This is a genomic window from Leptospira semungkisensis (assembly GCF_004770055.1).
In the GTDB taxonomy this organism is placed as follows: Bacteria; Spirochaetota; Leptospiria; order Leptospirales; family Leptospiraceae; genus Leptospira_B; species Leptospira_B semungkisensis.
Genome location: NZ_RQEP01000018.1, coordinates 229905 through 287575, shown reverse-complemented (window position 1 = coordinate 287575; position 57671 = coordinate 229905). Strand labels below are relative to the sequence as shown.

Below are 57671 nucleotides of genomic sequence, written 5' to 3'. Positions count from 1 at the left end.
TCATATCTAAAGATTAGAAATATTCACCTTCTTTTTATGCTCTGAAAATTTCACCCCAATGCGCCGATGAGACATTGTAGAAGTGCATTATGGACAAGAAGGATCTAGCCCAACTTTCGAGTAAAATAATAAAGCTTTATGAGAAATTGGGAAAGGATACCGCACTTGGAAAGAATTCATATATTTTACAAGCTAACCGAGAGCTTGGAAAGCTTCTCAATCAAGTAGAGAAAGGCCTTAATACCGCTGAAAAGACTAAAGGTAGCTGGATAAAAGTTCTCTCAATCCAACTCAAAAAGAAGCTCAAACATGGCTTCTCGGAACGAATGCTGTTCTATGCAAAAAGATTCTATGAAGTATATGGAGAATCTAAGCTAAACTTTAATCAAACCTCATAGATAGAAAGAGACTTGTATCCCTTATTCGTCTGCTTGTCTAACAGCGCGATGATCTCGGTCCTTCTGTCTTTTTCAATATTAAAGATCAATTGATCGGAGATCTCTCTGCAAATATAAAGACCTCGCCCGTGAGAATCTGCAAGCCCCGAAGGAAGCCCTGTAGGACCTTCGACAGTGATATGTCTGTCCAATCGTTTCAAGATCTCTTTCTTATTCAAAGAACCGAAATGATCTCTGACTACTATGATATACGAATTCTCCGCGATCCCGTAACCTATTTCAAAATAATCGGTATCTGCAAGTTGTATATGTTCCAATGGAACGAGCAAGTCCCTAGATGGTAGTTCGTATTGGTATTTAGAATTTCCCTTAGAATCTCTAGGCGCACGTATCATTGCATTCGAAGTGAGTTCTTCTAAAATCTGATGCACTGCATTTGGAGCACCTTTCTCGATTAGAAAGGCTCCGATCCGATTGCAGAAATGATTTCTTTCTTTGTCCGAGCTGATCTTGCGAAAGACAACTCCGTTTTCGGGAGGCACAGAAAAGCCTTCTCCGCTTTCTTCCGTGAGTTGAAAGCCAGAGCTGAAGTATTTTTCTACACCGAAGATATCCTTTAAGAGGAGCTTCTTCACCATCACAGTGATCAAATTGATATCTAAGAATGAATACTTAGGAATAATATTCCAGATATCATGTTGATAAGCGAAGTTGATATAGTCGTTGATATTATACGCGGTCATCAAGGAATACTGGACCTGAGGATGTTCCTTCTGAATGGTCTTGATCAGGTCCAAGCCGGATTTACCAGGCATTCGAATATCAGTGATCACTAGATCAATATGTTCTGTGTCTAGGATTTTGACCGCTTCATCGTAATTTTCAGCATCAAAGACTTGGTATTGCTGCACCAATATATCTTTGACCGCCTCCCGAATGGAGTGAATATCTTCTACGACTAAGATCCTATGCTTGGACAAGTTAGGCCCCTTTGGGTTGGACTAAAGGCAGAGAGATCTTGAATCTGGTCTTGCGATCGAAGGAACGCACAGTCAATTCTCCGCTATGCTCTCTCACGATTGAGTGACAGATGGAAAGGCCGAGACCAGTTCCCACTCCCGATTTGTTTTTTGAGAAGAAGGGGGAGAAGATCTTATCCAACATATCTTCCGGGATCCCGCCCGCAGTATCTTCTACAATGATATGCATCATATTACGAGTGCGTCTCACTTCTACTCTGATCTTTCCTTCTCCGTAATCGTATGCCTGCAGAGAATTCTTGAAAAGATTTATGAATAATCTCTCCATTTTAACTGGATTGAATTGGAAAGTCATTCCGGGTTCGCTCAGGATCTCCCATTCTGTGTTCTTTGAAAGAACCGGATACACCCAAGTTACGGAGTCTTTTGCTTTCATTATAGTTTCATGAATGTCTGCAGTGGTAGTGACTAGTTTATCAGGCTTAGCAAAACTGATCACGTCTAGAACGATCATGGCCGCTCGGGTTAGATCTTCTTTGATCATCTCCAATCGTTTCTTGAAGAATTCAGGATCCATACTGGATAGATTGTTCATTAGGTTTTGCAGGGTAAGGCTCATCCCTGTCAGTGGATTGTTCAATTCGTGAGCGACTCCCGAGATGAAAATCCCGAGGGAAGCAAGGTTACGAATGCGAAGGTTCTCTTCTTCTTTTTCCTTAAGCCTAGTAATATTGCTGATCTTTTCCACTACGGAAACCACGCTTCCGTCTTTTCGGATCGGAAAGAAATCAAGATATAAAGTTTCCTTTTGATCGTTTGCTACGTGAAAGATCTCTCTTCCGATCTCTCCCTTTCCTTCGAACTGCGCGTCGAAGTCCGCCTCATTTTCATGGTGGTCCTTCATTGGACAGTATGGACAGATAGCGGTCCGGTTGTATAAGACCTCGTAGCATTTTCTCCCAAGAACGGAAGGAAATTCAGGTTCCTCAGAGAACTCCAAAGTGGCTCGATTGACACGTCGGACCCGGAAGCCCGGGTCGATCAAAACCAGGGGCTCCGTAATACCGTCGAGAATGGCCTGGAGTTCCTCCGCTCTCTCGTGGAGGTTTTCCATTAGGGATGACATCCGAATCAATATTCTAGGGATTCTTTATAACTTTGCAGTAATTTTTTTTGGTTTTTGGAGGAATGTTGGGCCTGCATTTCTTGGAGCCTGAGAACATGAACGAAAAAATCCTCAATTAGTTTTAAGTAAAATTCCTTCTTAAATTCGGATCTGTCCCGATTCACTCCCTCATCTGGGAGATAGTTGAGAGGATATTCTGCCTCCTTTCCATTCCGATCCGCATAGATCAAAAGGTCGTCCACGTTATTGTCGAGAGGAGTATTGTCGGTCATTCGGATGAGTATGGTATCTTCTGCAGAATAATTGGCGGTCTTAATCTCAGAGATCACCTTAGACAGAGTGGATCCGTTGAATTCCAGAAGAATGGACTTCTCCTCCGCCTTCTCTATTCCCCCCGGAGTGGAAGATTGGGTCACGGAAAACTTAGTGATCTTGACTCCCTTTCGATTCGGAAATGTTCCCACCCAGGTTACAAGAGTTCCGATGGGAAGGGCCTCCATTCTTTCGAATTTCAAAAGCTCTCTGGCTACGCCCAGGCTCTCATAGGCCTTTAAGATCCTTTGGTTCAGTATTTGGGTAGAAGAGCTTTGCGTCTTTGCAGCTTCTTTGTCTTGGGAGAAGATTGGAAAGGAAAAGAAGATGAGAAGAGTTAAGACAGCCCGAAAGACTGTCTTAACGTGCTTGTGAACAGAAAAATTAAGGCTTAGGTTGGCCTGCGGGAGAAGTTGCTGGAGCGGCTGCAGGCGCTGTATTTGCCGGTGGGGCATTTGTCCCTCCTTGGGGTTCCTGTGCTCCTTCTACTGCCGGAGGCGGAAGAATTTCCGGAGCTGGGGCAGTATTGTATCCGCTAGTCTTAGCAAAAAGGAAAGAAAGAATCAAGGAAAGCGCCAAAAAAAGAAGCCCAGCTACTCGGGTTGCCTTGGTCAAAACGTCCGCAGTAGAAGAACCGAAAACGGATTGGCTTGCACCTCCGCCCAAGACTCCTCCCATTCCGCCTTTTCCGGTTTGGATCATGACGAGAAGGATCAGAAAAAGGCTAACGAAAACGAAAAGAACTAGAATGGTTCCGGTGATAAATCCCATGAGGTCGATTCCTAAGTAAAAAAACTTCTGTATAAGCGGAAAGATCCCGCCGTTCGTCCAAATTATGGCTTGGGCCTAGGCTGACAAGCGGTTTCGGAAACTGAAAAGTCCGCTCTAAAAGTAGAGCTTGGATATTGCTGCGAACTTTGTAGGATCTACTACTTAGAATAGAGCGAGAAAGCTGTCCAGCTTCTGGCTTGCTCCACCTACCAATCCTCCGTCTATATCGGGTTGGCCTAGGAGTTCCTTCACGTTATCAGCCTTGACCGAACCTCCATACAGAATCGGAGTCGTATCTGCGATTGATTTTCCGTTTTGAAAGAGACCAGATATCTCTTTTCGGATAAATGCATGCGCCTCTTGCGCTTGGGCAGGGCTTGCTACCTTTCCGGTTCCAATGGCCCAAACTGGCTCATAGGCAACCCAGATTCTCGGGAATATATCGCTTGGGATAGAACCCAATCCTTCTTGGATCTGCTTACTCAATACTTCGAAAGTCTTGCCTGCTTCTCTTTCTTCTAAGGTTTCTCCCACACAATAGATTGCGGTAAAACCGTTCTTAGCAAGATAAGAGATCTTTTGATTACAGAATACGCTAGTCTCTTTCAGGAATTGTCTTCTTTCTGAGTGACCGACTAGAGCAAAACCGATCCCAAGTTCGGACAATTGGTCCGGACCAGTTTCGCCGGTCATTGCAGTCAGTGGGGAAGGGTATATATTCTGAGCTCCGACGGAAACTGGAGAATTCTCCAGGATCCGCGCGACAGAAGCTAAATGAATGGAGGAAGGAAATACTACGGCCTTTTTATCTCCGAGGCGAGAAGGCAATTTCTCTTTTAAGCCAGTGGCAAGAGCCAAGGCTTCCTTCTCGGAAAGATTCATTTTCCAGTTACCTGCTATGATCTTAGGGCGCATATAATTTCCTTCCAACTTATTTTCAGATTATCTTTCTTCGGATTTTAGAAGAGCCACAACTCCAGGAAGTTTTTTGCCTTCCAAGAATTCCAGGGAGGCTCCTCCTCCAGTAGAAACGTGTGTGATCTTATCTTCTACCTTGGCTTTGTTGATCGCCGCGATGGAATCTCCTCCACCAACGACAGTCTTTGCCTTGGACTTAGCGACTGCCTTTGCAATTGCCATGGTGCCTGGTGCGAATTTATCGAACTCGAAAACTCCCATAGGACCGTTCCAAACGATGGTAGCCGCATTCTTAATTACTTTTTCGTAATTTGAAATGGTCTTAGGACCGATATCCATTCCCATCCAGCCGTCCAAGATTCCCATCTTGTCTACCGTCTTGGTCTTGGCATTCGCATCGAATTTGTCTGCGATGACATGATCCACTGGCAGTTGGAAATCCACTCCGGCCACTCCCGCTTTTTCTATGAGCTGAAAAGCTTCTACTTCGAAGTCTTTCTCAACCAAGGAATTTCCTACGGGAATCGCTCTGGATTTTAAGAATGTATAGGCCATTCCTCCGCCGATCAAAATATGATCCACCTTCTCGATAAGGTTTTTGATCACACTGATCTTAGAAGAAACCTTGGAGCCTCCGATGATCGCTACGAAAGGTTTCGCAGGGCGAGAAAGAAGACCCGATAATTCAGTGATCTCCTTATACATCAATAGACCCGCAAAAGAAGGAAGAAGATGGGCAATCCCTTCGGTGGAAGAATGAGCCCTATGAGCCGCTCCAAATGCGTCGTTTACATACACATCTGCGAGGGCTGCGAGGCTCTTGGAAAAACCTGGATCATTCTCTTCTTCTTCTTTATGAAAACGTAAATTTTCCAAGAGAAGGATTTCTCCGTCTTTTAGTGACTTGGAAAGTTTTACGGCGTTTTCACCGATTACGTCTTTGGAGAAGGAGACTTGGGTCTTGACCATCTCTTTGAACACATCGAATACCGGTTGCATGGAATACAGAGGATCAGGTTTTCCTTTCGGACGGCCCAAATGGCTTGCGATCACCAAACGGGCTCCCTTCTTGATCAGTAATTCGATGGTAGGAAGAGTCTTTTCAATTCTGGTCTTGTCCGTGACCTTTCCATTCTCTAGTGGAACGTTAAAGTCGACTCGTAGAAAAACTCGTTTTCCTTGGAGGTCCTCGTTTTCGAGTCTAGGTAATTGCATCGATTATCCTTTTTTTGCCATGTAACGAATGAGATCTAACACTCTGTTAGAGTATCCCATTTCGTTGTCATACCAGGAAACCAATTTGAAGAATCTGGAGTTCAGCTCGATACAAGCATCCGCATCGAAGATAGAAGAAAGAGTAGAGCTCAAGAAGTCGTTGGAAACAACCATCTCATCTGTGTAACCGAGGATGCCTTTCATTGCACCTTCAGAAGCTTCTTTCATTTTTGCAGAAATTTCTTTGAGGCTGGTTTCTTTGGTAGTTTTTACTGTTAGATCCACGACGGAAACGTCAGGAACAGGAACTCGGAAAGACATACCAGTCAGTTTTCCATTTACTTCTGGAATGCAAAGACCGACCGCTTTAGCCGCTCCTGTAGAAGCAGGAATGATGTTTTGCATTGCTCCTCTTCCTCCTCTCCAATCCTTTTTAGAAGGACCGTCAACAGTAGGTTGAGTGGAAGTTGTAGCGTGAATAGTGGTCATAAGACCTTCTTCAATTCCGAAATTGTCCAGAACCACTTTAGTGATTGGAGCAAGACAGTTTGTAGTGCAAGAAGCGTTGGATACAACGTGATCTTTGGCAGCATCGTACTTCTCGTTATTGACTCCCATCACGAAGGTAGGAATGTCTTTGTCTTTTGCAGGAGCAGAGATCACTACTTTTTTCGCTCCGGCTTTCAGGTGTTTTTCTGCTCCGACTCTGTCAGTGAATAGTCCGGTAGATTCTACCACGAAGTCTACTTTGAGATCTTTCCATGGGAGCTTTTCAGGGTCTCTTTCGGAAACGCAGAGTACTTTCTTACCGTCTACGATGAGTTCTTTTTCAGTATGTTCTACGGTTCCGTTAAAACGTCCGTGAGTAGAATCGTATTTTAAAAGATAGCCCAAATTATCTGGGGTTACGAGGTCATTGATTGCTACGATCTCAATATTTGGATCTTTAATTCCGGAGCGAAATACCAGGCGGCCGATTCGTCCGAATCCGTTGATAGCGATTCTTGTCGTCATGTTCTTCCCTTTTTTCCTTAGGTTCTGTATGAGGATGGGGGCTGAAAGCCCGTAAATACATGTTTTTCCGGGAAAACCATCCTGAAAATCCGTTTTTTGCAGAATTTCATGGTTAAGATAACAGAGGATAAAAGAAGAACTTGCTCCTAACTAAAGAGCAAGAGCCGTTTTGAGCGGATTACAGAACCTTGCCTAAGATCTTTTCAAAGGGAAGTTGCCCAAAGTCTCTAGAGTCTAAGCAATCGTCTCGGTTGTCACAGAGAAGAAAATACTTTCGATCTTCTACAAGAACTGTAGATAGGTTGTCCCGATTGGAATGAGTGCTGGGAAGTGGGTCTCTTGCATCCTTGTATTGCAATTGGAAGGGAAGTTTTTCTTCTCTCTCGGAGACACCATTACGAAACAATACCTTGTCTTTCAGAGAGATTTGGTCTCCTGATTTTCCCACGATCCGTACGAGAACCACCTTGTCTTTTTGAGTGGGATGTTCTGCGAGCACTACATCTCCCAAAAACAGAGAAGAATCTCGAACCCATCTGCTGATATAAATTCTTTTTCCTTTGGGGAAGGTTGGGGACATTTCTTCCGTTTCAGGAACAAAAGGAAAGAAAATCCAGACCCTTAAAATGAAAGCAAATGTGAATCCAATTGTTAAAGAAATAGAAAGAATCTGAGCAAACTTCTTTTTATCGAACTTTTTGTCCTTCTCTCCGAATTCTCTTTTTAGCGGGAACATTTTTACTAAGCTAAGTTTCCCGTAGAAAAGGTCAAAATAGATTTTATCAAAAAAGACCTAAGGATTTGAATCCTTTCCTCATTTTAAGAATAGCTCCCACGCTAAAATAGAAGTTCTTTAACTAACTCGCTTGAGGAAACCTTCTGTTCGATTTCCATTTTCTGGAATTTAGACTTGTTCCTCTTCCTTGAAAGAGTAGGATGGAAACATCGGGGGAATCTATGCAGGAAGTCCATATTGCGGGAAACGTTCTCGAATATCTGGGAAAAAGACCTTTGATTGATGAGAGTGTTTTTTTAGCTCCAGGCTCTTTGGTGGTAGGAGATGTTACTATCGGAAAGGATTCTTCCATTTGGTTCCAAACCCTGGTGAGAGGGGATGTAAATTATATTCGGATCGGAGACGGTGTGAATATCCAGGATATGACCGTTATCCATGTTTCCAAAAACACTCATCCTGTAGAGATCGGAAATCATGTTTCTGTTGGTCACAGAGCGATTCTGCATGGATGCAAACTGAAGGACAAGGCATTCGTGGGAATGGGAGCCATCGTCATGGACGGGGTAGAATTAGGAGAATATTCTTTCGTAGCCGCCGGAGCGATGGTAACCCCGGGAAAGATTATCCCTCCCGGTGTAATGGTCATGGGTTCTCCCGGAAAAATTGTTAGAGATATCACAGAGCAAGAAAGACAGATGATAGACAGGACTGCTGCAAATTACGTGATGTACAAGAACAACTACTTAGAAGATCCTTCCTACAGGATCAGTTCTGTTTAAGAAAATATAATTCAGAATAATATAATAAACTCAGGACTAATTCATTCGTGAGAGAGACAATACAGGGAGTATATTTAAGAGGAACTGGAGTGATCGGATGGCCTTTGGCGTCCCTTTTATTGCTGCTCCAGAATAAATTCGGAGGCTTTCAGGTTTTTATAGAACCGTATCGGTTGCAAAAAGCCGAAATTCCTCAGATCCTATCTCTCTTAGAGAAAGGAGGAAAGATCGTAGACGATGGAGCAAACGGAGTTCGTAACTTCTTTCCGGAATGGATCTCTAAAGAGGATGCAATGGCCCAATGTTCGGTGCTTTGTGATTCTTCTCCTCCCGGTATTGCAGATAAAAGAAAATCGGAATATGACGATCCGATCTATGAAAAAATCAGGATCTTTATCGCCCAAGGAAGTGAACATTCTTTCGGACCTCAGTTCTTGTATCCGGATAGCATTTCTATTTTGGAAAAGGAACTTCCTAGATTCATCCATGTGTCCACTTGCAATACACATACTCTTGCAGGGATCTTGCGTCCCTTCTACGAACATTCCCCCAAGGAACTTACTTCTCTTTTAGAAGAGGCTGACTTTTTCGTGATCCGAAGGGATGCCGATATGGCAAAGAATGATCCTCACGTGACTGGACCACTTTTGGTTTTGCCCGAATCAGAGACCGGAACTCACCATGGACGTCTTCTGAACGAGGTGTACAAGGAACTTGGGTTTCAGATCCGACTGGGATCTTCTTCCATAACGATTAATTCTCCGTACATGCATTTGATCCGATTTCATTTGCGTTTGAAGAAGGAGATCAAAAAGGAATGGTTGGTCTCCAAGATCGAAAACGATCCTTTTTTAAGTACCACTGAGCTTGTTTCTACGAACTCCATCTTTTCTTCGGGCAGGGATAGAGGATTGTACGGTAGGATCTTTTCTCATGCTGTCTTTCCTCTCTCGGCTTTGGAAGTTTTGGGCCGAGAAGTTCGAGGTTACGCAGCCACTCCTGGAGATTCCAATGTGCATATTTCTACGATTTATGCAGTTTATCGTGGGCTCGGAATTTCCTGGGGACCAGAAACAGAAGCCTTTCTCTCCGGAATTGTCTTGAAAGAAGTTTAGGCCTCCTTAGAAATATCTCACCCTTAAATATCTTTTTTCATTGATCACATTTGATATATTGAAAAATATGTTTAATATAGTAGCGAATAGGCTAAGGCCCAGCTGGAAAGGTAGGAATTCCCAATGAAAGCAAATAATATCTTAGAGACAATCGGTAATACTCCGCATGTGAAGATCAACCGACTGTTTGGACCTAAGTATACCGTATATGCCAAATTAGAGCGCAGTAATCCCGGCGGATCCATCAAGGATCGTATCGCTCTTTCTATGATCGAAGACGCTGAGAAGAGCGGAAAACTCACGAAAGACACTGTTATCATCGAGCCAACTTCCGGAAACACCGGTATCGGTCTGGCCCTAGTCGCAGCAGTAAAAGGATACAGACTTATCCTGGTTATGCCTGAGTCTATGAGCGTGGAAAGACGTAGGATCATGGCTGCTTACGGCGCGGAATTCGATCTAACTCCTCGTGAGAAAGGAATGCCAGGCGCAATTGAAAGAGCAAAGCAACTAGTTGCTGAAAATCCTAAGGCTTGGATGCCTCAACAGTTCGAGAACGAAGCAAACATCAAAGTTCACGTAGAGACTACTGCTGCGGAGATCTTGAAAGACTTCCCGAACGGAGTGGATGTTTTGATTACCGGAGTAGGTACTGGAGGACATATCACAGGTGTTGCGAAAGTCCTAAAGGAAAAATTCCCTAAGACTAAGGTGTACGCTGTTGAGCCAGAAGCTTCTCCAGTGATCTCTGGAGGAAAGCCAGGACCGCACCCAATCCAAGGAATTGGAGCAGGATTCATTCCTAAAAACTTGCATACTGATCTATTAGATGGAGTTATTCAAGTTTCTAAAGACGAAGCATTCAGCTATGCTCTTCGCGCTGCTAAAGAAGAAGGTATCTTCTTAGGAGTTTCTTCCGGAGCCGCTCTTGCTGCTGTTGCGAAAAAACTTCCTGAGATCCCTGAAGGTTCTACTGTTCTTACCTTCAACTATGATACCGGAGAAAGATATCTATCCATCGAAGGACTTTTCCCAGTTCCTTCTAACGGCTAAGACATTCTTTAGGTTATTCCTAAGCGAGAAATCCCGGCAAATTCGCCGGGATTTTTTGTTTTAGGCCTCTCTCTTTGAGAAAATCCAAGAGTCGAATGCTTATATAAGATGATGGCCTCTCGCTTCCTTAGAGCAGAGATTGCTCTTTTTATACTATTCATACAATGCGTTCCTTCTCATTCGAATGAGGATGCAAAGCTTCTGTCCATATTCTTGGGAGAAGATCCTGGAACCGGGATCTTCTTTGATGATTTTTCTTATTCGGATACTACAAGCGCTAATTCGCAAAATTCTTGGACTTTTCGAAATGATAGCGGAGGACCTGGGCCAAGTGGAGCATCTTGGAGCGAGTCTCAAATGTCCTTCGGTTTAGAAGGAAGTGATACCTACTTAAGATTGAGCGCGACTACACAAGGAAGCGTATCCAATACGATCCAATCCGAAATTGCCACTGGACCTAGAAAATTCTTTAGAGGAACGTACGCGGCACGCATTAGATTCTTTGATTCTGCAACAAGCGGGGTCACTTATGATAAGGTAAACCAAACCTTTTTCTTGATCACTCCTCTTGTATACGGAGGAGATCCTATGTACAGCGAATGTGATTTCGAATATCTGGGACAGGGAGGTTGGGGAGAATCAAGCTCTACTTTATTCTTAACAACATGGGGAACGTACAATCCGAATACAAACTTTTATGATGATATTTCGACTCCGGATACGGAAAGCTTGGACGGCTGGCATATTCTTGTTCTGCAAGTAAGTGATTCTTATACGAAATACTATGTGGATGGAATCTTAAAAATAAAACATACAGGTCATGTGGTTCCCGACAACCCGATGAGGATCAGTTTCAATCTCTGGTTCCTAAGCGACTCTGGAGATTTGGATACGAGCCAGACTTCTCTCAGAGAATACGAGGAGAGAGTGGATTGGGTATATTATGAGAAGAACCGGATCATTGCCCCGGACCAAATCGCTAGCAAGATAGATTCTTTGAGAAGCCAAGGGCTAAATCATTCCGACACTGTCCGAGAATAGTAAGCTCTATTCCATTTTTCTAATTTTATCCCGCTTCCTTTTGGTTTGCTATAAAAGTATTCGAGTAAAATACTTGCAAAGATCCTTCCACCAATCATTCGTGCGTGAGAATGAATACATTCCGATCATTCGGAAAAAGGAAAAAGTATACAAATGTTCAACCGCTTGAAAGTTTTGGAACAAATTAATCAGCTGGATCCTGAGAAGGATTTTCAGAAGATCGTATTCCTTGCGGGGAGTTATGATTTCCCTCAGGATGTAGAGATCTCTCTTGCGATCTCTTTCTTTAGGACATTTGCAGTTCCTTCCATCTCCAAGATCTTAAATACCACAAAGCAATTCGAAAATGCTGGGCAAAAGAGATATGATGATACTGCTCTGATACTCGCAGAGCTTATCGAGAACGGACTCGAAAGCGATCGAGGAAAGCAAGCGATCCGTAGATTGAACCAGATCCATAAGCAATATAATATTCGAAACGAAGACTTTCTATATACTCTTACGACTTTTGTTTTCGAACCTTCTCGTTGGAATGAAAGATTCGGTTGGAGAAAAAGCACGGAGAAGGAGAGGCTCGCGAATTTCTATCTTTGGAAGAAGATCGGAAAGATGATGGGGATCAAAGACATTCCGGAGACCTACGAAGAATTGGAGAAGTTCAATCGAAGCTACGAAAATGAAAATTTCAAATGCACTCTGGATACAGAACAGGTGGCCATGGCAACGATGAGGATTGCATCCGGCAGGATTCCTAAGATTCCAGGTTTGGAATACTTAGTTTATCATGCTGTGTTCTCTTTGATGGATAAACAACTTAGAAATGCAGTTGGATTTCCTGATCCGAATCCATTCGTAGCGGGACTCGCTTATTCTGTATTGAAACTTAGGGCCTTTGTTCTTCGTTATTTTTGGCCTCCTAGAAGGACTCCATATTACGTGACCAAGAGAGAGAATCCAACCTATCCGAATGGATATTTGATCGAAGAATTGGGTCCTCATTAAGAGTAGAAACCTGAGGCAAGTCCATTCGCTTCGATCTGACAAGTTAAGGATCTAAAAATGGCTTGCCTTGGAGTCCTCGACCCTTAGACAGGATGGAGCGTGAATCCTAAGATCCAGGGCCAAAGCCGAAGAGGGCAAAAATTCTTCATTTTTATTATACCGGCGCTGGCCTTATTCTCCTATATCCTCGCAGACAAAATCTTAGTTCTTGATTCCGTTCGGACCACTCTGGCCTCGTACCGTCCGTACGATGCGGCCTTTTCTTCTCTGATCCAGAATGAAGACTTAACCGAATTAGAATATATTAAATCTAAAAAGATATTCTTAGCTGCAGGTACTTCTCGCACTATGAACTTCAGCGGGTATCCTAATTTAGGATACACTCTCAAGGATCCGTTTTTAACTCCTGAAGGAAGAGAAACTCTAAAAGATTGGGAAGGAATCAGCATCGGAATGCAAGGGGCGAGCATGAGCTTGATCTATGTTCGTCTTCTGCAAGCAATTGAGAAAGGATGGAAACCTGATCTTGTTCTTGTAGAAGTCACTAGGGATAGTTTTTCCGATCGCAGAAAATTTAAAGAATTCTTAAAGCAAAATGTGATCCCTCTCGAATACGGCTTTTCTCATTGGAGAGAGTTGGGTTGGGAGAATGTCTGGGACATTACCTATCCTAGGATCTTTCTCGCATACAAATACAGATTCTCTCCTAAGAACTTGGTAACTTATATCAAGGGAGACGACCTTGGCTGGGGCGCTCTTGTAATGGAAGAAATGGAGAGAGGTTCTATGGGAGGAACAAAGCATTCCTTCTCCAAGAAACATAGAGAAGAAATAGAAAATCATAAATTCGAAGATCATAATAATCCGGACGCAAGTTTAGGAGAAATCTATAGCAACCAATTCGTAAAGAGAAGAGAACTTGCTGAAGAGGAACAGGCGGGCCAGCCTTTCCGAGTAGACCAAAGTGAATACGAAGCTTTAGTAAAGATCATTCGACTCTTGCAGGATAAAAAGATCCCGGCTTTATATTGGAGTGCAAAACTTCATACGATCTTGCAGGGCTTTGCAAATGACGAAGCGAGTCAAAGAGAAGTTCAAACAAAGATCATAGATACGATCCTTAGGTCCGGAGAAACGTATCTGGATGCAAATCAGTTCCCTATGAAATGCAATTATTATCAGGATGCAAACCATCTTTCCGAGCGTTGCTATACCGAATTGGCCTCTTTCTTGCTCAGGGGCAAATAGGAAGGAATTCAGACAGATTTTATGTTATTTAATAGTCTCGCCTTTCTCATCTTCTTTTCCGTAGTCTATTGCGTTTACTGGGCATTGAATCATCGCTTCAGAAGGGATTTTCTGATCCTGGCTTCCTTCGTATTCTATGGATACTGGAGTTTACTCTTTCTTTTTCATTTTGTTTTGATCGTAGTGTTGAATTACGCCTTCTATTATTTTTTTGAAAGGCAGGGTGATAAGAAAAGGCTCGCTTGGATCTTGCTTTTAAACCTGATCAACCTTTTCGTATTTAAATATTATCCTTTCTTTAAGCAGATCCTAGGGGATCTCGGAATAAATTCTACAGGCCTACCGGAAACGAATCTATGGGTTCTGCCTTTAGCGATCAGCTTCTATACATTCCAAATGATCTCTTTTCAAATGGATGTGCATAGAGGAGATTTTCAATACAAGGTTTCCCTTAGAGATTTCCTACTTTTCATTCTATTCTTTCCTCAATTGATCGCGGGACCGATTCTAAGGGCTAAGGATTTTCTGACCAGGATACATGTTCCTAAGAATCCCAGAATGCCTTTCGCGATCATAGGCTCTTGGTGGATTGTCATCGGACTTATCAAGAAGGTCTTGATCGCCGATCAGATCTCTCCTTGGATCGATACAGTTTATTCTTCTCCAGGAAGCTTTACTGCGGAAGCTCATTGGTGGTCTTTTTACGGATTTGCGATCCAGATCTATTGTGATTTCTCCGGTTATACGGATATTGCCAGAGGATGTTCCCTTCTATTAGGATATAAGTTACCTCCGAATTTCTTGGGACCTTATTTCTCCTCATCTATGAGAGAGTTCTGGAGACGCTGGCATATTTCTCTTTCTACTTGGTTGAGAGATTATCTTTATATTCCTTTGGGCGGAAACCGAGGGGGAGCAACTCGTACGAATATCAATCTATTCACTACCATGCTTCTCGGAGGATTATGGCATGGAGCGAATTATACTTTCGTAATATGGGGAGCCTGGCACGGGGCATTGCTCGGGATCGAAAGATGGATCAATTCCAAGTTGTCCTTTTTCAAAAAGACACCTAAGTTTATCTCCGCTTTAGTCGTATTTCATTTGGTTTGTATCGGATGGGTTTTCTTTCGAGCAGATTCTCTTGTTCATGCGTTTGCATTCTTGCAAGGACTCGTAAATATTTCAGGTGAAAAACTAAAGCTTCCTTGGGGAACGAATTGGATTCTGATTGCTTTTGTCTTATTGCATTGGGTAGAATTCGGTGGGATCAAACTGAAATCTAAAAGAGTGAAATTAATCGCTCTCTATGCCTTGCCGATCGCAAGTATTTTGGCAGGTTTCTGGATTGCAGGCTCGGTTTCTGGAGAGAGATCCTTTATCTATTTCCAATTCTAATTTGCATGTCTGTCCTTCTGATCGTAGAGTCTCCCACGAAAGTCAAAACGATCTCTTCGTATCTCGGAAAGGAATTCAAAGTTCTCGCGACCTTCGGGCATGTGTTCGATCTTCCTTCCGACAGACTTGGAATAGAGATAGAGAATGATTTTTCTCCCGAATATGTAATTCTCAAAGGAAAGAAGCAAATTCTCTCCGCAATCCTGAAAGAAGCCAAGGCTTCTTCTCAAATACTGATCGCTACTGACCCGGATAGAGAAGGGGAGTTTATAGGTTCTATACTCGCAGAGAAGATCGGTAAGAAGAAAAATATTTCTCGCATTCGCTTTCAAGAGATCAGCAAAGAAACGATCTTAAGCGCAGTATCCAATCCGGGACCGATTGATCCTGATTTAGTAGATTCTCAAAAGGCAAGAAGGATCCTAGATCGGCTTATCGGTTATAAGGTAAGTCCTTTTCTATGGAGAGCGATCGGCGATGGACTTTCTGCGGGTAGAGTGCAGTCAGTTGCTTTAAAATGGATTTCTGAGAGAGAAGAAGAGATTCGCATCTTTGTTCCGGAAACTTCCTGGTTAGTCGCGGCCACTGTCCCCTTCGGTTCGGGCGAAAAAGAAAAGATCCTATTCTATCCGGACCTAGATGCATTTACTTCGGAAGAAGCCGCATCTGATTTTCTGAAATCCATATTAAATAAAACGGATCGTCTCAAGGTCCTGACCAGAAAAGAGAAGGATGGACAAACTCTTCCTCCTTCTCCATTCACCACTGCATCCTTGCAACAGGAAGCGTTTCGTAGCCTGAAGCTTCCTGCCGCAAAGACGATGAGATTAGCACAGGAATTGTACGAAGGAGTGGATCTCGGAAAAGGAAAGACCCAAGGACTCATCACATACATGAGAACAGACTCTGTCCGAATCTCATCTCAGGCATTGGGGTCCATACGAAAGAAGGTAGCTTCTTTATTTGGAGAAGATTCGTTGTCCGAGACCACAAGCTCGTACCGGGTCAAGAAGAGCAAGGGCAAGGCTCAGGATGCTCATGAGGCAATTCGACCAGTAGATCCTTTCTTGGATCCGGATTCGCTTCACAGGTTGGGAGAAAGAGCATTAAGTAAGGATGCAAAAAAACTCTATGAGCTAATATGGAAACGATCCATTGCCTCTCAGATGAAATCGGAAAGATGGAAGAGATTGGAATTCACTGCAGAGGCTGGCGGTCTTGTTTGGAAGGGAGAAGGTACATTCACACTGGATCCAGGATATAAGATCTTGTACGGAGGAAATCCGGAAAAGTTTCCTTTCTGGAAAAAGGAAGATCTACTTTCTCCTTCTTCTTGGGACTTAGTTCAAAAAACCACGGAACCTCCACCCAGATATACGGAGGCGAGCCTAATCGCCAAACTGGAAAAAGAAGGAATCGGAAGACCATCTACATTTGCGGCTATATTAGAAACTCTTTATAAACGAAAATATGCACGCTCCGAAAAAGGAAAATTATTCGCGGAAATCTTAGGAGAGAAAGTAAACTCCTTCCTACAAGCTGCCTTTTCCGAGCTATTCAGAGAAAAATTCACTTCTGAAATGGAAGGAAAACTGGATTCAATCGCGCAAGGAGAAGAATCTAGATCGAAAGTACTTTCCGAATTCTATTCTTTTCTAGATTCCAGTCTGAAGAAAACCGATATCAAAAAGATCAATTCGGAGTTGAGACAGAAACCAAAGGTCGCTAGATATGGGATCTGTCCGGTATGCAAGCAAGGAGAAAGAGTCAGAAAAAAATCCTCTAAGAAAAAAGAATATTATATCTGCTCTAGATTCCCCGAATGTGATTATGCGGAGTATGTTTCTTAAGAAGTTAAGAAAGAGAATTATCTTCTCTCGTTGATCGCCATCCAAGTACCGTTCTTATTTTCCACCACGACTTTTCTGTCATAAAGCTGAGTGAGTTTCTCAGAGGTGAATGCATCCAGGATATTTCCTGAGAACAGGATCTTTCCGGATTTCAAAAGAGCAGCATGCTCGTAGAAAGGAGGGATCTCGTCTATTCTGTGAGTGATATAGATAGAAGTAAAGTTGCGGTTTTTCTTATATTCATCCAAGAAGTCTATGAAGTCCTCTCTCGCAGTCAGATCCAAACCGGAGCAGGGCTCATCCAGGATCACAAATTCTGGAGAAGTGCACATTGCTCTTAGGAAGAGTACCTTCTTCTTTTCTCCAGAAGAAAGAGTGCGAAACAATTGGTTTCTTTTGGCTCCGAATCCGTTTTCTTCTAAGATTCGTTCTGCTTCTTTTTCTTCCCAAGGATCGGATTCTCTATAGAAGCCGATGGTATGAAAAAAGCCGGTAAGTAGTACGTCGTGGACTGTAAGCCCTTTTTGCAGAGCGCTTTCCTGCTGAGAAGAATCCAGAATACCGATCTTATAGCGAAGTACTTGGAGAGGAGTTTCTCCAAAGGTCTCGCCGAATAGATTGATCCTGCCGGCAGTTGGCCATACGGAACCGTAGATCAGATTGACCAGAGTAGTCTTTCCTGCTCCATTTCTGCCAAGAAGAACCCAATGCTCTCCGGAGCTGATCTGCAAGTCGACCCCATCCAAGATCGGAGTTCCAGATCTATAGAATTTGATCCCATGCAGGCTTAATAAAGGAGCGGTCTGTTCAGTTTTCTTCATTTGCTATCTCGTAAGCCTTGGCCAGTTTTTCGCAAGTCTCCTCAAACTTGGCCTTATCGTCCAATTGGAATTTTTTCAAAATGCTGGAATCGACGGCATAATAGCTGATCTTCTTCTCCAGATAGTCGCACATCATATTGGCGAGATATACTGAATCGACTAAATCCACATAAATGGTGTTAGACGCCATGAAGGCTCTATGATGGAATTCGATCATGTGGACCAGATCCGGAGGAAAATCCCATTTCCTAGCAAGCATAGCACCTAAAGTAGGATGAGAGATCCCGGTTGAGATCTCTTCGAGTATAGTCGAATTGGAGAGATCCCTATGTTTTTGGTAAGACGCTAAGCGTTTGAACAAAGTAGGTTCCAAGGAAAGTAAAATGAATTTTCCCAAATCATGCAGAAGAGCACCGACTGCAGCGATATCCGAAAGCTTGCCTAGTCCGGCTCTTTGAGAGACCTGTCTTGCGAAGAAGCTTGCGAGATTCGAGTGATTCCAAACTTCCTGCAATTTGGAATACCTTCCTTCCATGATCTTTCTTACTCCGGAAACGTAGAGAAGGTTTCGAACGTTTTTCAGTCCTACGACCTTAACAGCTTGGACGATGGTATTCACCTTATTCCTACTGGCGAATCCCGCGGAGTTGGATAGTTTTAAAAGATCCGCACTCATAGCGGGATTCTTTTCTATCTCATTCGCAATGACGCCAAGATCAGAGTCCGGATTGTTGCAAAGATTAATGATTCTAGTCAATGTGTTTGGAAGAGGAGGAAGTCCTTCGACCTCCGCGAAGATCTTATCCTTGAGTTTGGTGGCAACATCCAATGGAACGATCTGCTTAGGTATCACTAGAGTAGCTCTTGTGATCTTTCCATCTGTTTCAATCTTGAATTTGTCGGAACCGATCCCTGAGTTTTTCAGAAGGAGTTGAATGAGTACAAGGCCAAGGCCCGCGCTTTCCTGACTATCCGCCATGGAGAGAAATGCATCCGATAGATCGTTGAACTTACTCGCCGATTCGAGCCTTGCTTTGATCCTTTCCAATTCTTGGGGAAGAAGAGCAGCATCATTCTCTATTAGAAAGATCAGATTCTGATTCATGATCTTGGCTCGGAGTCGCACTGCCAAATTGGAACCTTTCAGTACCTTCTCCTGTTCATCCCATTTATGAATGATCTCTTCTAAGAACCGTTTCATTCCCTTGTTATAGTGAGAAGATTCGTTGATATTGAGTCCTTCTGTAAGAAAGAAGATCCTCTTTGCATTCGCCTTATTGGCATTCATCAGGAGTTCTTTTAGGATAGTCGAGACGACTTCTGTCAAAAAGAGTCGATCAAGGTTCCCTAAAATTTGTAGGAGGAGTAGGTAGATCTGCTGATGATCTTCATCAGAAATAAATCTATATTCTAGATCTATTTCTTTACCGGCGACTAGAGTCTCAGTGAGTTCCGTTGCATTTAGCATTGCCTCAAATTTAGGTAAAAAGCCCGCTGTCGCAAGAAAAAAATACGAGCGGATTCTATGTTTCCGAACCCGATTTGTCCGGGGGAAATTTAAAATCAATATGGGGAGCGGGAAATATGGAGTCGGATCCGAAAAATACGCAAAAGGATTTAGAGGGAAGGGAGGATCTTCAGGACGAACTGAAATTCTTCTTAGAAACTAGATTGGATGGTCTACTGGATGAGGCGGAGAAGTTCAGACGCATCAAGAGCTCTGTTCGGAAAAAACAGGCTCGGTTTCTCCGAAAGGAATCCGAACCGGATAAAAACCAGGGATTTCTTCCTTTTCTTTACTCTTTACCCAAGCCTTTGGAGGGGAATTCCCCCGAGCCAGAGTCTAAAGTATCAGGAGACGAGCCGTGAACTTCCTCCTGGATTTGGATCTAGATTATTTTCTCATTAGGTAAATTAAGATGGACATTTCGATGAAACGATTCATGGTAGAGACGAATGGATAATAACTTCTTCTACGAAGAGGGCCCAGAGGAACCGGGAAGCCGGGATATCTTAGATATCATGGATTCCTACCGGTACATGAATTCTTCCTATTTTTTCGACTTCTTGTCGGATGGAAGATGGGATCATGGAAAGGGTTGGGTCGAGAAAAACATCGACCGAGGCCTCTGGACCACGAGATTCGTTCCCGGTAGCATAGACAAGTATCGCAGGCCGCAGTCGGGACAAACTCCTTAGAAATAAAAAAGGACTCTTTTGGAGTCCTTTTTTTGTGCCTTCGCCTTGGGTTTCCTGGCTTAGTTGACTAGCTTCAACCCGTTGATGTCTATGATTTTACGATAGACTAGTTTGTTCTTTTCCTTTTGAGGATTGAAGATCAGAACCACAACCTTATTGAAGGTGAAATATCCTGGGCGATACTCAGTATAATGGTGAGAGAAGATCGTAGTCTTATACTTAGCGTTGTAGATGGTATACGTGTGCTTGCTTAAGCTATCATGCTTTTGTTTTTGCAAATCTTCTGCATTCTGAGGAACGAAGTTACTGATGAGAACCTTGTCCTTGTTCGGACCTTCTTCTCCATAAAGAACGATAGGAAGAGCATCTTTCGGATTATTTGTTAGAAAATGAACGAGTTCGTCCAGATTCGGGTTCGGCATTTTGATCCTTTCCCCTCTGGCGATCTTGTCGTCGTAATCCTTCTTAACGTCTCCGAATCTTTTTTCTCCCCATACTGCCTTATTGTCCAGTTTCACCGGAACTAGGTTATGGAAGTTGATCACCTTAGTGCTTTCTTCCACATCGTACTGTCTCCATTTAGGGAAGGGGACCAGTTCTCTGCGATCATCCACTTTAGAAAGTGGAGTTTCGTTCACTGCAAGTATATAGATCGCAAAATTAGCAGGGTCAAAGTCTCTGTTCTCGAGTTCGACCATTACGTCCATGAACTCTCCCTTACCGTTGTCCGCATGCCTGCGGAAGAAGGAGACGTCTTTTACCAGGAGCCTATCGTCGTAATACGCGAGAGGATAGTATTCTACTCCGCCAGAACCGGACTTTGTATCCTTCTCGGCGTTGTTTTGGCCGGAAGCAGCGCTTCCCAAAAGTAAGAATAATAGGATAAAAGTGTATTTAGCGACGGACTTCATGCGTGTAATAATCCCAGTACGGTTCTTCCTATTGAATATCGACAAATCCACCCCGAAACTTAGATAAGCATTTCGTTTTTTATCGAAAAAAGGCGGATTTACGTCTCTCTCCCGAGGAGAGCATCGATTTTATAGTAGAAGGGATTTTTCGTCCAGCGGGATTATTTGAAGAAGAGCCCGATTCCCAGGAAAGGAAATTAGGCTTTTTTGATATGGTTCTTCTCGTCTACCAGAACCACCTGAGGTTTGTAACCCTTGGGCAGATCCTTTTCTTCGAGAGATCCGTAGGAGATGATGATTACCTTGTCTCCCTTCATTCCTAAACGAGCCGCAGCTCCATTCAGGCAGATCTCTCCGGAACCTCTCTTTCCTTCGATCAGATAGGTTTCGAATCTGGCGCCATTGTTTACGTTCACCACGGATACTTTTTCATACGGGAACATTCCCGCGGCATCTACTAAGTCCATATCTACGGTCAGGCTGCCTTCGTAATTTAAGTCGGCATCCGTAACGGTGGCTCTATGGATCTTGCCTTTGCAAACAGTGATCTGCATTCTAATAATCCTGGTTACTCGCTAAAAAGTACCTTAAATATTTTGCCCGATATATTCAAAAGCGTTTTTCTCTTAAAGAAGTGGATTTTAGTATTAATGGTTTCTTTACTAAACTTAATCTCGGAGAAAAGAGGAGTAATCACGTAATTCTCATAGAGATTTGGATACACACGATTCTCGTCGTAAACGCTTCCCTTGAAATTCTCTAGGACTTTGCGAAGGATACGTTTTTCCTGACGATTCAGATCGATCTCGTCCTCGTGGCTCGTTCCCACCCAGGTCAAAAGATAACCGGATATACCGGTATCCGTCAATTTCGGGGTCACATCAATTAGACGGTTTTCTTTTAGATGAAGCAACGCTTGATTCAATTCCATCGGATAGGGGGAATCTTCTAAGTGGATGTATTTCTGCTCGGTAATCACTTTGGCGTATTTTTGGAAGAATACTCCGTCCGAGAGATAAATGAGTTTTGCTAATTCCTGACGGTTTCGCCCTCTCGGAGATCTTTGCAGTATAAAGGAGATGACTTCGAGCAGCTTTTCCATAGATAATCACACTAGTGAAGGTTTTTTCCCTACAGAGTCCGGTTCCGTACGACAGATATGTCCTCTTCCAAGAGGGAGCAAGAGCTGCGCGGAAGGAATCGATCCTATTTTTGGAACACCCTCTTACGATAACCGGGGGGATCAATTATAATATCGGAAACCTACTCCGAAATCAAGATTTCCTTTCCGAGAGCGGGATCTCTCTCCATTATATAAAGAGAGGAGGAGATTACACCGCTCACGAACCCGGACAGATCGTAACCTATATACATTTGGACTTAAAAAAAAGGGAATTAGCAATTTCAGATTTTCTAAATTTCATTTTGGACGCGGTTATCGATTCGGTAAAAGAAGTCTGGGATCTGGATTTGGTCAAAAATCCGGATGCTCCAGGTTTGTATTTGGCTCAGGATCCCAAACGAAAGATACTCTCCATGGGCGTATTATTCAAATCCTGGTTCACTAGTTACGGGATTGCTCTGAATGTTTCGAATGATTTCTCCGCTTTCCAATGCATTCATCCTTGCGGCCAGGACTGGAGGTCTATGATCTCGATCTCTCAATTGGGACTTCCTTCGGACCCTGGCACTAAGAAAAAATGGATCCAAAACTTTCAGGCCAAATTTCTGAAAAATTTGCAAGCTATCTCCGTTTAATCCCCATTCTTGTCTGATTTTCTCCTTTAGAGAATCGACTAAATCGGCCGATTTTCAAAGGAAGAGAGGTTCTCAGGTGCAGATTTTCAAACATATTCTATTCTTTCTCTTAGCACTCATAATTTGTGAAGGGATCGCGATCGGAGCCTCGGCCTGGTCGTATCTGGAATCTTCTCTCGCTTCGTTTGAACAGATCCGGAATCTGTCGGATGAAAGAGCAAGGGATACGATAGGTGCCATTTCTAAATCCAGTGAAGGAAAACTAAACCAGGAGAAGTTGGAAGATCTCAATTTCGCATTCTCTCGTTTGGTAAAAGTAACTTCTGGGGATAAGGAAGGATTTATCATTTCAGAGATCAGTATGGTCACCGATTCCGGAGTCGTGCTCGCTTCGTCTAACGAGGATTATGTGTCCGAACCTAGAAGCAAAAGAAAGCCAGAGTCCAAATTTCTTTCTCTCAGTTATACTTCTGCGCATCGCTTGAGAAAGTGGCAGATCAGCACTCCTATTCTTCTGGAATCTAAGAAAACTTTCGAGAACAATAAGCTGATGACTTTGGTGGCTCCTTATTTTCCTGAGATACTCACTCCAGAAGTCTTATTGTCGATGGCGGTTTATCATCCTGAGAAATTCGAGAGAGTCGCTTCTCTTCATATGAGATATGAAAGAGGGAATTTTGCTCATTTCGTAAGGATCCAAACCGAGCTCTTCTGGTGGACACTTCAGAACAATGCAATCATCGCATTTATCTGTTCTTTGATCATAGGATTCGCTCATATACTCATCAAGAGTGTTAGAACATCCTTTACGAGAGAAGGGGAATATATTGCGAGTCCTTCCGATCCTCCTCTATGGGAGAAGGTTGATTTTGCACAGACTCAGGGGCATATTCGCTGGAAGGAAACAAGTAGTCATTCTCCTTCTTCTCCTCCTCCAATACGCGAAGAGAGATATGTTCCAAGCCGCTCAGATGTTTTGGAAAAACCTATGCCAATCGCAACTCATGTGGGAGCTCCTACAGCTTCCAAAGAGAAAGCGGAAATTTTAGACGCTATTTATCTAGGATAATCTTCTTTGGAAATTCGCACCACAAAAAAGGGAAAGATCTTAAAAGTTGTTCCGAAAGGGATCTTGGATTCTTATTCGGCATTCGACTTAGTTCGTTTCATCAAATCCAGATGGGAAGAAGGTGATAGACTTGTCCTAGTCGTTTCTTCTTCTATAGAATATTTGGAAGAGGATGGTATTTCCTCCTTATTAGAACTCAAAAGCTTTTTCGAGAAACACGGAGGAAGCATTGCATTCAGTGATTGGAATGAAGAAAGTTCCTTGGTCTTGGGACTCTTTGGTCTAAAGCAAGCTTCTAATTTCTTTGTTCATGAGAAAGAGGCAGAGATTTGGTTATCTTCCTTAAAGATAGAAGATAGAAGAACAAAGCCGGAGCCCGGATATGATTCTATTTCTTCTCTACGCCAAACTCGTCCTGTGCAATTTTATTCTTCCGGAAAGCAAAGCCAATCCGCTCCTTTGGAATTCATTCCAGAATTGAGCACTGTTCCGATCCAAGGAGGAGAGCTTGTAAAAGAGAATCCATCTCCTTCTTCCATTGCAAAGAACTTGGATCATTCAGTAGAACAGGCGAGAGCAGCTGCCCAGGAAAGGATCTTGTACTGCGAGTCTTGCAGGTCTCGCTTGCGTATCAAAAGTCTAGGCCGTCATCAATGTCCGAATTGCGGAATTCAGTTTGACGTGAGTAGGACCGGCGGAGTTCGATACTTAGAGAAACTACTCGATTAGTTTTCTTCCGGTCGAACCGGATACGAAGGATTTACTTGTCCCAGGCCGCTAAAAGAAGTTTCGCTCTTTCCTTTTATACTCTCATCTCAAGGATCCTGGGTCTATTCCGAGATCATTTCATGGCTGTCTCCTTCGGGACTGGAATGGTTGCCTCTGCCTTCTCAGTAGCGTATAGATTGCCGAATATGTTCCGTAACCTTCTTGCAGAAGGTACTCTCTCTCAGTCGTTCATGCCTCTCTATTCCGATGCAGGAAAAGAAGGAGAAGAAGCCGCTAGGAGAATGAGCGGTGCCGTCTTAAGTTTTCTCTTTGTTATTCTTCTTTGTTTCGTAGTTCTTGTGTTCACTGTTTCTCCCTTCGCTTTGCCCTTGCTTGTGGGAGGGAGTCCTGAATATTCTGGCCTTGTAGTTGAGCTCACCTATATTCTATTTTTCTTAATCGTTACTGCGAGTCTTTCTTCCATTTACATGGCTATCTCGAATGTGAAGAACCGTTTCTTTGTTCCTTCGCTTTCTCCTATTATATTAAATTTAAGTTATCTTGTGATCTTTCTGGGAGTTTTCCCTTTTGTAGAATGGGAACTTTTGACAAAGGTGCAAGTGCTTTGCTTTGCGATTGTGACTGGTGGTGTGATACAACTACTGGTCCAGGCTTGGTACGTTTCTAAGAATGGAGAGGGTCCGATCTTTTCCTGGAATTATAAGCATCCGGCAATCCAAAAGATATTCAAGCTTATGCTTCCTGCTGCGATCGGAGGTGGCTTTTATCAACTTGGGCTTTTGGTCGATATTTTTCTAGCGAACTGGGTGCAGAACCATAACCCTGGTTTGGGCGCTGTTGTCAGTTTGGATTATTCTCAAAGACTGGTTCAATTGCCTACTGGTATCATAGGTGTTGCTCTTGCGACTACCACCTTGCCTGCGTTACTCTCCGCTTTGAAACAGGATAGGCATGCCGAGGTTCCTCATGAGATGCTGGGAGTCCTGGGTTTTGCTTCCTTCTTAACTGCGCCTGCTGCCTTGGGAATGGGAATACTTGCCGGTCCTATTTTGGACTCTATTTATTTTGGAGGAAGATGGGATCATGTCGCTACGAATACAGCGATACTTCCTTTGGTCTTTTATTCCGTTGCGGTCCCTTTCTATAGCATGAACAAGGTTTTGATCTCTACCTTTTATGCCTTCCAAGACACGAAAACTCCTTTGAAGGTCCAAGCATTTACCTTTGCCTTAAATCTGATCTTAAATTTTTCCTTGGTCTTTTCTTTGAAGCATTCTGCGATCGCTCTTGCGTCTGCCGTTTCTACCATCATCACCTGGACTGTGCTTTCGCGCAGTCTCGCCAAGCATGGTGTTCATTTTCCTTGGAAAGGTTTTCTGAAGAAGGCTAGTCTTCTATTGCTTCCTCTATTGTTTATGGGGATCTTTTTGTTTTTCTATAAAACTTGGGTGCATTCCCCTCTTGTTTCCAATCTGCTTTCGAAGGGACTCAGTTACGCGAATTCTTCTCGCATTTCCCTTTTTATTGCGGTTGTTCCCGCCATGGGAATTTTCTTCGGCTCTAGTCTTTCTTTAGGACTCGAAGAGATAAGATTAATCACTGGAAAAATCTTTCGTAAAAGATAGCATTGTCCGAATTTCCGGATATGAAGATTCGTGTGCGGGTCAAACCGAATTCCAAGAAGCCATATATAGAGAAGGGCGAGGATGGGATTTGGGTCGTCGCTGTTAGGGAACCCGCCACGGAGGGAAAAGCAAACAATGCAATCATCAAAGCGGTTGCAGAAGAGTTAGGCTTGGCCCAATCCAAGGTGCAATTGGTGAAAGGAATGAAAAGCAAAGAGAAGGTTTTGGAGATCCATGAGTAGGAGATCCTACAAATCCTATTTTTCTAGGAGAGCATTGCTTTGCTCTTGTATTGGGCTTTCTCTTTTCTTTGCGGAGCCGGCATTCTCCCAATCGACTGACTACTTCTCGGAACTTACTTCCGAAAGAAAGCCTATCTTAGGAAGCGATAAAGAAGACAAATATATATTTAGATTTCCTCCATTTGCAAAAGTGGAGAGCTGGGGACCCCATTTCTCGGTGGATGCCTTGGTCTTATTTTCTTATACCAATTATCCTAGATTCAAGGAAGTGGATTTCTTTCCCCTCTTCAATTATCTTTGGGCAAAGGAGAATTCTTCCTACAGATCTTATTTCTTTCCTTTGTATTATTCGGATCGGATTGAAACCTCTAAAGGCATCTCTGGCTCGAACTTTTCTCTATTGCATTACAATAAGTTTGAGACCGCTCCGAATTATTCCTCCGAGCTTTGGAGATTCCCTTCTTTTCTGCCTTTAGCAGGAAGCGAAGTAAAGAAGGACGGAGATAAGGTCAGCGTTTTTAGATACGCGCTTCCTCTCTTGTTCTTTCGAAATAAAACTCCGGAAGAAGAAAGGACTCATCTCGTTATTTTTCATTGGGGAAAAGATAAAGACTCATCTTTCGGAGCTGTGCTTCCTCTTTTTTATTGGGGCTCCGGTGCGGATCGTTCTCATTTTACTCTTTTTCCTTTAGTATATTATGATTCTGTAAATTCGGGAAAAGAAGGCTCCTTTTTGACTCCTTTGTTTGGTCGTACTTGGAAGGATAGTACGGTCGGAGAGAATTCGGACTCGGATAGATTTTCTTATATTTTACCTTTCTTTCGTTCCAGTTTTGTGAGAAACGGAGAGACATTGAATTCTCAAACGTATGTTCCGATTCTTTTTAATCGAAAATACGGAAAGGATTTCGGAACGAAGACTAGTTTTCTTTTATTCAGCGGTTGGAGTTCGGGCGAGAAAGGGGATTATACAGGTTCGTATGTATTTCCCTTCCTATTTCATGAAAAAGGAAAGTATTTTCATTTGGTTCCGATGTATTTCAATTTCGGGACTGAAAAATTCGGACTCTTACCCATTCCGTTCTATTCAGAGAACAATGCGACTCAGGCTAGGTTTTATATTCTAAATTCTTATTATTCCAAGAACTGGAAGTCCGAGACTCGATTTGTATTCTTTCCTTTCTTGTACTATAAGTCGGACGACTATTTCAGTTTTCTTCCTTTTCTAGTGAAAGGCAATAGGAAAGGAGACGAGTATACTTTTATTCCACCTTTGCTTACTTATTTAGATCAGGAAACTACTTGGATCTTCAATACGTATGTAAAGAAGGACAAGGCATCGGGTCAGTATAGCAATGTGACTGTTTTTCCATTTTGGTTCTATTCCAATGACGGAAAGAATAAGAGTCATACCCTTTTTCCGATTTATCAGGTCAATCAGTCTGAAAATTCCAGCGAGATCATTACCCCTCTTTATTATAAGAAGGAGACTCCTAAGGAATATTATTCTCTCGTCGGTCCTGTGGAGACCTACGAGTCGGATGCAGAGTCCAGGCTGCGGATCTATCCTCTCTTCTTTTCTGCAAAAACCAAAGATGATTCATTTTGGAATGTAATGGGATTGGCAGGGAGAGGCTTTGATCAAAACGGGGATCCTAAATATACGTACGCATTCCCATTTTACTTCTATAAAAAGAATAGTTATCGGTTAGCTATTCCTTTCTTTTTCAGACTCGGATATGACGAGGATCATTATACTCATTTCGGGATCTTTCATTACTGGAATCGCTCGCCTGAAAAGGATAATACTTGGATCTGGCCTCTATTATGGTTTTCGAATGTAGATAAGGTTCGAAAAGAAGACTTCAGCGTTTGGTTTCCTTTGTATTGGAATTGGAATACTCCTAGAAGCAAGGGAGATATCATGATTCCGTTCTATCTGAACTATGAAGAGGCAGATAAATCATTGCAGTTAGTTCTTGCTTACTCTTCTTCTAAGACTTTGGGAGCCTTTAACGGGTCCGGTGCCTTGGGAGTAGGGGCGACCGAAAAAGATTATTATCTAGATACGGATCTATCACTTTTTTATAATTTGTTCAGCCTTTCTACCAGGACTTCTGTGGACAAACAAAGTCTTCAGTTTTGGAAGGAGAAACATCCACAAGAAGCAATCGCTCAGCCCGAGTCTAAACCGGCTTCCCCTCCGGAAGAAACTGAAAAAGAAGGGATCAATAAATACAATCGTCTCACGAGAGACAAAGTGAGATCCTTCTGGGGAATTTCTGCCTTGTTCGGAATATTCAGCTATGAAGAAGGGGATGATAGACGACATTTCCGTCTTTTGCCTTTAAGCTGGTTTTCCTGGTCCAAGAAAACAGAAGATAAGGTCTATGCGGCTCCCTTCTTCTTTTCGAGTAAGATCGGAGATGAATCTTATTTCGTGATCTTTCCTTTTTATGGACGCCAGGATCAGGCTCAGAATTTCCAAGAATCCTATCTTCTGTTCGGCTTCTTGAGAGGAAAAAAGGGAGAAACAAGAGATTACTCCGTCTTGTGGCCTTTAACTCGTTTTTATTATTCTCCGGAGTCGTGGGGAATTCGAATCTTTCCTTTGTTTGCTCATGATCAATCCAAGGATGTTTCTAGGACGATTTCTCCTTTATATTATAGAAAGAGAATATCCGAAGGCGACACGATGAGTCGTTCTTTTCATACGATATTGCTTCCTCTGTATCATTCCGGTTCGGATCTAGTCTATTCTAAAGATGCAGTCTACGAGGAAAGTTATGATACTCTTTTGCCCTTCTATTGGAGATCCGGGTCTAGGACTCAGTTAGGTTCTTCTGAAAAAAGAGAAACTACTACCTATACCTTGCTTTCTAAATATTCCAATAGCAAAGAGGCAAACGGGACTACGTTTACTAGCTTCTTCTCTCCTTTGTATTTTTTTCAAACTCATAAATTCGGGAACCAAAGCGATGCAGAGGCTACTAAAATTGATTTCTTGCTGATCCCGGGAATGTACTGGGAAAGAAATCAAACGGAAAGCATCTTCTTTCTGCTTGGATTTTATAGAGAAAGCACTCCGACGTCTACGGAGACTAGTTTTCTGGGTTTGATTACTTCTTCCGAATCCAAGGAAAAAGAAAAGACGGAGAGTTCTTTTAGGATCGCCCCTTTTTATTCCAATACTGAATCCTTAAATTCGAACGGAACTAAGAGCAAGACAGTTTGGGGAATTCCTTTTTATTACGATAGGACCGAGAGTTCTGCCGGAAATTGGGGATCGAATAGCATAAATCCTTTCGGTGTATTTAATTCATACGGATCAAAGGATACAAGATCCGAATCTTCTTTTTGGTTCTTGCCGATTCCGTTCTTGTACACCGAAAGTAATGTCTACAGTAGTGGAATTACAGACCAAGAGGTTAGTTTCTTAAAGTTGATCAACTATAAGAAAACAGAGGATCTGAAATCCGCAAAATCGAGTAAAACGGAAGTATCCGCTCTATTCCTGTTCTCTACCAGATCGGAATCTTATGAAGACCAAAAGGGTAAGAACGACGAGTTCGAGTCTTATCTATTTCCTTTGTACTGGTTCAACCGTGAAATAAGAGCGGACTCTAAGAGAACACATTTGAATTTTCTAATATTCTTCGACTATGCGAAGGATGCTTCTAAGAAAGAATCCAGATTGATCCTAGGGCCGTATTATAATGTCTCGAGCGCGAATTCGGAGAACTATGGACTACTTCCTTTGGGAATATTTTCCCAGGATCAGGAAAGCAAGTTTTGGTTCCTTCTAGGTGCCTACGGCTATAAGGAGAAGGGAACGGATCGCTGGGGCTTTGCCGGGATATTCGATACTAATTATGAAGAGGCTTGGAAGAGAAGAAATCTGAATTTCTTTCTTGGACTCATCCACACTGAGTTAGAAGAGCAAAGAACGAGAGTCGCCATCTTGGGAGGAATTCTAGGCGGATACGAGAGTAGGCCGAATTATTCTGACACGAATCTGCTTTGGCTTAGATGGAGATCTTCTCCGGATGATACTCTTGCGAATTTCTTGCCTGTATACTATTATCATTCTGATTCTGCAGGAACTTCCACATTGGTGCCTCCTGTATTAGGTTACTTCTCTTCGGAGAAAGATGGACGTTTCGATATGCTGGGACTAGGTCTTCTGTATTATCGCAATCAGAAGATCTCTCAGGAAGAAGATCTGATGCTTGTCGGGCCGGGACTGTTCTATTATAGACAGTATCCGAATACGAACGGCTTGAATGCGATGGGTATATTGGCATTGCCTGGTCTAGGCGGGCTTCTATGGGATTGGGAATACGAGACTAGAACGAAATATAGTAGATACTCTATTCTAAATTTCTTATATACTAGGACAGTAACTAAGGAAGGAAGCGAATTTAGTCGGATTTTCGGATTCAAATTATAGGAAGATAAAAGAAAAGCCGGAGTCTTTCAACCCCGGCTTCTCAAGCTTTCCGAAAGGAAGAGCGAGCATTACATCATGCCGCCCATTCCTCCCATACCGCCCATTCCACCCATAGGAGGCATTCCGCCACCGTCTTTTTCAGGTTTGTCGGTGATTGTAACTTCTGTAGTTAACAACATTGATCCGATAGAAGCAGCATTTTGGAGTGCAGAACGAACTACTTTTGCAGGGTCAACGACTCCAGCTTGCAGTAGGTCTTCCCAAACCATAGTAAGAGCATTGAAACCTTCGTTTCCTTTTTTACCTTTTGCTTGCTCTACGATTACGGATCCTTCCAGACCTGCGTTAGAAGTGATCATACGGATCGGTTCTTCTAATGCACGGAAGATGATTTTTGCTCCAGTAGCTTCGTCGCCTTCTAATTTAAGACCAGCAACTGCTTCTTGAGATTTTAGAAGAGTTAATCCACCACCAGGAACGATTCCTTCTTCTACTGCAGCGCGAGTAGCTGAAAGTGCATCTTCCACACGGTGTTTTTTCTCTTTCATTTCTACTTCTGTAGCTGCACCAACATGGATCACTGCAACACCACCAGCAAGTTTAGCTAGGCGTTCTTGAAGTTTTTCACGATCGTACTCGGAAGTAATATCTTCGATCTGCTTTTTGATCTGACCTACACGGCCTTGGATATCTTTAGAAGCACCTTGTCCTTCGATGATGGTGGTGTTTTCTTTATCCACGGTGACTTTTTTAGCGCGACCAAGTTGTTGAACGGTTGCGTTTTCCAATTTCATTCCGAGGTCTTCGGAAATCACTTGTCCACCGGTAAGGATCGCGATATCTTCCAACATCGCTTTACGGCGATCGCCGAATCCAGGAGCCTTAACAGCAACGCAAGAGATAGTCTTACGAAGAGTGTTTACTACGATTGTAGCAAGCGCTTCTCCTTCTACTTCTTCTGCGATAATGACCAGAGGTCTTCCTGCTTGAGCAACTTTTTCCAATACAGGAAGAAGGTCTCTCATGGAAGAAATCTTTTTGTCGTAGATCAGAATATAAGGATCGCTTAAAGTAGCGATCATAGCTTCCGGGTCAGTCACCATATAAGGAGAAACGTATCCACGGTCGAATTGCATACCTTCTACCACGTCTAAAGTGGTTTCGATAGATTTTGCTTCTTCTACAGTGATGACTCCGTCTTTTCCGACTTTGTCCATAGCATCTGCGATCAGATTTCCTATATCCTTGTCGTTGTTTGCGGAGATAGTCGCAACGTTCGCGATATCTTTTTTGTTTTCGATCTTAACGGAACGTTTCTTAATGCTTTCTACTGCAGCGCTGACTGCTTTATCGATTCCGTGCTTAAGAGCCATCGGATTTGCGCCTGCGGTAACGTTCTTCAATCCTTCGTTGATGATAGATTGAGCAAGAATGGTTGCAGTAGTTGTTCCATCACCTGCGACATCATTTGTCTTAGTGGAAACTTCCTTAACCATTTGAGCTCCCATGTTTTCGATGGAATCTTCTAATTCGATTTCTTTAGCTACAGTAACTCCGTCCTTGGTGATAGTAGGGGAACCGAATTTTTTATCGATTACTACGTTTCTTCCCTTAGGACCTAAGGTTACTTTTACAGCGTTAGCGAGTTTGTTGACGCCTTCTAAGAGTTTGCGTCTCGCTGTTTCATCATATTCAATAACTTTTGCCATTATACTTTCCTCGGCCGATTACTTTTTCACGATGGCAAGAATATCGCTTTCGCGGATGATTAAGTATTCTTTGCCGTCTGACTTGATCTCAGTTCCGGAATATTTGCCGTAGAGAACGACGTCACCGGGTTTCACTTCTAGAGGGACTAGCTTTCCGTCTTCGTAACGTCCGCTACCAACCTCTACAACTTTTCCCTCTTGCGGTTTTTCTTTCGCAGTGTCGGGAACAAAGATGCTGCCGATTTTTTCTTCGGCTTCTTGTTTAGGCTCAACCAGAACACGGTCGCCCAGTGGTTTAATCGCCATGACTTTCTCCTATTCGAGTCTTTAGCACTTGTAATATATGAGTGCTGGATCGTAAGTTCCAGAAAAAACGAGAGAGGCGTAGGTGGTCAAGCACTTTCAGTCAGAGAGTGCTAAAATACTTCTTAGAATCCGATTTGGACTGCGAATTTTTCATTTCCCGATTTTTGGAAGAAGAAGTCTAACCCTTCTACAATGATCTTACAGGATATTAAGGAATCCTTTTCCTTAGCTTGTCCTTCTTCGACTTCTCCAGATCATATTCTTATTTAGGGCAGTCTTTTGTTTTCGGAAAAGAATTTAATTCGAGTCAGGGAAGGAAATAAGAAACCGGTTTTGGAAGAAGGGGAGTACATCCTCTACTGGATCCGTGCGAACCGACGACTGGCCTGGAATCACTGCCTGGATTATTCTATCCATCTTTCTCAGAAATTCAAGAAGCCTTTGATTATCTTGGAATCCATAATGATGGATTTCGAATGGAGCTCGCCTAGGCTTCATACATTTCTGTTGGAAGGCTTATGCGATACGATAGAAGAAGCTGAAAAATCGGGATTTGCATTCTGGCCATTCGTAGAGACCCCGGATAAAAGATTGAAAGATCATATCCCTTCCATTTTGGAAAGAGCAGCCTTGGTGGTAACGGATGATTTTCCATGCTTCTTTTTGCCGGAACATGCGGAGAAGCTTGCTGAAGATCTAAAATGCAAACTTCTACTGGTGGATTCTAATTCAATCACTCCGTTAGCTTCTTACGAGCAGACTTTTTATTATTCAAGAGTAATAAGACCTCGATTGCATGATCGATTCGCAGAGAGTTATGTTCTTCATTCCGATCCAAAACCTAAATCAAAAGGATTGCCTGATCCCAGAAATATCTCAAAGCCCGATTTTCTTTTTTCTGGAAGGAAGGAGGAAATCCCAGAGTATATTCAAAAAATGAAATGTAAATACCCGGATGTGCTTCCCTTTCCTGGGAGAATCGGCGGACGAAAAGAAGGACTGAGGCTCTTAAAACAATTTGTAAAGACTAGTCTTTCTCATTACTCAAAAGAAAGAAGTGAGCCGCGGCCACCTGATACAATGAAGGCTTCTTCTTTATCTCCCTATCTACATTTTGGAATGATCTCTGTAGAAGAGATCGTTACCGCAGTACTCGACTCGGATCCTAAGGTGGAATGGTCTCCAGATTTTCTGAACCATTCTTATCGAGGAAAGAACGAAGGTTTCTTTCATCCGGACCCGAATGTGAATTCTTTCTTAGATGAATTGCTTACTTGGAGAGAGCTTGGCTATCTTCTATTTTATAGGTCGCCTAGTTTTCGAAAGGATCTTTCTATTCTTCCGGATTGGGCAAAACAATCCTTACTTCTCCACAGTTCGGACAAAAGAGAATACTTGTATACTAAGGAAGAATTGGAGAATGCGAATACTCATGATCCAATTTGGAATGCAGCTCAGAAAGAATTGGTGCTTACAGGTTCCATGCAGAATTATCTACGAATGCTTTGGGGAAAAAAGGTAATCGAATGGACCAGTTCTCCAGAAGAGGCTTTTGCTATATTAGAAGATTTGAATCATAAATATGCGTATGATGGAAGGGATCCGAATTCTTATACGGGGATCCTTTGGTGTTTTGGGGCTTTTGACCGACCTTGGTTTCCCGAAAGAGCAGTCCTCGGAAATATAAGATACATGTCTTCGGAATCAACTGCTAAGAAATTCAAATTAAAACCGTATCTGGAATATATCAAAGGATTAGAAGAAGGATCCGAGCCGGGGCTTTTTGCATAACAGTCGTTATTGAAATCGAAAGAGAAAAGGTTGCGGATTCCGTTCCGTATTGTATGATGTAATCCCGGAGGACGAATATGACTGAAAATAAACAATACAACACTCTCAGCGAATTCTGGCCGTTCTATTTAAGAGAGCATTCCAATAAGATGAACCGAGTTCTACATTTTATAGGAACTTCCTGCGCTCTGTTTTTCATTGTTTCCGCAATCTATTTCTTAAACGTTTGGTATCTGCTTGCTGCATTGTTCAGCGGATATTTCTTCGCTTGGATCGGACATTTCTTCTTAGAGAAGAATCGCCCTGCTACTTTTATCTACCCTGTGAAGTCTTTTATCAGCGACTGGAGAATGTATTTTTGTACGATCACCGGCCAATTAGGCAAGGAGTTACAGAAAGCCGGAGTAAAATGATTTTCTAATATTCCGTTTGTGTAATTATAAGAAGGACCGGAACTTTTTAGAACCGGTCCTTCTTTATTCCATTAGGCTCCTACGGCCACCACAGTTACCGGTTTTTCTTTTCCTTTTACTTGCACCGGAGGTAAGGTCTCTCCTCTAAAATTTGCGCCTGCAAGTTTCCAGGTATCTTCCGAAACGAGAAGCTCCTTGCCGAAGTTCTTGGTCAAAGATTCAATCCTGGAAGCAGTATTGACTGCGTCTCCGATCACTGTGAATTCTGCTCGTCTGCTTGTTTCTATATTTCCGGAGAATACTTCACCGGTATGGATCCCGATGCCAATTTTTACGGCTTCGAGGCCTTTTTCTTCTCTCTTCTGATTGAATTCTCCCAACCTCTCCAGCATTCTCTGTCCGCATTGCAAGGCCCGGATCGCATCGGAGGCGGGATCAGCAGAAGGATAAGGAGTTCCAAATGTCGCCATCACTGCATCTCCTATATACTTGTCCAAAGTGCCCCCGAATTCAAATACGCAATCAGTTAATGTTTCTCTAATGGAGGAAAGGAACTGACTTAACTCTAACGGATCCATGTGCTCGGAGAGTGCGGTAAAATTTCGAATATCCGTGAATAAGATCGTGGCAGTCTGTCTTCTTCCTTCCAATACATCCGGATTAGACATCATTTCTTCCACAACACCTGGAGAAAAATATCTGGAAAGAAGGGAACGTTGCGCTTCTCCTTCTCCTATGCGTCGGATCATGATCAGGGTCCTTAAAATACCGAAACATAAAAATCCTGCAAAGACCAGATATGCCATCGGTCTATCTACCATTGCGTCTCCGAATAATACCTTAGGACCGTTGATATATTCCGGCCAATGGTATGTGAATTCGATCTGTCCGTTTTGGATCGCATATAATAGGATTCCGTAATATACCCCGAAATACAGAATCACACTTAAAAGCACGAGGCGCAGCCTAAACTGGATGAGAGAGGCGGCCAAAGGAAACAGATAGAAATTCAGGATAGGATTCTTAATAAAGAAACCGTAATTGTTCGGGCTTGCAGTATGGGTATAAAAGAGAAGCACTCCCGTGATAATCGCAAAGTCGGAAACAAGAGCTATATAAGTGAATACGCTCACTGCCCATTTTGGACAGGTTCGAATTACGATCGAATGTCCTATAGTGACTAAGGTGAATATGCCGATCCCGATCAAATTAGCAGTATTACTACCCGAATGAAGGTTGGCTAGGATCTGAGAAAGAAAAAAGATCAGCAGCAGATATCGGAATACGTTAGAAACGTAAGCGCCCATTAACTCTTCTTTTTCGAGGACTGTCCGAACGGATTCGTCCATCTTATCTCGGTTGGTTGTATCGAAAATTTTACAAAGAAACTTAGGGAGATATTCTCGAATAGGCATAGGGTCTCAAAATACTCCTTTCCATTTTTGGTTCAATCGTTTCTTATAGATCGAACGAAAGAAGAAAAGAAAAGCAGGCGAATAAAATCAAAGAAAGGTCCGTATCTTGGGAACTTCTTCCCTAGTTCGGAGATCGAATGATTCCCGCTGCTAGACTAGGATGGAACATGAAGAATCGAGTGGCAATCGTTGCCGGTGGTACCGGACTCGTGGGCGGAGAATTGGTTCGAGAATTATTGATCGATCCGGACTGGGACAAGGTATATCTTTTGGCCCGCAAGCCTGTGGAATGGACTCATGCTAAATTAGAATTGATCCTGACCGATTGGGATCACTTGGGCAATTTTCCGAAAAATATTACGGATGCTTTTTGCACCTTGGGGACTACGATCTCTAAGGCGGGTTCGAAAGAGAATTTTAAGAAAGTGGATCTGGACTATGTTGTTTCCTTTGCTAAGGCCGCTAAAGAAGCGGGCTCTAAATCTTTCTTTTTAGTCACTGCATTGGGATCCGATCCGAATTCATTCGTATTTTATAATAAATTAAAAGGAGAAGCGGAAGTAGAAGTATCTAAAATAGATTTTGATACGATTGGGATCTTTCGTCCTTCGCTTTTAGACGGAGAAAGAAAAGAATTCAGATTGGGAGAAAAGATAGGGCAGGCAATTGCTATTGTTCTGAATTCTATCTTGCTCGGGCCAATGAGAAAATACAGATCCATCCATGCAAAGACGGTGGCCAAGGCAATGTTGAACCTGGCTTGGTCCTCCAAGAAGGGAAAATTCAAAATAGAATCGGACCAGATCCAAAGGCTTGGAACAGGTTCGGCTCGCTCAAACTTACAGAATATTCTCTAGTATCTTAGGATCAATTTGATTCCACGATCTTCTTTACGATCTCCGAAGCCTTTTGATTCTCCGGTTCGAGTTCCAGTCCTAACTTCGCAAAATGAGCTGCCTTTTCGGGACGGCCTAGCCTGAAATTCAAGTCTGCAATATGAACTAGATTGGCGGGAATCCCTGGATTGCGAAGTTGTATTCTCTCTGCGAGTTCCAAAGATTTAGTGAAATTTCCAATTTTCTTAAAACAGAAGGAGGCGATATAGATCATATCCGTATCGCCCGGATTTTCTTCTACATAGGTTTCTAAATGACGGCATGCCTTTTGGTAATCCGTATTTCTATAATGCAATCGGATCAGATCCCTTTTCAAGACTTGGTTTTCAGGAGAAAGTTCCAATGCCTCTTCGATGACTTGAATTGCGTTCGAGAGCTTTTTATTCTTCAGAAATTCCTTTGCTTTCACACTTAGATTCTGAACGTCTTTACTCACCTTGGATCTTTTGATCTCCTTTCCTGGATCGTATTCGATCCTTAAAAGAGAGAGGTCATCGGTGATCTTTCCTTTTCTCTCTAATGTGTCTAGAACTGACTGCAAGTCTCCGTTAGAAGATTCGACCGCTTTGAGAAAAAGGGATTCATCTTCATTGATCACTCTTTCTCCATTCGCGACTTGTAATTCCAGATCGTCTCTTCCGTCAGAACCTACGATAAGAATATCATCAGGCTCCAGATGGAATGTCTTAACTGTTAAGCTTTCTTCTATACCCGGAGTTCCCAGTTTTCTGTATTGAAGACTTTCCTCTAAGAAGGAAGCCTTGCCATCTCTATAAAGAACAGACCAAGGATGTTCCGCATTAATATAATATAATAGACCTGCCTGTTCATCCAAGACTCCCAATACCATGGAGACTAACATACTTCCGTCAAAACCCTGAAAGAGCTTATTCAATTCAGTGAATGCATTTTTGATCCATTTCTCAGCATATAGGGAATAGGTGCTTTCGTTCGTTAGAGTTCTTTGCAGGATGGAATGGAATGCGGCTCCTAATACGAGGATTCCTCCCGCTCCCTGAAGCGATTTGCCCATGGCATCCGCATTTAAGAATACAGTGTATTCTTTCCCTCTGAGTAGGATTTCTTGGGCGATACAGATATCACCTCCGATCTCGCTCGCCTTTCCTTTAAATACAAAATTCTTCTTTTGGCGAATGAGGAAATCCACTTTTACTTTCTTGCCGCTTGTGCGATTGATCCCAAGAGGTTTAATCAAGAGAGAAGTGAGAAAGTAATCTCCGTCTTGTTGGTTTTTCAGTTCTTCTACAGTGCGCAGAGTTTCTCTGAGCTCCGAAGTTTTTTCTTCGACCAAGAATTGCAGATGTTCTCTGATCCTTCCTATTTCTCCGGTAGCCTTTGCAAAATCTCGCGCAAACCCTAAAAACTCTTTATCTATAGAAACTAAAGGAAGTTTGCCAGGTCCTCCCGCTGCCAGATCATTTGCGGATTTACTGATCTGTTCCAGAGTCGTAGAGATGGATTGGAAATATAAAATGATCAGAGTGGTTGCTGCAAAGAATGTAAGGCCGATGAAAGCAACAATCTCTAGAGCGGATTTAGGTCCCAAACTTACATAGACCGCCAATACTGTCAGAGAGAGGAGCACGAGAGATAATAAGAATCCGAACTTTCCCTTCAGGCCTAAAAAGCCTGATTTGGTATTAACATTATATGCTCTACCTAATAAGATCTTTTTTAAAAGAACTCTTTTGGGTCCAGTAATGTAATCCGTAATGATATAAGAAAAACCGCAATATACGAATGCTGCAGCAAGCCAGCCTAAAAAGATATACCATAATTCTTTAATATCATATCCTAAGACCAGATACGCGATCACGTCAGTAATAAATACGAAAGAAGCATATCCGAGCGAAGATAGCATGTTATGAGTCGGTAGCCGGATTAAATCGGAGAGAACAGTATCCAGATCTTGGGAGGGAGCATGACGCAAAGAATAGTTCGGATGCAAAGCTTTGTTCACTCTCTTAATATGACTTTCCAATCCTGAAAGACCTAAAGGAGCAAATAGTCCATACTGGGTCCCATGTACCAGGGTCACGAGAAGTGTCGCGCCTAGAAAGGTTAGGACTACCGGATAGTGAGTCTGCAGGGAGAACATAGGGATGGTTGCAGAACCGAAAAAGAATGCATAAACGGCTCCGAACCAAGCACCCGTAAGAGAAAAAGAAACAATAGAGAATGTGTAGGAGATCCTACGATGAATTGCCTCGAATAGGCGGTAAAAATACCTCTGGGTCATTTCGTATTACCTAAGGTGATCCCGATGAAACGCATACGAAAATTGGACGACGTAAAGATCGAAATCACAAGTTCACTTGGAAAGTTATTTTTTACATAACCTTTCCAATGGAAAACGAAAATCTTTTTATTTTAAAAACTTTTGTAGTCTAAGCGAATCTTAAACTTGCAATTCATCGGATTAAAATGATGAACGATCGTTTACGTATGGATCTATTTGAGATCGAATTATTTTTGCTTTTCAAATTATTCATAATAAATTAGCTTCTCATACGATTTTAGATAGGAAGACAAAATGGACATTCGCGGTAAAAGGATAGTGATCACTGGAGCAGCCTCCGGAATAGGGAAGGAGACTTTACTTAAGTTTCTTCAATATGAGGGAGTTCAAATATTAGCTGTGGACCTAGATCCTTCTCGCTTAGATGTGAAAGACAAGAGAGTAACTAAATTCAAATGCGATGTGTCTGCTTCCGCAAATGTGGATAAGATCTTTAAAGAGGCTGAAAAAGTCTTGGGAGGGATTGATATCTTCTACGCGAATGCTGGATTTGCCTATTATGAAGAGATCAAAAAGCCGGATTGGAAGAGGATGGAGAAGATCTTTCAGACCAATGTGTTCTCTGCAATCTATGGATTGCAAAAGGTACAAGCAGAATACAAGAACCCGGTTTATTATATTATCACTGCTTCTGCTATGAGTTTTCTTTCTATTCCCGGGTATGCGTTGTATTCTGCAACTAAGGCAGCGGTTCATTCCTTTGCAGAAGCTTTTCAATTCGAATTGAAAAAGCCACATAGGCTTATGATCGTTTATCCGATCGCCACGCGCACGAATTTCTTTGATGCGGCCGGAAAGAAGGTCCCTGTTCCATTTCCATCTCAAACCCCTGCACAAGTCGCTTCTGCAGTCATTCGAGGGATAGAATGGAACAAGAAAAAGGTATTACCTTCTAAGATATTTTCCCTAATGATGTTTGTTGATAGATTTTTAATATATCCGTTAAGAATCTATCAGATCATAGAAAATTGGAAAAGAAAGAAGGCCTTAAGCTAAGACCTTCGTTTTCTTATTTTCTATTCGGATCTTATTATATTCCAATAATGCGGAGCTATCTAGGTTATAAGCCCTAACTAGGTCCGCTCTCTTTTCTCTTGCGGTCCCATCTAACTTTTTGAGGCCTCTTTCCAAAACAACACCGATGATCACTCTGGTCGCAGATTCCACGAGTTCGAAAGCTACCTCATCCTTATTTTCTCCGTTCTCTAAGGACAGATAGAGTTCATGAGATCTTTCTAATTTTTCCCGATTTTCCGACAGTTCTTTGCTCGGGGAGAAGGAATTCATTTCTTCATCCAGGTATTGACGTAATATTCCTTTGGCGCTTAGGCCGGTAACGATTCCTCCGATTGCCGCCACCACTTGCAATTGAGTAGTTCCCTCGTAGATATTTGTGATCCTGACATCTCTGTAGATCCTGGAAATATCATAGTCGTAGGTGTAGCCGGCGCCTCCATGGATTTGCAATGAGTCGAAAGCGATCCTATTTGCTTGTTCCGTAATATAGTATTTGGAAAGAGGAGTAAATAGGTTGGCGAGCTTTTCCCATTTTTTAATGCTCTCCTCTTTCTTGATCTCTCTTTCGTCCATTCCCTGTTCTTTCCATCTCTCGGATTTCCAATGGTATAGATCTATGGACCTGGAAGCCTCTTGTAGGATTGCACGCATCGCAATGATCTCTCTGTCCATGAGTTCCAGCATCTTACGGACAGCGGGGATATTTTGGATCTTCTTGCCGAACTGTTCTCTTTCTTCGGCGTACTTTTTAGCCTCTCCATAAGCAGCCATTCCTATTCCCATTGCTTGCCCTGCGATGGACAATCTGGCTCCGTTCATCATTGCCATAGAGTATTTTACTAATCCGTAACCTTCTTCTCCTACGAGGATGCCTGGAGTATCTTCGTATACAACCTCGCAGGTAGGAGAGCAGTGGAGTCCCATTTTCTTTTCGATTCCTGCGATATAGACATCTTCGCTTTTGACTAAGAAGAAGGAAAGACCTCTTGCTCCACTCGTAGGACTTCCTGTTCTTGCTAACGTGAGAATGATAGAAGGTTTATCAGCAAAGCCGCAACCGTGAGTGATGAATCTTTTTGCGCCAGTGATTCTCCATACTCCGTCTTCTCCTTTGATCGCTCTTGTTTGTAGATTGGGAAGATCGGATCCGTAATTCGGTTCGGTCAATGCCATGGCGCCACAAAGTTCTCCGGCAGCCATTTTGGGTACGTAAGTCTCTACCATTTCTTCTGAGCCGAATCTTTCTATTGTTTCCGCAAGATTCATACAACCCAACGCGATCGCGAGTGAGCCGTCGGCTCTAGAAAAGATTTCCATAAGCATTGCTTGCACGGAACAAGGAAGTCCTAATCCGCCGTGTTTGCGACCGATGGAATAGGGAAGGATCCCTGCTTCCTTCACTTTATTTACCGCGTTTATCATGACCTGCGGGAATTCTACTTTTCCTTCTTTGTATTTTAAACCCTCTATGTCCATTTTCTGAACGATTGGAGATATCTCTATTCCTGCGAGTTCTCCTGCAGATTCTAAAACGGATTTATAGAATTCTAATGCTTCTTCTTTACTGGCGGGAGCCATCGAAAATTCTTCTTTTCCGGTCTTATCGTATTCTTGTTTGTCCAGAAATCCTAGTTCGAAGGCGTTTACTATCTCTTCCCAGTCTATTAAGAATTCGAAATGTTGTACTAGGTCTTCATTTTGGAGGAAATAATTATTCTCTATCATGAGTCAGCTCCGTATTAATTGAACTTTTGTTCATACATGTTTGGCTTCTAATGGAAGCCTTAATTTCGATTGGAAAGGAAGGAAAGGGAAAAATCCGAAATCTTATCGTTTTTTGTTTATGAATATTTTAGAGAGGAGATGTATCGAGACTAGATAATAAAGAGAAAGTTTTTACAGGTGGAAAGAAATAAAAAAAGCCGCCGGTTTCCCGACGGCTTTTAAGCTAATCAGAAAAAAAGAAGGATTACTTCTTCTCTCCAGAGATAGCAGCTTTCAGAGCTTCTTCAGCAGCGGTTGCTAATTTTTGCAATTCAGCAGGGTTTGCGTGAAGAATCGGAGAAAGTCCTGGGGTGCCTGGAGGGCCAAGAACTCCTACAGTAGCTACGAAAGAACCTTTAACTTCTCCTACTTTGTAAGTAGTGAAAGTGATTCTGTAAAGACCGCGAACTAAAAGTTTTTTAGTGTCGATGTTTTTCAGTTCATCTAAGCTCTTAGGAATGTTCGGGATTTGGATACGAGTTAAAGAGTTGTACTTAGCGTGACGCTCTTCATTGTAAGTATCGTCTCCATCATCATTGTCTCCAAGATTTTGAAGAGCTTTTCCTTTAGCAGCGCCTTCGATTTGGTTAGGCATAATAGCTGCTAAACGCTCAATGCGGATCCATGTATCAAACCAGTTTGGCATGCTTTTTTCTTCTGGAGTGGCTGCTTTGAAAGCATCACTTACGAAGTCGCCGCTTCCTGGCTCACCAATTTCTCCGGTAGGGGAAATTAAGCGAACGCCTAGTTCAACGATAGCTGCTGGAACCCAAAGATAAAGGAAATATGATTTCTTTCCATTAACGACTGCGTCAGCGGCTTGTCCTGGTTTGATGTATCCCCAATAATTCACAGTTTCGGAATAAGGTGCGAAAAGCTTCTTAGTTCCTACGCCGGGAATTTCATGCTCTCCAACTACAAAGTTACTTTGTAAGCCGGGGAGTCCACCGATACAAGCAGCAAAGCTGACCAATATAGCGGTAGAGATTATAAGGATCGAAGATTTTTTCATTCGAGAGATCTCCTTGGTATGGATTGCTCAAGATAGAGAAGAGATTCCTTTTTGTAAATCTAATTAATAAATTTTTGTTTCCATGATTCTTTTGCGGTGCAAAAATTATCACCTTCAGACGAATTTGCGATCTTGGTTTTTACTTTGGTGATGGAAATATTTTTCGCGAAGAGAGGAATCGAATTACCATTGCTTCTCTTAGCAATCAGTATTCAGGGTTCATAAAACTAGTTCTATTGGAATGAATGAGAATCGGAAGAAGGATTGAATTTTCCATAACGAATCTTTTGAGAAAATGTTCGTTATGGAAATGAGATTAACTTTTAAAAAGCCAGGACCAAAACCACTCCCAAAGATCCATGAGCCAGGCAAAGATTCTACCTAGGATACCTGTATGAGAATATCTTCTTAAAAGTTTTTGGGCTCTTTCCTGTTCTTCAGCAGTGAAGGGGAGACGCACGTTGTTCTCTTCTGCTTCGATCAAGATCCTTTCTTTTTTACTTCTAACGTCGACTATGCGAACATCGACATATTCCCAACCTAAAAGCTTTACACATTCCAGCCTTCTCTCGCCGGAGACTAATTTATTATCCAAGTCTATAATGATAGGATGTAAAAGCCCTAGATTCTGGATGGAAGTTTTGAGACCGTGGAGGTCGCCAAGTTCTTTGCGAATGCGATTCTTGACCTTAATATCGGAGACCCGAATTTTCATCTAAGAAATGCTTTTTTCACCGTATAAATCCTACAAACCAATTTCGGAAGTTTTGACTAAAATTCCCTTACAAGCTCACTTTTAGCCCGATGATTCCGGACCGGATTCACTTGACAGTGACGACTTGGCTAGGTTTTTAGTTTTAAGCGACAAAGTTTCGCCCATAGAATTCAACAGTATAGGAATTGAACCTAAATGTCCCTGCAAGACTTTATCTTTACCTCGGAATCCGTATCAGAAGGACATCCGGACAAGGTTTGCGATCAAATATCGGATGCGATTTTAGACGCATATTTAGCTCAGGATCCTAAATCCAGGGTGGCCTGCGAAACTTTAGTGACTACCAACTTGGTAGTAGTTGCCGGAGAGGTAACCAGCAAGGGAAAAATAGACGCAGTAGAGATCGCAAGAAACGTTATCAAAGATATTGGATACAACGATGTATCTTTAGGCTTCGATGCAGAATTTGCGGTGGTTTCTTCTCATATTCATGCACAAAGTCCTGATATTTCCCAAGGAGTTACCGAAGGAGAAGGTCTTTTTAAAGAGCAAGGAGCTGGAGACCAAGGTTTGATGTTCGGTTTCGCGATCGATGAAACTCCTGAACTTATGCCAATGCCTATCTATTACTCTCACGAGTTAGTAAGACATTTATCCGGACTTCGCCATGATGGAAAATTGAAATGGCTTCGTCCTGATGCTAAATCCCAGGTAACCGTTGAATACAAGAACGGAAAACCTTCTCGTGTGGACACCGTTGTGATTTCTACACAACACGCTCCGGAAGTTTCTCACAAACAGATCGAAGAATCTGTCATTGAAGAATGTATCAAAAAGGTGATCCCTGCAAACTTCTTAAAGGATACGAAATACTTTATTAATCCAACCGGCCAATTCATCATCGGTGGGCCTCACGGAGATACTGGTCTTACCGGACGTAAGATCATCGTGGATACGTATGGTGGATACGGACGTCACGGAGGAGGAGCCTTCTCCGGTAAGGATCCTTCCAAAGTGGACCGTTCTGCGGCATATATGGGAAGATATATCGCTAAAAATATTGTCGCGGCAGGACTTGCATCTCAGTGTGAAGTGCAGTTAGCGTATGCGATCGGTGTTGCGGAACCTGTTTCGGTTCACGTAGATACTTTCGGAACAGGCAAGCTTTCCGAAGAAGAAATCGTTAAGAGAATCAAAGCAAACTTCAAACTAACTCCAAGAGGGATCACTGAATCCTTACTATTGTTAGAGAAGGGAAGAAAATACAGAGAAACCGCTGCTTACGGGCATTTCGGTAGATCTGGAGAGACCTTCACCTGGGAAAGAACCGATAAAGCGGGAGCATTGAAAGGCTAATGGGAGCAGTTTCCACATCCACAGCGGACCAAAAAGCGACTCGAGACGGATACGGAGACGCCTTACACGAATTAGGCGCTTCTCGCCAAGACGTAGTCGTTCTAGATGCCGATCTTTCCGGTTCGACCAAGACGAATAAATTCGCGAAGGCATTTCCGGATCGATTCTTTAACGTGGGTGTGGCTGAGCAAAACCTGGTAGGTCATGCGGCCGGCCTGGCCTTGTCCGGTTTTGTTCCATTCGCTTCTTCCTTTGCCATGTTCCTTTCGGGAAGGGCTTGGGAAGTGGTGCGCAATAGTATCGTTTATCCATTCTTAAATGTGAAGCTTGTGGCCTCTCACGGCGGGATTACCGTTGGAGAGGATGGAGCTTCTCACCAATGTATTGAGGATTTTGCTACAATGAGAGCCATCCCAGAGATGGTAGTGATCTGCCCGGCAGATTATAATGAAACGAAGCAAGTCATTCATGCAATTGCAGATTATAAGGGACCAGTCTACGTGAGAGTGGGCCGCCCGAATGTTCCTGTAATAGAAAGAGAAAATTATAAATTCCAAATCGGAAAGGCAGAAGTCTTAAGAGAAGGAAAGGATGTTCTTATTATTGCAAACGGGGTTCTGGTAAACGAGGCGATGATCGCCGTCAAAGAACTCGAGGCAGAAGGAGTCCAAGCCACTCTTTTGAATATGGCGACGATCAAGCCGATCGACAAAGAAGCCATTTTGAAATACGCGAAACTCTGCGGAGCAGTAGTCACTTGCGAAGAGCACAATGTAGTCGGCGGTTTGGGTTCTGCAGTGAGTGAATTTCTTTCCGAAGAATATCCTGTCCGAGTTTTGAAACTTGGGATGAAGGACACTTTCGGTAAATCAGGGACTTGGTCCGGACTATTGGATTATTTCGGCCTCAGATCCAAAAACATAGTGGAATTGGCTAAAAAAGCAGTCCAATCCAAATAATAAAAAGAGGCGATCGAAGGATCGCCAGTCTTTCGGTTCTACAGTTATGCCTGGTTCACCTACAGTAGAAGAAACGACCACCGAAGATCCGGTCTATACCGGAGGGCCTTGGAGGGTCGTTCTCTGGGATGACAATGAGCATACGTACGAGTATGTGATCACCATGCTCATGGATGTATGCAAGATGACTCCGGAGCAAGCCTTCGGTCATGCGGTAGAAGTTGATGCGCAAAAGAAGACCGTAGTGTTCGCAGGTGAGTTAGAACACGCGGAACATATCCAAGACCTGATCTTAAATTACGGACCCGATCCCCTGCTTCCTGCCTCCAAGGGTTCTATGAGTGCTACTTTAGAAAGCTAAGACTCGATAGTTCCTACACAATGTGGGAACTAGTTTTTGGTGGTTGTCAAAAAAAGGATTCTGTGATAGTTGGGGAAGGGTTTGCCCACGGGCCACTCCCCCCTCCCAAGTGCAGGGTGGGGGCGCGCTTTGCTTAAATTACGTGGGAACTGTTTTTTCGAATCTCAGTTCAAGATTTAAGATTTTGCTTCGCTTTGCTCGAATGCGTGGGAACGGAAGTTCCGTTCCCTGATCGAGTTTTCTTTAGAACTTCTTCTTAATTAAGATCTTTCTTTCGATCTCGAAGATCTTCTCCGGAAGTTTTTCTTTTCCAAGCTTCTTCTTATCGTTCTCTTTCAAGAAAAGATCTGCGCCGAATTTTTCATACGCATCGTTTGCCTTGATATTCTTGAGACCGATGAATTGGATATGGACCTCTCCGGCTGGAATGCCGAATTCAGTTCCTCTATCTTTCACGGATAGAACTCTGGAAATTGCAGTCACAGTGTCTCCGCTGAAAGAAGGTTGAGTATGATATCCTTCGGTGAATCCAAGATCCCAAAGAACATTCTCAGTGGTATCTCGGGAAGCGAGACCACAAAGCCATGCGAATACGAGTCCTCCATATACTACAGGCTCTCCTCCCATCGGTCCGGAAATTCCAGCAGAGTATAGTTTATCGTAATGAAGAGGGTGAGTGTTTCCTACTCTGTATGTCCAAGGAAAATGTTCGTCTGTGATTGTTCTTCCATTTTGATGGATATAAATCTGTCCTGGCTCGAAACTTTCAAAGTAAGTGTCCGCCCAAGTCGCAGTCTCAAATCCTTTCGGAAGTTTTAACTCAGGAAGATCTATACTAGGACTATCTGTCTCAGGAAAGAAAGCTTCTTTCACAACTGGCTTAGGAGTTCCTTTCGGTTTTCCATTGGAATGATAGATCATGATCTTTCTTTCGTATTGAAGAACTAACTCTCTGTTTTGGTTCAGGCAAAGAGTTCTAACATGAACGATACCAGGCTTATCAGCACCTTTATCGTCTATTTTGAGGATTTTGGTTTTAGCCGAAAGAGTATCTCCCGGATAAACAGGTTTTAAGAATTGAACGTCGTAGTATCCGAGGTTTGCCAGTGCTTTTTCGGAATCGTTCTGGACTCCTAAGGAAAGAGCCACGTTAAACACCATTAATGGGGAAACTAATAAGTCCTTAAACCCGTGAGCTTGTGCATAGGGAGAGGAAAGATAAAGAGGATTCGCTTCCATGAATGTAGTTGCGAATTCTTGTGCAAAGGAACGATCGATTGTGAGTTCTCTAGGATGCTCGAAGATTGCTCCTTCGGTAAATTCTTCCAGATATCTGCCGTAAATGCCCCGTTTCACTTTTCCGGTGTCCACTGGAGTTTTCGGACCCAATTCCGCAAAGGGGGAAGTAGGGATTTTTGACATAGAGATCCTGCCTCTTCTTTAAGTTTCTTCCAGGATTTCGGGCTGCTTTTGTCGGAAAAGGCTTTTTCGACTAGCGAGATCCGAAATACAGATCCAATTGGCGCCTGGAACCGAACCTGAATTCGGATAGAAGGTGTTCCTGCTTTTGAAGATCCGGATTCGTATCTTTTTCCCCAAACATATGGTTCCAGGTATTTATGTAAACTACAGGGACCGAGTTCTTATTCTCGAGACTGTGAGAAGCAAGGACGCTATCCTTATGTTCTACCGGATCCTGATAGAAGTTTTGGCTTCCTGAATACACATTTTTCAAATCCAATTGAAAGGTCCTTCCATCTGGCTCCAAACGGATTGTGAAAGACTCTATATCATAATTCCTTCCGTACTTGATCCTTCTATAGATCCTATAAAAGAAATCCTTCCAAGAATTCGGATGGATCTCGTCTTCGAAAACCAGACTGACTTCCCATTCCGAACCGGATGGAGTGATATCATTCTTACAATAAACAGCGATTAAACTATTTCCCGATTTGATATCTATCTCTGGTTGGGCCAAGAGAAGAAGATCCGTTTTCGGGCAGATAGAATCCGGAGGCTTGAACTCGGGTAGTGGTGGAGATTGGCAGCCTACGATCATGGCTAAGCAAAGAAGAAGTAAATACGCTTTCATAAGAACGAAACCAAGCCCGAATTCGAATGAGTTTTTCAATCTTGTCAAGATGGAAAATAGATGCTTTCCATCTAAGTAATTGGAAGCATGTAAACCATGAACTCTTCTTTATTCCGCGACTTCCCGAATCTTGCACTTTCTTCTCAAAGGGAATTGGTCAGAGAGAAGATCAAGCAAGCCCGACAAACATTGACCGATGTCTTGGCAAAAACTGATCTGAATTATGAGTCTGTAATACGACCCTTGAACGATGTAATGGAAGAATTGCAGGAAGAGTTTACCGTTCTTTCTCATCTAAACAGCGTGAAGAATAGCGAAGAAACCCAAGCAAATTATACGGAGATCCTTCCTGAGGTGACCGAGTTTTATACGGAGCTCAGTCAGAATGAGGAACTCTATCGAGCGTATTCCACCATTTATGAAAAAGAGAAGAAGAGCTTAGATCGTCCCAAAGCGAAAGTCTTAGAGGACGCTATCTTGCAATTTAAGCTTGGCGGGGTGGGACTTCCTACAAAGGAGAAGGATCGTATCCAAGAGATCCATCTTCGGCTTTCCGATCTGCAAAATCAATTCTCTCAAAATCTTTTGGATGCTACCAATTCTTTCGAGTTAAAGATAGAATCCGAAGAGGATGTAAAGGAACTTCCTGAATCGGATAAGGCATTGTACAGAAATGAAGATGGAACCTATACATTCACTCTTCAATTTCCTAGTTATAGCGCTTATATGACTTATGGGACCAATCGTTCTAAGAGAGAGGAATTGTATAAGGCTTACGTTACCAGAGCTCCTCAAAATGGAAAAGTGCTCGAAGAGATCTTAAGTCTAAGAGACGAATCCGCAAAGATCTTAGGATACCAAAATTTTGCAGAGTCTTCCTTGGCTACTAAGGTGGCGGACTCTCCTACGCAGGTCCTTTCTTTCTTAGAAAAGATAGGACAAATGGCAAAGCCGGTAGCTCAGAAAGAATTTACCCAATTGCAAGATTTTGCCAAAGGACTCGGAATCTCCGATTTGCAGGCATACGATTCTTCCTATGTATCCGAGAAATTAAAGAAATCCTTATATGATTTTGATGAGGAAGAGACGAGACCTTATTTCGAAAAGAACACCGTGGTAAAGGGAGCATTCTCTTTTATCGAAAAATTGCTTGGTTTGAAATTTGAGAAGGCAAGCGCTCCTATCTGGGATCCTAAAACGGAAGTATTTCATGTAAAGAACGGAAACGATATCGTGGCTCGTCTCTACTTGGATTTAGAAGCCCGTAAGGACAAGCAAGGCGGAGCCTGGATGAATCATTGGGAAACCAGAAACAAGATTGCTGATAAGATTATTCTTCCTTCTGCATTTGTAGTCTGCAATTTTCCTCCTTCTAAGGAAGGAGCTCCTTCTTTGCTGAAACATTCGGATGTAGTTACATTCTTCCATGAGATGGGACATGCTCTTCACCATTTGTGCGCAAAGATTGACGAGCCTCCTGTCAGTGGGATCAACGGTGTGGAATGGGATGCTGTGGAATTTCCTTCTCAGTTCTTAGAAAATTTTGCCTACGAGCCGGAAGTATTGAGTTTCTTTGCGTACCATCATGAAACTGGAAAGCCTATGCCGACTGAGCTTGCACAAAAGCTCAAGGACACTAAAAACTTTTTGGCCGGGATGGGAGTGGTACGGCAGTTAGAGTTCGGTATCTTTGATATCAGGATCCATTTGCAAAAACATTCCGAGTCTGAAGTCCAAAATATTTTGGATCAGGTTCGAAATGAAGTGAGTGTGATGATCCCACCGGGCTATAATAGATTCCAAAATGGGTTCGGTCATATTTTCTCAGGCGGATATGCCGCAGGCTATTACAGTTATAAGTGGGCCGAGTTACTCGCAGCAGATGCATTCTTTGCATTCCGTTCCAAGGGAATTTTTGACGAGGCTCTTGCTTTTAAATATAGAACAGAAGTCTTGGAGAAGGGCGGCTCCGAAAATGCAATGGTTCTATTCAAAAAGTTCTTAGGAAGAGACCCAGAACCGGATGCTTTATTAAAATTATATGATTTAGTGGCCTAAGCGAAATATAGGCCATTTATCTTGAAAAAGAAAAAATCTTAAGAGAGCTTTTTTCGGAAATTCTGCAGAAGTTGTTCTGTGCCAGAGAGAAGCAATTCTATCTGGTCCGAATCAATATTATAGACCACGTTCGTCTTGAGAGAGTCCTTAAAAGAATTCGCATCGATGGCTTTCTGGTCGTAGCTATCCTTTAAAAAATTGTACCATCCAGCAAGAATCACTTTTAGATGAGGAAGTTCTTTGATTGGGACGGAAATGACTTTCTCTGTTTCCATAAAGACACCAGCAAGTTAATTTCCGAACCGAACCAGTCAACCAGATTTTTAGAAACCTCGTTTTCAGGAACATTTTCCTTACTAAGAAACGCGGCGCACAAAAATTCAGGTGATCTAAAGAGTTTAGAATTGTTTTCGAATTCTTTTTAAGGCCTTCATAACGGTAGATTTTGCCTTATCTACTTTTGCAGCCTTCGGATCGGCTAACATCATTTCCAGATATGGTTTCAAACCGAGAAGTTCGTCTAGCGGATTTGGACTGATCCAGTCTCCAATATGATCGTTGATGATCGAAAAGGTAGCGAATGCTGAGCAGTCTGCCGCAGTGAATTCTTTTCCGGCGATATAAGGAGAGAATTTTACGATCCTCGAGAGAGCCTTTACTCCTTTCTGCATGGATTTTTTTGCAGACTCTATCGTTTCAGGAGTGAGTTCGATGCCTTCTACGATCTTAGTATAGATCCTGCGAGCAGGGATATCAATATAGCCTTCGATCATTGAGATAATGGAACGGACATGAGCGGCTTCGAAAGGATCTTTAGGAATGAGGCGTTTGGTGTCCGGATATGCCTCATCTAAAAATTCCAAGATAGCTTGGGATTCGAAGAGAAACTTTCCATCCACTTCCAAATAGGGAATCTTACCCATCGGACTTTTCTGTAAAAATTCTTCTTCTTGAGAGAATCCGGTACGCACATCCTCGAATTCCAGTCCCTTTTCCAAGAGTGCCAATTTGACTTTATTAGTATAATTACTGATCGGATAACCGTATAGTTTCATCATGAGAGTTCAAGATGATACGCATTCGATTCGAGAGGTAAAGCGTTTTTCGAAATTGTAGGACTTCCTACATCTTCTTGCGATTCGTTTCTCATTTTCTTCTTTCCTAAGTATAAAACCAAATCTAATATTGGCATCGAAAGAAAGAGCAGGTCTCTTTCTAAAGGGAATAGTAAGTATCATGAAAAAAACCGCTTTGATTACCGGCGCAACTGTCGGGATCGGATATGAGATCGCAAAACTCGCTGCTAAGGACGGATACGATCTGATCTTAGTCGCAAGAAATACTAAGACGCTAAATTCGGTGAAAAAGGAAATGGAAAGTTTGGGAGCGAGCGTAGAAATTCTCTCCGCAGATCTTGCCGATCCTAAGTCTCCTAAGAAGATCTATGATTTCGCTAAAAAGAAAAAAGCTCTCGTGGATCTGTTAGTCAACAACGCAGGTTTTGGCACGAACGGAAAATTTCACGCACTGGATCTGAAAGAAGAATTAGATCTCATCCAAGTCAATGTAACCTCTCTTGTGGAGCTCACTCATTTGTTCTTGAAAGAGATGAGAGAAAGACATTCCGGCAAGATCCTAAATGTCGCTTCTACCGCAGCGTTTCAGCCTGGGCCGATGATGACGAATTATTATGCATCGAAGGCATACGTTCTATTCTTCTCAGAAGGACTCGCTGAAGAAGTTCGAAAAGACGGCATCACGGTTACCTGCCTTTGTCCCGGGCCGACCAAAACCGAATTCTTTAAGAGAGCGGAGATGGATAAGTCTGCCATCCTAAATAGTGGTCTTGTTCCTAAGGCGGAGGCTTCCTTCGTAGCTAAGATCGGATACGATGGAGTGAAATCAGGCAAAGCTGTCGTTGTCTCCGGAATCGCGAACAAGGTTATGGCTCAGTCAGTGAGAATCACTCCTCGTTTTATCGTAAGAAAACTAGCTAAGTTTTTGAACACAGTGGACCAGCACTGAGGATCCAACATGGAAGAAACGATTTTAGATAAGGCGGTTCCTTTCTTTCTGGGATTTGTCCTTTTAGAATCTCTTTGGGGAAGAAGAAAAGAAGTCTATCGTTGGAACGATTCGATCACCGATCTGGCTACAGGTATCTTGTATTCTATTAGCGGTGTGCTGATCACGATCGTGTCCCTGTATGTATATGAGAAAATTAGAATATTCTTCTCATTGCAATCGGTGTTTCATTTGTCCGATTTTCCGAGTGCTTCTCCGTTCGGAAAGAATGAGAATGGTTGGTTTTTCAGAGCGGATGCTTTTCTTGCCTGGACCTTTGTTTTAGTTGCGGTGGATTTTATCTACTATTGGTTCCATAGGGCGACTCATGAAGTCCATTTTCTTTGGGCCTGCCATGTCACTCATCATTCGAGTGAGGAATTCAACCTGACTGTTGCTATGCGTCAGTCCATGGTGCAAAGAGCATTCGAGTATGCGTTCAACCTTCCTTTGGCATTACTAGGAGTGCCTTGGTGGATGTTCTTTTTTTGTCATGGGATTTTGAAGATCTATCAGTTTTGGGTACATACCCGATTGATCGGTAAACTTGGCTGGATGGAAAAAGTTCTTCTGACTCCTTCTCATCATAGAGTTCATCATGGAAGAGATCCTGAGTATCTGGATAAGAACCATGGAGGCATTTTTATTCTCTGGGATAAATGGTTTGGCACGTATGCTGAGGAGAAGAAGGAACCGATCTACGGTCTGACAGAGCCTCTTCCTACTTTTAATCCTGTGTGGGCGAATTTTCATGTCTACATTTCTCTTTGGGGTTTGGTAAAGGAAACTCCTGGTTGGAAGGATAAGTTCCTTCTTCTGATCAAGAAGCCAGACTGGAGACCGGATTCTTTGGGAGGAGAGAAGAGGATTTCGGAAATCGATCGATCTAAGTATAGAAAGTTCGATCCGGTAATCTCTGCCTCGGCCAAATGGTATGGGATCCTACAGTTTTTACTTTTAGCAGCTTCTTCTGTTTATTTATTAAAACTTGTTAAATTAGGAAAAGTGCAAACACCGGCGTTTCTTGGATTCGGACTTTGGTTCCTTCTCGCTCTTCTTTCTTTAGGTCTTTTATGGGATGGAAGAAAGAATGTCTGGAAATGGGAAGTGCTGAAGTTCGCAGCATTAGGTGGCATTCTTTTCCTGCAATTTGCTTCATAAGGAAGATAGAGATTGAGCGAAACTGAAAAGCTTGTTTTTGAGGTAAGGCCGATCACGATTCGCCCTTTGATCTATCTGGTCTCCGTGATCATCCCGCTTAGGATCCTGGAGTTAGAATTCGTTCAAAAGGGTTTGGAAGGAATATCTTGGTTTTCTAATGTACTTTCTCATTTGAAAAGCCAGGAATATAGACTCCTCTCGGTCTTTTTATGCGTAATGGCTTTTTTGTATTCCGTGCAGAAAGGAAGAGTGATCGTGGATGAAAAAGGAATCGAGCTAAAGATACTTCCTCGTTTTTTCGGATCTATTCGAACTGCATGGAAGCTCTCTTGGCCGGAGATTTCTTCCTATTATACCTTTCATTTTAATAGAACTGCGATCTTTCTGCTAAAGGATCAGAAAGGTAGACAGTTTAGAATAGGAGAAAGACTTTTCTTAAGAGATACCAAGAGATTGGGTTTGGAATTCGAAGAATTAAAGAAAAGATTCGGACAATCTCAGATCCAAAAATCTTCCTTCGAAGCGGATCCTCAGTATTTCCTGACTAGCCTTTTGTATGTTCTAATTGCAGTTTGGCTTCTTTCCGTTTCTTTCTAAACGAGCTGTTTCTTCTTAGTTAGTATATAAAACTAATATTTGCCTCCTCTTTTCCCGTAAGCGTCTTGCTCTACGCGGTCGGTTTTTGCATTCTTGCAATGGAATCCAACCGTTGAATCGGAAAATAGAAGCCTAGGAGGCGATCTTGAACTCAGCATTTCAATTTGATCTACCGGAAGAATTACAACAGCTTAGAGACTTGGTGAGGGACGTGGTCCGAAAAGAAGTGGTCCCGAATCGTATGCATTACGATGAAAACAACGAATATCCTAAGGCTATTTTACAAAAATTTAAAGAAGCTGGTCTTTACCAAGCCTTGTTCGACGAGGAGCATGGCGGTTTAGGTTATGGAATGATGGGAGGGATCGTTCTCGCAGAAGAGATCTCTTGGGGATGCTTGGGTGTGAACACAGCGTTTACTTCTACAAAGCTTGGAGCTCTTCCGATCGATGTAGGAGGGACCAAGGAACAGAAAGACAAATGGCTTCCTCTTCTTGCCACAGGAGAGAAGACAGCAGCATTCGGATTGTCAGAGCCGGGGGCCGGTTCAGATGTTCCTGCTATGGCAACCGTTGCGGCAAAGAAGGGAGATCGTTACGTTCTGAACGGGACCAAGCAGTGGATCAGTAGTGCGGGCCAAGCGGATATCTACACAGTATTCGCGATGACTGACAAGGATAGGGGCCCTAGAGGGATCTCTTGCTTTATTATCGAAAAAGGGACCAAGGGATTCTCTTTCGGAAAGAAAGAAGATAAACTTGGAATTCGTTGCTCCGAAACAAGACAGCTCATCATGGAAGATTGTGAAGTGCCGGCAGAGAATTTGATCGGAGGAAAGGAGAATATGGGTTTTCTTCATGCTTTCAAGACTCTTATTCTTTCTCGTCCTGCGGTTGCTGCAGGAGCAGTCGGGCTTATGCAAGGAGCGTTTGACGCTGCGATCGAATATGCAAGAGAGAGAGAACAATTCGGTGTTACGATTTCTTCCTTCCAAGCGATCCAACACATGCTTGCTGATATGGCGATCAAAATAGAAGGTTCTAGACTTCTCACCTACAAAGCGGGAGTATATGCAGAGTCCTTTCACAAGGATGCTGCAAAGTTCTCCGCAATGGCAAAATGCTATGCATCGGATTCGTCCGTTCAAGTAGCCTCGGATGCAGTGCAAATTTTCGGCGGATATGGTTATACAAAGGAATATCCGGTCGAAAAATTTTATAGAGATGCTAAGATTTTACAGATCTATGAAGGAACGAGCCAGATTCAAAGAAACGAGATTGCAGCGGGGCTTATCAAGGACGCTGCTTCGAAAGTTAAGAAATCTTAAATCTGTCTTTCCTTTTCGGAGAGAGAATTTTGACTTGCGTGCTGCGTAAGGCCCAGTCAAAGTTTTCCCTCCGGTTTCCTACAAAGTGAAAAAGATTTTTTACAGATCCCAGGATTCTCTTCTTCGAGTCTTTTTCCGACTCGCAGTCCTAGCTCTTTTATTCCTTCATAATTTTCCGATCTTTTCCTTCGATCCGAGTTCTCTTGAGGAGGAAGGGACTTCTATGGTCCCATTTGCAGAGGTCTGGGTGGACGAAAAAGGTGGGACTTCCTACGCAGAAATGAGGAAGCAGAAATTTTATCCTCTCACTAGTTCTTCTCTCGGATATTCCCCCAAAGTGCATTGGTTTAGAATACCTGTCGAAAATCTTTCCTCGGAAATTGTGGATTGGATCTTGGAGATCCATTATAGCCAGTTGGACCAGGCCGAACTATTTTTAGCGTCTCATGGAGATAAGGTACTATTTCGGGGAGGGGACCGGATCCCGTTCGGGGAAAGACCGATCCAATATAGGTTTCCTAGTTTTCCTTTGGAACTGAAATCAGGAGAAAAGGACACAGTCTATCTGAAAATAGAGACCAAGAGTTCCGTAAACTTTACGGTTTTCGCATATAGGTCCGAGGATTTTTTCTCTAAGATCAGCAACGAGCAGATCCTTCTTGGGATCTATTTTGGCTCTCTGATGGTAATGGCTCTCTACAATCTATTTCTATTTCTTTCCACGAGAGAAAGGACCTATCTATCATTCTTTCTTTATGTGAGCTCGGGCATTTTAGTGCAATGGGCGTTGAACGGTTACGCATTTCAGTTCTTCTGGCCGAATTCTGTGAGTTGGGCGAGTCATATAGTGACCTCTTTAAGTTTCCTTGTGGCGGGGACCACTGCGGATTTTGTTCGAACCTATTTCGACGCAGGTAGGAATTATTCCGGATCGGATCGGGTATTAAAAGTAATATCAAGTTTATCTTATATACTTACGATCATTGGATATTTTATTCCGTTCGGTCTCACCTTGGCCGTTTATATTTTCTTCTCTACGATTACATTCGGTGCGATTTTGTATTTAGGATTCCAAGGTTTTGCTCGCAATCTTCGTCCGGCATTATTCTTTCTAGGAGCTTGGATTGCTCTAGTATTAGGCGCTCTTCTGTTTGTTTTACGGTTCTCCGGTTGGATTTCTCATAATGTGACGATCGCTTACTGGGGAGTGGAAATAGGAACTTCTTTGCATATTCTTCTTTTGGCACTTGCACTTGCCGATCGAGTCAATGATCTATCAAAGGATCTTTCTTCTAAGGTAGAAGATCTGAATGAGGCAAAGCATGCAATCGAGCAGTCCGAGTTGAGGTTTAGGAATTTGTTCGAAGGCGCAGAGGAACTTCTTCTTACATTGGACCAAGATGGAAAGATCAAGGATGCGAACCGCACTCTTTCCCGTCTCACAGGCTATCGTCCTAAAGAAGTAGAGGAGAAGAATTTTCTAGATCTAATCTATTCTTTCGAAGGTCAAGAGGATTCGATCGTTCTTCTTCTTGCAGAAGAAAAACTCCAAGAACATTTAAAGACGAGAAAGACCGT

General features: G+C 42.7%; 54 protein-coding genes (1 of these 54 only partly in view). 30 read left to right on the top strand and 24 right to left on the bottom strand.

The genetic code is table 11. From position 1 onward, the window contains the following. Positions 1–89 precede the first annotated feature (89 nt). Positions 90–398 (top strand): DUF1016 N-terminal domain-containing protein, encoded by a 309-nt coding sequence (locus EHO59_RS12810; RefSeq protein ID WP_135588665.1) that lies wholly within the window; start codon positions 90–92, stop codon positions 396–398. On the opposite strand, the gene EHO59_RS12805 is transcribed toward EHO59_RS12810, so the two are convergent. The 8 genes from EHO59_RS12805 to lepB all read right to left on the bottom strand — a co-directional run bounded on the left by EHO59_RS12805 (position 386) and on the right by lepB (position 7470). Beyond that, positions 386–1378 carry a response regulator transcription factor gene (locus tag EHO59_RS12805; RefSeq protein ID WP_135588663.1) on the bottom strand — a complete coding sequence of 331 codons (993 nt, stop codon included), beginning with the start codon at positions 1376–1378 and terminating at the stop codon, positions 386–388. The genes EHO59_RS12810 and EHO59_RS12805 overlap by 13 nt on opposite strands. A gap of 1 nt (position 1379) precedes the next feature. Next, complete coding sequence (locus EHO59_RS12800; RefSeq protein WP_135588661.1) at positions 1380–2504, bottom strand: LIC_12097 family sensor histidine kinase; 1125 nt, start codon at positions 2502–2504, stop codon at positions 1380–1382. A 5-nt stretch (positions 2505–2509) separates the two neighbouring features. Next, complete coding sequence (gene lenA, locus EHO59_RS12795; protein ID WP_246052892.1) at positions 2510–3271, bottom strand: endostatin-like outer membrane lipoprotein LenA; 762 nt, start codon at positions 3269–3271, stop codon at positions 2510–2512. After that, entirely contained in the window at positions 3201–3587 is a 387-nt protein-coding gene (gene secG / locus EHO59_RS12790; RefSeq protein ID WP_135588659.1) for a preprotein translocase subunit SecG, read from the bottom strand. Before secG ends, lenA begins: the two co-directional genes overlap by 71 nt. A 162-nt stretch (positions 3588–3749) precedes the next feature. Further along, the gene (gene tpiA, locus EHO59_RS12785) at positions 3750–4502 is read right to left on the bottom strand and encodes a triose-phosphate isomerase (RefSeq protein WP_135588657.1); all 753 of its coding nucleotides are present in this window, start codon (positions 4500–4502) and stop codon (positions 3750–3752) included. Positions 4503–4529: 27 nt separating this feature from the next. Beyond that, positions 4530–5720, bottom strand: a complete 1191-nt coding sequence (locus EHO59_RS12780; protein WP_135588655.1) for a phosphoglycerate kinase — start codon at positions 5718–5720, stop codon at positions 4530–4532. Between the two features lie 3 nt (positions 5721–5723). Further along, positions 5724–6734, bottom strand: a complete 1011-nt coding sequence (gene gap / locus EHO59_RS12775; protein WP_135588653.1) for a type I glyceraldehyde-3-phosphate dehydrogenase — start codon at positions 6732–6734, stop codon at positions 5724–5726. A 178-nt stretch (positions 6735–6912) separates the two neighbouring features. Then, the gene (gene lepB / locus EHO59_RS12770) at positions 6913–7470 is read right to left on the bottom strand and encodes a signal peptidase I (RefSeq protein WP_135588651.1); all 558 of its coding nucleotides are present in this window, start codon (positions 7468–7470) and stop codon (positions 6913–6915) included. A 221-nt stretch (positions 7471–7691) separates the two neighbouring features. Here lepB and EHO59_RS12765 point away from each other — a divergent pair, with 221 nt between their 5' ends. From EHO59_RS12765 to topA, 8 genes are all read left to right on the top strand, one after another. Then, positions 7692–8249, top strand: a complete 558-nt coding sequence (locus EHO59_RS12765; RefSeq protein ID WP_135588649.1) for a gamma carbonic anhydrase family protein — start codon at positions 7692–7694, stop codon at positions 8247–8249. Positions 8250–8296: 47 nt separating this feature from the next. After that, positions 8297–9364 (top strand): hypothetical protein, encoded by a 1068-nt coding sequence (locus EHO59_RS12760; protein WP_135588647.1) that lies wholly within the window; start codon positions 8297–8299, stop codon positions 9362–9364. Between the two features lie 123 nt (positions 9365–9487). Further along, on the top strand, positions 9488–10417 hold the full coding sequence (gene cysK / locus EHO59_RS12755) for a cysteine synthase A (RefSeq protein ID WP_135588645.1): 930 nt from the start codon (positions 9488–9490) through the stop codon (positions 10415–10417). 108 nt (positions 10418–10525) lie between these two features. After that, positions 10526–11458 carry a glycoside hydrolase family 16 protein gene (locus tag EHO59_RS12750; protein ID WP_135588643.1) on the top strand — a complete coding sequence of 311 codons (933 nt, stop codon included), beginning with the start codon at positions 10526–10528 and terminating at the stop codon, positions 11456–11458. Positions 11459–11611: 153 nt separating this feature from the next. After that, positions 11612–12460, top strand: coding sequence for an oxygenase MpaB family protein (locus EHO59_RS12745; RefSeq protein ID WP_135588641.1), 849 nt, complete (start codon positions 11612–11614; stop codon positions 12458–12460). Between the two features lie 99 nt (positions 12461–12559). Further along, positions 12560–13708: a DUF1574 family protein gene (locus tag EHO59_RS12740; RefSeq protein WP_135588639.1), complete on the top strand. Its 1149-nt coding sequence runs from the start codon at positions 12560–12562 to the stop codon at positions 13706–13708. A gap of 21 nt (positions 13709–13729) precedes the next feature. After that, positions 13730–15106, top strand: a complete 1377-nt coding sequence (locus tag EHO59_RS12735) for an MBOAT family O-acyltransferase (protein WP_135588637.1) — start codon at positions 13730–13732, stop codon at positions 15104–15106. A gap of 5 nt (positions 15107–15111) precedes the next feature. After that, positions 15112–16956 (top strand): type I DNA topoisomerase, encoded by a 1845-nt coding sequence (gene topA, locus EHO59_RS12730; RefSeq protein WP_135588635.1) that lies wholly within the window; start codon positions 15112–15114, stop codon positions 16954–16956. A gap of 17 nt (positions 16957–16973) precedes the next feature. Here the strand turns inward: topA and EHO59_RS12725 are convergent, their stop codons facing one another. Both EHO59_RS12725 and EHO59_RS12720 read right to left on the bottom strand, forming a co-directional pair. Beyond that, complete coding sequence (locus EHO59_RS12725; protein ID WP_135588633.1) at positions 16974–17777, bottom strand: ABC transporter ATP-binding protein; 804 nt, start codon at positions 17775–17777, stop codon at positions 16974–16976. After that, complete coding sequence (locus EHO59_RS12720) at positions 17764–19245, bottom strand: HDOD domain-containing protein (RefSeq protein ID WP_135588631.1); 1482 nt, start codon at positions 19243–19245, stop codon at positions 17764–17766. The genes EHO59_RS12725 and EHO59_RS12720 overlap by 14 nt, the downstream gene beginning before the upstream one ends. 116 nt (positions 19246–19361) lie before the next feature. Here EHO59_RS12720 and EHO59_RS12715 point away from each other — a divergent pair, with 116 nt between their 5' ends. Continuing rightward, a complete protein-coding gene (locus EHO59_RS12715) occupies positions 19362–19646 on the top strand; it encodes a hypothetical protein (protein ID WP_135588629.1) in 285 nt (94 codons plus the stop codon). 87 nt (positions 19647–19733) lie between these two features. After that, complete coding sequence (locus EHO59_RS12710; RefSeq protein ID WP_135588627.1) at positions 19734–19976, top strand: hypothetical protein; 243 nt, start codon at positions 19734–19736, stop codon at positions 19974–19976. 59 nt (positions 19977–20035) lie between these two features. Here the strand turns inward: EHO59_RS12710 and EHO59_RS12705 are convergent, their stop codons facing one another. From EHO59_RS12705 to EHO59_RS12695, 3 genes are all read right to left on the bottom strand, one after another. Further along, complete coding sequence (locus EHO59_RS12705) at positions 20036–20887, bottom strand: hypothetical protein (protein ID WP_135588625.1); 852 nt, start codon at positions 20885–20887, stop codon at positions 20036–20038. Between the two features lie 197 nt (positions 20888–21084). Next, entirely contained in the window at positions 21085–21441 is a 357-nt protein-coding gene (panD, locus tag EHO59_RS12700; protein WP_135588623.1) for an aspartate 1-decarboxylase, read from the bottom strand. Positions 21442–21455: 14 nt separating this feature from the next. Beyond that, positions 21456–21989 carry a type II toxin-antitoxin system antitoxin SocA domain-containing protein gene (locus EHO59_RS12695; RefSeq protein ID WP_135588621.1) on the bottom strand — a complete coding sequence of 178 codons (534 nt, stop codon included), beginning with the start codon at positions 21987–21989 and terminating at the stop codon, positions 21456–21458. A 14-nt stretch (positions 21990–22003) separates the two neighbouring features. Between EHO59_RS12695 and lipB the strand changes: the two genes are divergently transcribed. The 6 genes from lipB to EHO59_RS12665 all read left to right on the top strand — a co-directional run bounded on the left by lipB (position 22004) and on the right by EHO59_RS12665 (position 30760). After that, positions 22004–22645, top strand: a complete 642-nt coding sequence (lipB, locus tag EHO59_RS12690; RefSeq protein ID WP_167882112.1) for a lipoyl(octanoyl) transferase LipB — start codon at positions 22004–22006, stop codon at positions 22643–22645. 76 nt (positions 22646–22721) lie between these two features. Further along, entirely contained in the window at positions 22722–23714 is a 993-nt protein-coding gene (locus EHO59_RS12685) for an LIC_12071 family protein (RefSeq protein WP_135588619.1), read from the top strand. A gap of 6 nt (positions 23715–23720) precedes the next feature. Continuing rightward, positions 23721–24443 carry an STAS domain-containing protein gene (locus EHO59_RS12680; protein WP_135588617.1) on the top strand — a complete coding sequence of 241 codons (723 nt, stop codon included), beginning with the start codon at positions 23721–23723 and terminating at the stop codon, positions 24441–24443. 35 nt (positions 24444–24478) lie between these two features. Further along, positions 24479–26068 carry a murein biosynthesis integral membrane protein MurJ gene (murJ, locus tag EHO59_RS12675; RefSeq protein WP_135588615.1) on the top strand — a complete coding sequence of 530 codons (1590 nt, stop codon included), beginning with the start codon at positions 24479–24481 and terminating at the stop codon, positions 26066–26068. A gap of 20 nt (positions 26069–26088) precedes the next feature. After that, the gene (locus tag EHO59_RS12670; protein WP_135588613.1) at positions 26089–26310 is read left to right on the top strand and encodes a DUF167 domain-containing protein; all 222 of its coding nucleotides are present in this window, start codon (positions 26089–26091) and stop codon (positions 26308–26310) included. Beyond that, positions 26303–30760, top strand: a complete 4458-nt coding sequence (locus EHO59_RS12665; RefSeq protein ID WP_135588611.1) for an LA_1737 family protein — start codon at positions 26303–26305, stop codon at positions 30758–30760. The genes EHO59_RS12670 and EHO59_RS12665 overlap by 8 nt, the downstream gene beginning before the upstream one ends. A 68-nt stretch (positions 30761–30828) precedes the next feature. On the opposite strand, the gene groL is transcribed toward EHO59_RS12665, so the two are convergent. Continuing rightward, a complete protein-coding gene (gene groL, locus EHO59_RS12660; RefSeq protein WP_135588609.1) occupies positions 30829–32469 on the bottom strand; it encodes a chaperonin GroEL in 1641 nt (546 codons plus the stop codon). Positions 32470–32487: 18 nt separating this feature from the next. Beyond that, positions 32488–32775 carry a co-chaperone GroES gene (groES, locus tag EHO59_RS12655; protein WP_016544064.1) on the bottom strand — a complete coding sequence of 96 codons (288 nt, stop codon included), beginning with the start codon at positions 32773–32775 and terminating at the stop codon, positions 32488–32490. A 279-nt stretch (positions 32776–33054) separates the two neighbouring features. Here groES and EHO59_RS12650 point away from each other — a divergent pair, with 279 nt between their 5' ends. Together EHO59_RS12650 and EHO59_RS12645 are read left to right on the top strand one after the other, a co-directional pair. After that, on the top strand, positions 33055–34566 hold the full coding sequence (locus EHO59_RS12650; protein WP_135588607.1) for a deoxyribodipyrimidine photo-lyase: 1512 nt from the start codon (positions 33055–33057) through the stop codon (positions 34564–34566). Between the two features lie 77 nt (positions 34567–34643). Next, positions 34644–34979 carry an Mpo1-like protein gene (locus tag EHO59_RS12645; protein ID WP_135588605.1) on the top strand — a complete coding sequence of 112 codons (336 nt, stop codon included), beginning with the start codon at positions 34644–34646 and terminating at the stop codon, positions 34977–34979. Positions 34980–35050: 71 nt separating this feature from the next. Here EHO59_RS12645 and EHO59_RS12640 read toward each other — a convergent pair whose 3' ends face one another. Beyond that, on the bottom strand, positions 35051–36394 hold the full coding sequence (locus EHO59_RS12640) for an adenylate/guanylate cyclase domain-containing protein (protein WP_135588603.1): 1344 nt from the start codon (positions 36392–36394) through the stop codon (positions 35051–35053). Between the two features lie 167 nt (positions 36395–36561). Between EHO59_RS12640 and EHO59_RS12635 the strand changes: the two genes are divergently transcribed. Next, positions 36562–37251: an oxidoreductase gene (locus EHO59_RS12635; RefSeq protein ID WP_135589134.1), complete on the top strand. Its 690-nt coding sequence runs from the start codon at positions 36562–36564 to the stop codon at positions 37249–37251. A 10-nt stretch (positions 37252–37261) separates the two neighbouring features. Here the strand turns inward: EHO59_RS12635 and EHO59_RS12630 are convergent, their stop codons facing one another. After that, the gene (locus EHO59_RS12630; RefSeq protein WP_135588601.1) at positions 37262–39550 is read right to left on the bottom strand and encodes a PP2C family protein-serine/threonine phosphatase; all 2289 of its coding nucleotides are present in this window, start codon (positions 39548–39550) and stop codon (positions 37262–37264) included. 294 nt (positions 39551–39844) lie between these two features. On the opposite strand from EHO59_RS12630, the gene EHO59_RS12625 reads away from it, so the two are divergent. After that, a complete protein-coding gene (locus EHO59_RS12625; RefSeq protein ID WP_135588599.1) occupies positions 39845–40606 on the top strand; it encodes an SDR family NAD(P)-dependent oxidoreductase in 762 nt (253 codons plus the stop codon). Here the strand turns inward: EHO59_RS12625 and EHO59_RS12620 are convergent. The 3 genes from EHO59_RS12620 to EHO59_RS12610 all read right to left on the bottom strand — a co-directional run bounded on the left by EHO59_RS12620 (position 40598) and on the right by EHO59_RS12610 (position 44118). Then, a complete protein-coding gene (locus tag EHO59_RS12620) occupies positions 40598–42352 on the bottom strand; it encodes an acyl-CoA dehydrogenase family protein (protein ID WP_135588597.1) in 1755 nt (584 codons plus the stop codon). The genes EHO59_RS12625 and EHO59_RS12620 overlap by 9 nt on opposite strands. Positions 42353–42596: 244 nt before the next feature. Next, the gene (gene lipL32 / locus EHO59_RS12615) at positions 42597–43403 is read right to left on the bottom strand and encodes a major surface lipoprotein LipL32 (protein ID WP_135588595.1); all 807 of its coding nucleotides are present in this window, start codon (positions 43401–43403) and stop codon (positions 42597–42599) included. Positions 43404–43719: 316 nt separating this feature from the next. After that, on the bottom strand, positions 43720–44118 hold the full coding sequence (locus EHO59_RS12610) for a ParB N-terminal domain-containing protein (RefSeq protein ID WP_135588593.1): 399 nt from the start codon (positions 44116–44118) through the stop codon (positions 43720–43722). Between the two features lie 195 nt (positions 44119–44313). On the opposite strand from EHO59_RS12610, the gene metK reads away from it, so the two are divergent. Genes metK through EHO59_RS12595 form a run of 3 tightly spaced genes read left to right on the top strand, consistent with a single transcriptional unit; the run spans position 44314 to position 46794 of the window. After that, positions 44314–45474, top strand: coding sequence for a methionine adenosyltransferase (gene metK, locus EHO59_RS12605; protein WP_135588591.1), 1161 nt, complete (start codon positions 44314–44316; stop codon positions 45472–45474). After that, positions 45474–46433 (top strand): transketolase family protein, encoded by a 960-nt coding sequence (locus EHO59_RS12600; RefSeq protein WP_135588589.1) that lies wholly within the window; start codon positions 45474–45476, stop codon positions 46431–46433. The genes metK and EHO59_RS12600 overlap by 1 nt, the downstream gene beginning before the upstream one ends. Before the next feature lie 46 nt (positions 46434–46479). After that, positions 46480–46794, top strand: a complete 315-nt coding sequence (locus EHO59_RS12595; RefSeq protein ID WP_135588587.1) for an ATP-dependent Clp protease adaptor ClpS — start codon at positions 46480–46482, stop codon at positions 46792–46794. 243 nt (positions 46795–47037) lie between these two features. Here the strand turns inward: EHO59_RS12595 and EHO59_RS12590 are convergent, their stop codons facing one another. Beyond that, complete coding sequence (locus EHO59_RS12590) at positions 47038–48216, bottom strand: MaoC family dehydratase (RefSeq protein WP_135588585.1); 1179 nt, start codon at positions 48214–48216, stop codon at positions 47038–47040. Positions 48217–48286: 70 nt separating this feature from the next. Further along, the gene (gene lsa23 / locus EHO59_RS12585; RefSeq protein ID WP_135588583.1) at positions 48287–48886 is read right to left on the bottom strand and encodes a surface adhesion protein Lsa23; all 600 of its coding nucleotides are present in this window, start codon (positions 48884–48886) and stop codon (positions 48287–48289) included. 96 nt (positions 48887–48982) lie between these two features. Here lsa23 and EHO59_RS12580 point away from each other — a divergent pair, with 96 nt between their 5' ends. Further along, complete coding sequence (locus EHO59_RS12580) at positions 48983–50944, top strand: M3 family metallopeptidase (RefSeq protein WP_135588581.1); 1962 nt, start codon at positions 48983–48985, stop codon at positions 50942–50944. A 38-nt stretch (positions 50945–50982) separates the two neighbouring features. On the opposite strand, the gene EHO59_RS12575 is transcribed toward EHO59_RS12580, so the two are convergent. Together EHO59_RS12575 and EHO59_RS12570 are read right to left on the bottom strand one after the other, a co-directional pair. Beyond that, positions 50983–51219, bottom strand: coding sequence for a hypothetical protein (locus EHO59_RS12575; protein WP_135588579.1), 237 nt, complete (start codon positions 51217–51219; stop codon positions 50983–50985). 123 nt (positions 51220–51342) lie between these two features. Continuing rightward, on the bottom strand, positions 51343–52002 hold the full coding sequence (locus EHO59_RS12570) for a glutathione S-transferase family protein (RefSeq protein WP_135588577.1): 660 nt from the start codon (positions 52000–52002) through the stop codon (positions 51343–51345). Positions 52003–52180: 178 nt separating this feature from the next. Between EHO59_RS12570 and EHO59_RS12565 the strand changes: the two genes are divergently transcribed. The 5 genes from EHO59_RS12565 to EHO59_RS12545 form a co-directional block, all read left to right on the top strand. Next, the gene (locus tag EHO59_RS12565; RefSeq protein WP_135588575.1) at positions 52181–52969 is read left to right on the top strand and encodes an SDR family NAD(P)-dependent oxidoreductase; all 789 of its coding nucleotides are present in this window, start codon (positions 52181–52183) and stop codon (positions 52967–52969) included. A gap of 9 nt (positions 52970–52978) precedes the next feature. Beyond that, positions 52979–54169, top strand: a complete 1191-nt coding sequence (locus EHO59_RS12560) for a sterol desaturase family protein (RefSeq protein ID WP_135588573.1) — start codon at positions 52979–52981, stop codon at positions 54167–54169. 12 nt (positions 54170–54181) lie between these two features. Next, positions 54182–54766 carry a hypothetical protein gene (locus EHO59_RS12555; RefSeq protein ID WP_135588571.1) on the top strand — a complete coding sequence of 195 codons (585 nt, stop codon included), beginning with the start codon at positions 54182–54184 and terminating at the stop codon, positions 54764–54766. A 145-nt stretch (positions 54767–54911) separates the two neighbouring features. Next, positions 54912–56093, top strand: coding sequence for an acyl-CoA dehydrogenase family protein (locus EHO59_RS12550; protein ID WP_135588569.1), 1182 nt, complete (start codon positions 54912–54914; stop codon positions 56091–56093). Positions 56094–56178: 85 nt separating this feature from the next. Further along, positions 56179–57671 carry the 5' portion of a 7TM diverse intracellular signaling domain-containing protein gene (locus EHO59_RS12545; RefSeq protein ID WP_246052890.1) on the top strand. Its footprint extends 679 nt past the window's final position, so only the first 1493 of its 2172 coding nucleotides appear in the window; it begins with the start codon at positions 56179–56181; the stop codon falls past the right edge of the window.

Coding starts and splice junctions, on each gene's coding strand:
- EHO59_RS12810 (WP_135588665.1), top strand. CDS start 90: ATGGACAAGAAGGATCTAGCCCAACTTTCGAGTAAAATAATAAAGCTT.
- EHO59_RS12800 (WP_135588661.1), bottom strand. CDS start 2,504: ATGTCATCCCTAATGGAAAACCTCCACGAGAGAGCGGAGGAACTCCAG.
- lenA (WP_246052892.1), bottom strand. CDS start 3,271: ATGCCCCACCGGCAAATACAGCGCCTGCAGCCGCTCCAGCAACTTCTC.
- secG (WP_135588659.1), bottom strand. CDS start 3,587: ATGGGATTTATCACCGGAACCATTCTAGTTCTTTTCGTTTTCGTTAGC.
- tpiA (WP_135588657.1), bottom strand. CDS start 4,502: ATGCGCCCTAAGATCATAGCAGGTAACTGGAAAATGAATCTTTCCGAG.
- EHO59_RS12780 (WP_135588655.1), bottom strand. CDS start 5,720: ATGCAATTACCTAGACTCGAAAACGAGGACCTCCAAGGAAAACGAGTT.
- gap (WP_135588653.1), bottom strand. CDS start 6,734: ATGACGACAAGAATCGCTATCAACGGATTCGGACGAATCGGCCGCCTG.
- lepB (WP_135588651.1), bottom strand. CDS start 7,470: ATGTTCCCGCTAAAAAGAGAATTCGGAGAGAAGGACAAAAAGTTCGAT.
- EHO59_RS12765 (WP_135588649.1), top strand. CDS start 7,692: ATGCAGGAAGTCCATATTGCGGGAAACGTTCTCGAATATCTGGGAAAA.
- cysK (WP_135588645.1), top strand. CDS start 9,488: ATGAAAGCAAATAATATCTTAGAGACAATCGGTAATACTCCGCATGTG.
- EHO59_RS12750 (WP_135588643.1), top strand. CDS start 10,526: ATGATGGCCTCTCGCTTCCTTAGAGCAGAGATTGCTCTTTTTATACTA.
- EHO59_RS12745 (WP_135588641.1), top strand. CDS start 11,612: ATGTTCAACCGCTTGAAAGTTTTGGAACAAATTAATCAGCTGGATCCT.
- EHO59_RS12735 (WP_135588637.1), top strand. CDS start 13,730: ATGTTATTTAATAGTCTCGCCTTTCTCATCTTCTTTTCCGTAGTCTAT.
- topA (WP_135588635.1), top strand. CDS start 15,112: ATGTCTGTCCTTCTGATCGTAGAGTCTCCCACGAAAGTCAAAACGATC.
- EHO59_RS12725 (WP_135588633.1), bottom strand. CDS start 17,777: ATGAAGAAAACTGAACAGACCGCTCCTTTATTAAGCCTGCATGGGATC.
- EHO59_RS12720 (WP_135588631.1), bottom strand. CDS start 19,245: ATGCTAAATGCAACGGAACTCACTGAGACTCTAGTCGCCGGTAAAGAA.
- EHO59_RS12715 (WP_135588629.1), top strand. CDS start 19,362: ATGGAGTCGGATCCGAAAAATACGCAAAAGGATTTAGAGGGAAGGGAG.
- EHO59_RS12710 (WP_135588627.1), top strand. CDS start 19,734: ATGGATAATAACTTCTTCTACGAAGAGGGCCCAGAGGAACCGGGAAGC.
- EHO59_RS12705 (WP_135588625.1), bottom strand. CDS start 20,887: ATGAAGTCCGTCGCTAAATACACTTTTATCCTATTATTCTTACTTTTG.
- panD (WP_135588623.1), bottom strand. CDS start 21,441: ATGCAGATCACTGTTTGCAAAGGCAAGATCCATAGAGCCACCGTTACG.
- EHO59_RS12695 (WP_135588621.1), bottom strand. CDS start 21,989: ATGGAAAAGCTGCTCGAAGTCATCTCCTTTATACTGCAAAGATCTCCG.
- EHO59_RS12670 (WP_135588613.1), top strand. CDS start 26,089: ATGAAGATTCGTGTGCGGGTCAAACCGAATTCCAAGAAGCCATATATA.
- EHO59_RS12665 (WP_135588611.1), top strand. CDS start 26,303: ATGAGTAGGAGATCCTACAAATCCTATTTTTCTAGGAGAGCATTGCTT.
- groL (WP_135588609.1), bottom strand. CDS start 32,469: ATGGCAAAAGTTATTGAATATGATGAAACAGCGAGACGCAAACTCTTA.
- groES (WP_016544064.1), bottom strand. CDS start 32,775: ATGGCGATTAAACCACTGGGCGACCGTGTTCTGGTTGAGCCTAAACAA.
- EHO59_RS12645 (WP_135588605.1), top strand. CDS start 34,644: ATGACTGAAAATAAACAATACAACACTCTCAGCGAATTCTGGCCGTTC.
- EHO59_RS12640 (WP_135588603.1), bottom strand. CDS start 36,394: ATGCCTATTCGAGAATATCTCCCTAAGTTTCTTTGTAAAATTTTCGAT.
- EHO59_RS12635 (WP_135589134.1), top strand. CDS start 36,562: ATGAAGAATCGAGTGGCAATCGTTGCCGGTGGTACCGGACTCGTGGGC.
- EHO59_RS12630 (WP_135588601.1), bottom strand. CDS start 39,550: ATGACCCAGAGGTATTTTTACCGCCTATTCGAGGCAATTCATCGTAGG.
- EHO59_RS12625 (WP_135588599.1), top strand. CDS start 39,845: ATGGACATTCGCGGTAAAAGGATAGTGATCACTGGAGCAGCCTCCGGA.
- EHO59_RS12620 (WP_135588597.1), bottom strand. CDS start 42,352: ATGATAGAGAATAATTATTTCCTCCAAAATGAAGACCTAGTACAACAT.
- lipL32 (WP_135588595.1), bottom strand. CDS start 43,403: ATGAAAAAATCTTCGATCCTTATAATCTCTACCGCTATATTGGTCAGC.
- EHO59_RS12610 (WP_135588593.1), bottom strand. CDS start 44,118: ATGAAAATTCGGGTCTCCGATATTAAGGTCAAGAATCGCATTCGCAAA.
- metK (WP_135588591.1), top strand. CDS start 44,314: ATGTCCCTGCAAGACTTTATCTTTACCTCGGAATCCGTATCAGAAGGA.
- EHO59_RS12600 (WP_135588589.1), top strand. CDS start 45,474: ATGGGAGCAGTTTCCACATCCACAGCGGACCAAAAAGCGACTCGAGAC.
- EHO59_RS12595 (WP_135588587.1), top strand. CDS start 46,480: ATGCCTGGTTCACCTACAGTAGAAGAAACGACCACCGAAGATCCGGTC.
- EHO59_RS12590 (WP_135588585.1), bottom strand. CDS start 48,216: ATGTCAAAAATCCCTACTTCCCCCTTTGCGGAATTGGGTCCGAAAACT.
- lsa23 (WP_135588583.1), bottom strand. CDS start 48,886: ATGAAAGCGTATTTACTTCTTCTTTGCTTAGCCATGATCGTAGGCTGC.
- EHO59_RS12580 (WP_135588581.1), top strand. CDS start 48,983: ATGAACTCTTCTTTATTCCGCGACTTCCCGAATCTTGCACTTTCTTCT.
- EHO59_RS12575 (WP_135588579.1), bottom strand. CDS start 51,219: ATGGAAACAGAGAAAGTCATTTCCGTCCCAATCAAAGAACTTCCTCAT.
- EHO59_RS12570 (WP_135588577.1), bottom strand. CDS start 52,002: ATGATGAAACTATACGGTTATCCGATCAGTAATTATACTAATAAAGTC.
- EHO59_RS12565 (WP_135588575.1), top strand. CDS start 52,181: ATGAAAAAAACCGCTTTGATTACCGGCGCAACTGTCGGGATCGGATAT.
- EHO59_RS12560 (WP_135588573.1), top strand. CDS start 52,979: ATGGAAGAAACGATTTTAGATAAGGCGGTTCCTTTCTTTCTGGGATTT.